The 57671-nt window shown below is 53.7% G+C and carries 38 protein-coding genes and 1 riboswitch (1 of these 39 only partly in view); of the genes, 30 read left to right on the top strand and 8 right to left on the bottom strand.

The annotated features are described in order from the left end of the window. Window positions 1–1180: the 5' portion of an ABC transporter permease gene (locus tag CHH67_RS12405; protein WP_095265494.1), read on the bottom strand. 263 nt of this gene lie to the left of the window's left edge; the window shows 1180 of its 1443 coding nt (coding positions 1–1180); the start codon lies at window positions 1178–1180; its stop codon lies beyond the left edge, outside the window. A 132-nt stretch (window positions 1181–1312) separates the two neighbouring features. On the opposite strand from CHH67_RS12405, the gene CHH67_RS27055 reads away from it, so the two are divergent. The 8 genes from CHH67_RS27055 (at window position 1313) to CHH67_RS12360 (ending at window position 10608) form a co-directional block, all read left to right on the top strand. Beyond that, a complete protein-coding gene (locus CHH67_RS27055) occupies window positions 1313–3055 on the top strand; it encodes an ABC transporter ATP-binding protein (protein WP_095265493.1) in 1743 nt (580 codons plus the stop codon). Between the two features lie 215 nt (window positions 3056–3270). Further along, the gene (locus CHH67_RS12390; RefSeq protein WP_095265491.1) at window positions 3271–3909 is read left to right on the top strand and encodes an SGNH/GDSL hydrolase family protein; all 639 of its coding nucleotides are present in this window, start codon (window positions 3271–3273) and stop codon (window positions 3907–3909) included. Window positions 3910–4198: 289 nt separating this feature from the next. Continuing rightward, window positions 4199–5314 (top strand): sugar ABC transporter substrate-binding protein, encoded by a 1116-nt coding sequence (locus tag CHH67_RS12385; RefSeq protein WP_095265490.1) that lies wholly within the window; start codon window positions 4199–4201, stop codon window positions 5312–5314. Window positions 5315–5464: 150 nt separating this feature from the next. Further along, the gene (locus CHH67_RS12380) at window positions 5465–6955 is read left to right on the top strand and encodes a sugar ABC transporter ATP-binding protein (RefSeq protein ID WP_095265583.1); all 1491 of its coding nucleotides are present in this window, start codon (window positions 5465–5467) and stop codon (window positions 6953–6955) included. Beyond that, entirely contained in the window at window positions 6952–7947 is a 996-nt protein-coding gene (locus tag CHH67_RS12375; RefSeq protein WP_095265489.1) for an ABC transporter permease, read from the top strand. Before CHH67_RS12380 ends, CHH67_RS12375 begins: the two co-directional genes overlap by 4 nt. A gap of 313 nt (window positions 7948–8260) precedes the next feature. After that, window positions 8261–8716 carry an acyl-CoA thioesterase gene (locus CHH67_RS12370; protein ID WP_095265488.1) on the top strand — a complete coding sequence of 152 codons (456 nt, stop codon included), beginning with the start codon at window positions 8261–8263 and terminating at the stop codon, window positions 8714–8716. A 56-nt stretch (window positions 8717–8772) separates the two neighbouring features. Next, window positions 8773–9771 carry a Gfo/Idh/MocA family protein gene (locus CHH67_RS12365; protein WP_095265487.1) on the top strand — a complete coding sequence of 333 codons (999 nt, stop codon included), beginning with the start codon at window positions 8773–8775 and terminating at the stop codon, window positions 9769–9771. 348 nt (window positions 9772–10119) lie between these two features. After that, window positions 10120–10608: a cation:proton antiporter regulatory subunit gene (locus CHH67_RS12360; protein WP_095265486.1), complete on the top strand. Its 489-nt coding sequence runs from the start codon at window positions 10120–10122 to the stop codon at window positions 10606–10608. A gap of 144 nt (window positions 10609–10752) precedes the next feature. Here the strand turns inward: CHH67_RS12360 and chrA are convergent, their stop codons facing one another. The 3 genes from chrA to chrS are packed head-to-tail and all read right to left on the bottom strand — an operon-like array spanning window position 10753 to window position 12409. Further along, window positions 10753–11295 carry a chromate efflux transporter ChrA gene (chrA, locus tag CHH67_RS12355; protein WP_095265582.1) on the bottom strand — a complete coding sequence of 181 codons (543 nt, stop codon included), beginning with the start codon at window positions 11293–11295 and terminating at the stop codon, window positions 10753–10755. Next, a complete protein-coding gene (gene chrB / locus CHH67_RS12350; protein WP_179292116.1) occupies window positions 11295–11882 on the bottom strand; it encodes a chromate efflux transporter ChrB in 588 nt (195 codons plus the stop codon). Before chrB ends, chrA begins: the two co-directional genes overlap by 1 nt. A 47-nt stretch (window positions 11883–11929) precedes the next feature. Beyond that, window positions 11930–12409: a chromate efflux transcriptional regulator ChrS gene (gene chrS, locus CHH67_RS12345; protein WP_095265485.1), complete on the bottom strand. Its 480-nt coding sequence runs from the start codon at window positions 12407–12409 to the stop codon at window positions 11930–11932. A gap of 238 nt (window positions 12410–12647) precedes the next feature. Between chrS and CHH67_RS12340 the strand changes: the two genes are divergently transcribed. The 5 genes from CHH67_RS12340 (at window position 12648) to CHH67_RS12320 (ending at window position 24793) form a co-directional block, all read left to right on the top strand. After that, a complete protein-coding gene (locus CHH67_RS12340; RefSeq protein WP_095265484.1) occupies window positions 12648–13676 on the top strand; it encodes a CapA family protein in 1029 nt (342 codons plus the stop codon). A 300-nt stretch (window positions 13677–13976) separates the two neighbouring features. Continuing rightward, window positions 13977–20093, top strand: a complete 6117-nt coding sequence (locus CHH67_RS12335; protein WP_095265483.1) for a phosphodiester glycosidase family protein — start codon at window positions 13977–13979, stop codon at window positions 20091–20093. 360 nt (window positions 20094–20453) lie between these two features. After that, window positions 20454–22559 (top strand): RICIN domain-containing protein, encoded by a 2106-nt coding sequence (locus CHH67_RS12330; protein ID WP_095265482.1) that lies wholly within the window; start codon window positions 20454–20456, stop codon window positions 22557–22559. A 295-nt stretch (window positions 22560–22854) separates the two neighbouring features. Then, complete coding sequence (locus CHH67_RS12325; RefSeq protein ID WP_095265580.1) at window positions 22855–23865, top strand: Gfo/Idh/MocA family protein; 1011 nt, start codon at window positions 22855–22857, stop codon at window positions 23863–23865. A gap of 280 nt (window positions 23866–24145) precedes the next feature. Next, a complete protein-coding gene (locus CHH67_RS12320) occupies window positions 24146–24793 on the top strand; it encodes a TVP38/TMEM64 family protein (protein ID WP_095265481.1) in 648 nt (215 codons plus the stop codon). A gap of 80 nt (window positions 24794–24873) precedes the next feature. Here the strand turns inward: CHH67_RS12320 and CHH67_RS12315 are convergent, their stop codons facing one another. Both CHH67_RS12315 and CHH67_RS12310 read right to left on the bottom strand, forming a co-directional pair. Next, entirely contained in the window at window positions 24874–26565 is a 1692-nt protein-coding gene (locus CHH67_RS12315) for a PH domain-containing protein (protein WP_095265480.1), read from the bottom strand. After that, window positions 26558–27040, bottom strand: coding sequence for a PH domain-containing protein (locus CHH67_RS12310; protein WP_095265479.1), 483 nt, complete (start codon window positions 27038–27040; stop codon window positions 26558–26560). Before CHH67_RS12310 ends, CHH67_RS12315 begins: the two co-directional genes overlap by 8 nt. Window positions 27041–27457: 417 nt before the next feature. On the opposite strand from CHH67_RS12310, the gene CHH67_RS12305 reads away from it, so the two are divergent. Then, complete coding sequence (locus CHH67_RS12305) at window positions 27458–28132, top strand: pectate lyase (RefSeq protein WP_095265478.1); 675 nt, start codon at window positions 27458–27460, stop codon at window positions 28130–28132. 172 nt (window positions 28133–28304) lie between these two features. Here the strand turns inward: CHH67_RS12305 and CHH67_RS12300 are convergent, their stop codons facing one another. After that, on the bottom strand, window positions 28305–30569 hold the full coding sequence (locus CHH67_RS12300; protein WP_095265477.1) for a helix-turn-helix domain-containing protein: 2265 nt from the start codon (window positions 30567–30569) through the stop codon (window positions 28305–28307). A gap of 329 nt (window positions 30570–30898) precedes the next feature. Here CHH67_RS12300 and alr point away from each other — a divergent pair, with 329 nt between their 5' ends. From alr to CHH67_RS12275, 5 genes are all read left to right on the top strand, one after another. Continuing rightward, on the top strand, window positions 30899–32182 hold the full coding sequence (alr, locus tag CHH67_RS12295) for an alanine racemase (protein WP_244908176.1): 1284 nt from the start codon (window positions 30899–30901) through the stop codon (window positions 32180–32182). Further along, the gene (locus CHH67_RS12290; RefSeq protein WP_095265476.1) at window positions 32148–32963 is read left to right on the top strand and encodes a D-alanyl-D-alanine carboxypeptidase family protein; all 816 of its coding nucleotides are present in this window, start codon (window positions 32148–32150) and stop codon (window positions 32961–32963) included. The genes alr and CHH67_RS12290 overlap by 35 nt, the downstream gene beginning before the upstream one ends. A gap of 26 nt (window positions 32964–32989) precedes the next feature. Continuing rightward, a complete protein-coding gene (gene vanG, locus CHH67_RS12285) occupies window positions 32990–34048 on the top strand; it encodes a D-alanine--D-serine ligase VanG (RefSeq protein WP_095265475.1) in 1059 nt (352 codons plus the stop codon). Window positions 34049–35277: 1229 nt separating this feature from the next. Continuing rightward, window positions 35278–36129, top strand: a complete 852-nt coding sequence (locus CHH67_RS12280; protein WP_095265474.1) for an ABC transporter ATP-binding protein — start codon at window positions 35278–35280, stop codon at window positions 36127–36129. 38 nt (window positions 36130–36167) lie between these two features. Beyond that, window positions 36168–36920 (top strand): hypothetical protein, encoded by a 753-nt coding sequence (locus tag CHH67_RS12275; RefSeq protein ID WP_095265473.1) that lies wholly within the window; start codon window positions 36168–36170, stop codon window positions 36918–36920. 108 nt (window positions 36921–37028) lie between these two features. Here the strand turns inward: CHH67_RS12275 and CHH67_RS25965 are convergent, their stop codons facing one another. Continuing rightward, window positions 37029–37172 (bottom strand): hypothetical protein, encoded by a 144-nt coding sequence (locus CHH67_RS25965; protein WP_244908181.1) that lies wholly within the window; start codon window positions 37170–37172, stop codon window positions 37029–37031. Between the two features lie 405 nt (window positions 37173–37577). Between CHH67_RS25965 and CHH67_RS12265 the strand changes: the two genes are divergently transcribed. The 11 genes from CHH67_RS12265 to CHH67_RS12215 all read left to right on the top strand — a co-directional run bounded on the left by CHH67_RS12265 (window position 37578) and on the right by CHH67_RS12215 (window position 57221). Then, window positions 37578–38468, top strand: a complete 891-nt coding sequence (locus CHH67_RS12265) for an ABC transporter permease (protein ID WP_425320442.1) — start codon at window positions 37578–37580, stop codon at window positions 38466–38468. A gap of 14 nt (window positions 38469–38482) precedes the next feature. Then, entirely contained in the window at window positions 38483–39364 is an 882-nt protein-coding gene (locus tag CHH67_RS12260; protein ID WP_095265471.1) for a carbohydrate ABC transporter permease, read from the top strand. Window positions 39365–39407: 43 nt separating this feature from the next. After that, a complete protein-coding gene (locus CHH67_RS12255; protein ID WP_095265470.1) occupies window positions 39408–41024 on the top strand; it encodes an extracellular solute-binding protein in 1617 nt (538 codons plus the stop codon). Between the two features lie 234 nt (window positions 41025–41258). Beyond that, entirely contained in the window at window positions 41259–41465 is a 207-nt protein-coding gene (locus tag CHH67_RS12250; RefSeq protein WP_095265469.1) for a hypothetical protein, read from the top strand. A gap of 296 nt (window positions 41466–41761) precedes the next feature. Beyond that, window positions 41762–41946, top strand: a riboswitch (FMN riboswitch). Between the two features lie 137 nt (window positions 41947–42083). Beyond that, window positions 42084–43064: a DMT family transporter gene (locus tag CHH67_RS12245; protein ID WP_095265468.1), complete on the top strand. Its 981-nt coding sequence runs from the start codon at window positions 42084–42086 to the stop codon at window positions 43062–43064. Between the two features lie 219 nt (window positions 43065–43283). Further along, complete coding sequence (locus CHH67_RS12240) at window positions 43284–48398, top strand: choice-of-anchor I family protein (RefSeq protein ID WP_244908174.1); 5115 nt, start codon at window positions 43284–43286, stop codon at window positions 48396–48398. A gap of 233 nt (window positions 48399–48631) precedes the next feature. Beyond that, the gene (locus CHH67_RS12235) at window positions 48632–50773 is read left to right on the top strand and encodes a 5'-nucleotidase C-terminal domain-containing protein (RefSeq protein WP_095265467.1); all 2142 of its coding nucleotides are present in this window, start codon (window positions 48632–48634) and stop codon (window positions 50771–50773) included. Between the two features lie 281 nt (window positions 50774–51054). Beyond that, on the top strand, window positions 51055–52806 hold the full coding sequence (locus CHH67_RS12230; protein WP_095265466.1) for a class I mannose-6-phosphate isomerase: 1752 nt from the start codon (window positions 51055–51057) through the stop codon (window positions 52804–52806). Between the two features lie 35 nt (window positions 52807–52841). After that, the gene (locus tag CHH67_RS12225) at window positions 52842–53816 is read left to right on the top strand and encodes an ROK family protein (RefSeq protein ID WP_095265465.1); all 975 of its coding nucleotides are present in this window, start codon (window positions 52842–52844) and stop codon (window positions 53814–53816) included. After that, complete coding sequence (locus CHH67_RS12220) at window positions 53813–54721, top strand: AraC family transcriptional regulator (RefSeq protein WP_095265464.1); 909 nt, start codon at window positions 53813–53815, stop codon at window positions 54719–54721. Before CHH67_RS12225 ends, CHH67_RS12220 begins: the two co-directional genes overlap by 4 nt. A gap of 16 nt (window positions 54722–54737) precedes the next feature. Then, window positions 54738–57221, top strand: coding sequence for a glycoside hydrolase family 38 N-terminal domain-containing protein (locus CHH67_RS12215; RefSeq protein ID WP_179292110.1), 2484 nt, complete (start codon window positions 54738–54740; stop codon window positions 57219–57221). Window positions 57222–57671: the final 450 nt, after the last annotated feature.

Genomic DNA, 57671 nt, shown 5'->3' with positions numbered 1-57671 from the left:
CCGCGTGCTTCATCAGAATGGTCTGCTTGCCGAGCCCTTTGGCCTTGGCTGTCAGCATATAATCCTCGTTAATGACCTCCAGCGTGGAGGACCGCGTCATTCTGGCGACCGAAGCGGTAAGGCTTGTCCCCAGCACGATCACCGGCATGATCATCGACAGCCAGTTGGCCGGATTGAAGGTTGCAGGCAGCCAGTTCAGTTTGATCGAGAAGTTCAGAATCAGGATCAGGCCTTGCCAGAAGTTCGGAATCGACAGTCCGATCAAGGCAACAAACATGAACGTATAGTCAAAGAACGAATTCGGTCTCGTGGCGGAAATAATCCCGATCGGCAACGCAATCGCCACCGCTACAATCAACGAGATGAGCGCCAGCGTCAACGTGATCGGAAACTTCCTTGCGATGCTTGCTGTAATATCCTCGTTGCCGGAGAACGATCTTCCGAGATCGAAGAAGGCAATCCCCTTGATGTTGTTCCACAGCTGCACCCAGTAGCTCTGATCGAGCCCGTGGATCCGGTTAAAGGCGGCAATCTGATCGGCTGTTGCCGTCTGGCCCAGAATGTTGGCCGCCGGATTAAAGGGTGACAGGTACAGAATGGTGAAGACGAGAAAGGCTACGCCGAAAATAACGAAAACCGTCATCACAAGCCTTTCGAAAATATATTTCATATAAGGATTGCTATATAGAAATATAAGAATGTACATGAGCAGGCCGGGAATGAATGATGCGGCCAAAAATAACGGGTGCTGCAAAAGCCGTTCGAATGTATCGGCCATGCTCAGACGCTGCTGTCCGCTCAGCTTCAATTCCTTGGCGGCTTGCTCCTTGACGAGCTCTCGCAATTGGACGTCTGCGATGCGCTCGGCCTGGCGCTGAAGCTGCCGCTCATCCGCCGTTCGTTTGAAAAAGGCGGCCTTACGCTTCTCTTGCTCATAGATGTCTGCACGAAGCTTGATCAGAGCCCCGGATTCCACAAGCTGGCTATGAATTCGCTCTTCCGCCTGTGTAGAGGGATCTTTCCTTCGCCAGATCCAATAGATCAGGAACACAACGAGATTTACGGGTGCTCCAAGCAGCAACAACAAGTATTTATAAGAAGGATTCAGAAGAATCTTGCGATACGTATTGCTGATGGTAGAGACAAGCCGGTTCTGCGCTGCCGCTTCTGCCCCCTTCATAATGAACTTCCTCCTCGACATAAATTGCATTATTCCGATTGATATAGTATATTTTATGGGAGCCTATTTTGAAAGTCAATAGATTTGAGTTTAACAATAGTTGATATAAACGTACAGTGGCAGGTGAGAGAATTGGAAACGATATTGCAGGTTAACAACTTGAGCGTCGCTTTTCGTTCGCGTGACTCGGAGTTTCATGCGGTCAAGGATGTCAGCTTTGAGGTTAGAAAAGGGGAGACGCTCGGCATCGTAGGGGAATCCGGCAGCGGCAAGAGTGTCACCGCCCGCTCGATCATGCGCCTTCTGCCATCCCCTCCTTCCTATATGAAAGGCGGCGAGATTCGCTTTCTGGGACAGAATCTGGCTGACAAATCGGAGAAGGAGATGGAGAGCATTCGGGGCCGGGATATCGGCATGATATTTCAAGATCCGATGACCTCGCTCAACCCGACAATCCGAATTGGGGAGCAGATCGCCGAAGGTTTGGTGAAGCACCAGCAGCTGTCCAAGCCGGAGGCGAAGAAGCAGGCGCTGGACATGCTGAAGCTGGTCGGAATTCCGGACAGCGAGACTCGTTACAATCAATATCCGCACGAGTTCTCCGGCGGAATGCGCCAGCGGGTGATGATCGCGATTGCGCTTGCCTGCCGCCCGGCCCTGCTCATCGCAGATGAGCCTACGACGGCGCTGGATGTGACGATCCAGGCCCAAATTCTGAACCTGATGAAAGATATGCAGGAGCGCTTCGGTTCCTCCATCATATTGATCACGCATGATCTCGGTGTTGTGGCTGGCATGTGCGACAGGGTGGTCGTTATGAAGGAAGGCGAAATTGTGGAGACGGGGACGACGGAGGAGATATTCGAGAATCCGCAGCATCCGTACACGATGAAGCTGTTAAACGCGCTTCCGCGCCTGCATGAGAAGAAGAAGCCGAAGCCGGCGCCCCTGATCATCCCAGGCACGGATTACAAGGGGCCGCTGCTGGAGGTGAAGTCGCTGAAGCAGCATTTTGATATGGGCAAGGGCAAGGTTTTAAAGGCGGTTAACGATATTAGCTTCCATATTAAGGCCGGTGAAACGCTCGGGGTTGTCGGTGAGTCCGGCAGCGGCAAATCGACGACAGGCCGGGCGATTCTGCGGCTTCATCAGCCGACCGGCGGCGAGGTGCTGTATCAGGGCATCTCGGTCAACCGCTTGTCCCCCTCCGAGATGAAAGCGATGCGGCGGCATATGCAGATGATCTTTCAGGACCCGTATGCTTCGCTGAATCCTCGGCTGAAGGTGGTTGACATCATCGGTGAGGCGCTGGATGTTCACAAACTGACCGGCAGCAAGCAGGAGCGGAGACGTCGGGTAGAGGAGCTGCTCGATATGGTCGGCCTGGACCCGGCCTATGCGTCCCGGTATCCGCATGAGTTCTCTGGCGGTCAGCGTCAGCGGATCGGTATCGCCCGAGCGCTTGCCGTAGAGCCGAAATTCATCGTCTGCGACGAGCCGCTCTCCGCCTTGGATGTATCGATCCAGTCGCAGATCGTGAAGCTGCTCGAGGAGCTGCAGCAGCGGCTGGGTCTCACCTATCTGTTCATTGCGCATGATCTGTCGATGGTGAAGCACATCAGCGATCGCGTGGCCGTTATGTACATGGGGAAAATTGTCGAGCTTGCGGAAAGCGAAGAGCTGTACTCCAATCCGATGCATGCGTATACGAAATCTTTGCTGGAGGCGATCCCAATCCCGGACCCGAAAGTGGAATCGCGGAGGAAGCGCGTGCTTCTCGAAGAGCGTACGGGAGAAGACAAGTATCAACTGGAGCATTCCGAGCTGGTGGAGGTGTCCAAAGGGCACTGGGTGGCCATGCCTTCCGGTGCATGATGCGCTGCTGCGATGAAGGAATGCCGAGATGATGGGATAGGCCGAGATGATGAGATAGGGATGGATGCCCTGCGATCGTTCATAATAAAGAAGGATTTTACACCTTCATGGCTAATACCTTTACTGTACAAGCGCTTCCATAGCACAGCCGTGCGGAAGGCGCATATTTCGCTGTACAACCAGCAGCAGGGAAACAGAAGGAGGAATTGTGCCAAATGAGCCGATTACAGCAAGGAGATATCGTCCTGTTTCAAGGGGACAGCATTACGGATTGTGGGCGAGACCGGAGCAACCCGTCAGATCTCGGGAACGGCTATCCGTTATTAGTGGACAGCCTGTTCGGGATGAAATTCCCGGAGCTTGGCGTGAAATTTCTGAACCGGGGCATCAGCGGGAATCGGGTTGTGGATCTGAATGAACGCTGGCAGGAGGACTGCCTTGATCTGAAGCCGAACTGGGTGTCGATCTATATTGGCATCAATGATTGCTGGCGCAGGTATGACAGCGGTGATCCGACGAGCACGGAAGATTTCAAGGCCGGCTACCGTCAACTGATCGAGCGGACGAAGGCCGGGCTGGATGCCAATCTGGTTCTCGTCGAGCCATTCGTTCTGCCGCATCCGGAGGATCGCAGAGCCTGGAGAGAGGATCTGGACCCGAAGATTCATGCGGTGCGGGAGCTGGCGGTGGAGTACGGGGCGCTGCTGGTGCCGCTGGACGGATTATTCGCCGCAGCCTCAGCCCGCCGCGAGGCGGCGTTCTGGGCTCCGGACGGTGTTCATCCTTCCCCGGCGGGGCATGGCCTGATCGCCAAAGCGTGGCTGGAGACACTGGGTGTCCGAATCGAGTTGTAAAGGATGGATAATTTAGGCATTCATGTTCCATGTTAGCATTGATGTTAGGCATCCATGATCGCGTAAACGCGTGATCGTGATTGTAATCCGTGTTCGTGATAGAGCTGCTACCTTCGGGGGGTGGCTCTTTTTTTGTTGCAGATTGCAGGGTCAACTGAGGAAGGTAAACTATATCGCTCATATTTTAAATAAATCTAGCAGGAATAGCGGAAATCTATTGACGGCATATTGAAAATCCTATAGGATTACTGGTATTAACACTTTAAATGGCTACAGGGGGAAAGAGGACATGAGAGTCGGTATAACAGCACAAAAACTGACGTTGCTGGCGCTGGCATTGGTGATGGTATTGACCGGATGCGGACAAAGCGGCGGCACGCAGAGCTCGGGCAGCGCAGCGGCAAAGGTAGAGAATCTGCCTGCCGGCATTGCAGAGAAGGATGAAATCAAGCTGATGGTCGTTCGGAAAATCGGCGGCGATGATCATACGGCGCAATTCCTGGCGGGAGCCAAGCAGGAAGGCGAGGCGCTGGGTTTTAAAGTAGATACGTTCTCCGCTGACGGAGATTCCGCGAAATTTCATGATGCAATCGCCCAGGCGATCGACAGCGGGTACGATGGCTTCATTATATCTCACGGGGATGATCCTGCGACCGTAGAGGATATTCGGAAAATTCGGGAGAAAGGCATCCCGGTTGTCACCTTCGACTCCGTACCTGAGGTCGGAGAGGTTGAAGGTGTCACGCAAACATCCCAGGACGATGAGCAGCTGGCTCAGCTGGCGCTGGATCGACTGGTCGAGGAACAGGGGCCGGATGCCAATATCGTCTACTTATGGGTCGACGGATTTCCGCCAATGGTTCGGCGGAACCAGGTATATCAGGAAGTGCTGAGCAACAATCCGGGAATCAAGGAGCTTGAGCGCTTTGGCGTAGCCAGCAACCAGACCTCGGTCGATACGCAGAATGCAGTGTCGGCGCTGCTGACCAAGTATCCGGCAGGGGAGATCGACGCAATCTTCGCAACTTGGGATGCCTTCGCGATCGGTGCGGCCAGAGCGATTACCGAAGCGGGACGCAATGAAATCAAGATCTATGGCATCGACGTGTCGAATGCGGATCTGGAGATCATGCAGAATGCGGACAGCCCTTGGGTGGCCACAGCGGCGGTTGATCCGAAGATGATCGGCGCGATCAATGTCCGCCTCCTGGCGAAGAAGATTGCAGGCGAGGATACGCCGGACACGTATAACCTGCAGCCAACCTTGATTGACCGTGCGACCCTGGAGCAGGCAGGGGAAGAAGTAAATATGGTGAACCTGGCGAATGTAATTCCGGGTTGGGGAGAAAGCACCGATTTTGAAGAGGATTGGATGAAGGCTTTGAAGGAAGCTAACGGTAAATAAGCAGCAAGTCTTTAAGGCGCTCTTGTCTTCGTGTGAAGACAGGGGCGCTCTATCCTATTGGAAGGGATGAGGTTCGCTGAGATGAACTCCACGGAAACGACGACAACTGAAACCGCTGTAGCGACACCAGCCTCTACCCCGCTGCTGCAGATGAAGAACATCTCGATATCTTTTCCGGGTGTCAAAGCGTTATCGAATGTTGATTTTCAGACTGCGGCAGGGACGGCACACGCCTTGATCGGCGCGAACGGTGCAGGGAAATCGACCCTGATGAAAATTCTTGCCGGGGCTTACACCCACTATGAAGGCGAGATATGGATGGAGGGCCGCGAGGTCCACATCCGCTCTCCCAAGGAAGCGAAGGATTACGGGATACAGGTGGTGTACCAGGAAGTGGACACCGCGCTCATTCCGAGCCTGACGGTTGGCGAGAACATTATGCTGGACCGGATGGTCCATGATATGAAGGGCAAATGGCTCGTCCGCTGGAATGAACTGCATAAGGAAGCGCAATCGGTGATGGAGCGGATGAACATCGGCATTCCGAGCCGGAAGGCGGTCAAGGAGCTGACGCTGGCAGAGAAGCAGATGGTGCTTATTGCCCGGGCCGTGTCCAGGCAGTGCCGCATTCTGGTGCTGGACGAGCCGACGGCACCGCTCAGTCACAGTGAAACCGAGCAGCTGTTCATGCTTGTGCGGAAGCTGAAGGAAGAGGGGGTCAGCGTGATTTTCATCTCCCATCGGCTGCCGGAGCTGTACGAAATCTGTGATGAGATTACGATTATGCGGGATGGACAGCATATTATCACCGATCAAATCGTCAATCTTGAGCAGGGGAGTGTCGTTGAGCATATGCTCGGCACCAAGATGGAGCAGCAGTTTCCCAAGACGGAGAAATCTGTCGGGGAGGTGGTGTTTGAAGCTCGCGGCATCGTTGACCCGGGCAAAGTGAATCATGTTGATCTCCAGATCCGCAAGGGGGAAATCGTCGGGCTCGCAGGGCTGGTCGGCGCGGGCAAGACGGAGCTGTGCCGCGCCTTGTTCGGCGCATCGGCAACCGCAACGGGCGACATCCTGCTGAACGGCCGCAAGCTAAGACTCTCTTCCCCGCATGCCGCTGTTCAGCAAGGCATCGCGCTTGTGCCTGAGGAGCGCCGCCGCGAAGGCGTGTTCGTGGAAGAAGCCGTATCCGCGAACCTGACCGCTACGGTGCTGTCCCGGTTCACGGCATGGGGGAGCTGGCTTAGCTCCTCCAAGGAGAAGCAGGCGGCTCAAGAGATGATCGACAGTCTCGGCATCAAAACGCCGAACGAGAAGGCGCGGGTACGCAACTTGTCAGGGGGCAACCAGCAGAAGGTTGCGATTGGCAAATGGCTGCTTGCGGATGCGGATGTGTATATTTTTGACGAGCCGACAAAAGGGGTGGACGTTGGAGCCAAGCGGGATATATTCAAGCTGGTCCACGAGCTGGCGGAGCGCGGTAAATGTGTGCTGTATGCGACAAGCGAGCTGTCCGAAATTATCGGCATTACCGACCGGGTGTATGTCATGTATGACGGCGCCGTCATCCAAGAGCTGGAGACGAGTTCCACCGATGAAGAGGAGATTTTGCTTTACTGCACGGGAGGCGGATTGACATGAATGCAGCAAGACCTGTAAAAGAAAAGCGGACGGCGAGCTTCGCATTTGATTTTCTATACAAGTACGGCACGATCATTACCGTTGTTGTGCTCATTGCGGTTTTTGGCATAATGGCCGACAACTTTCTGAACCCAAGCAATATTATTAACATTCTACGCTCCATCTCGATTGTCACGATCATTGCCGTCGGCTTGACCGTTTCCCTGTCTGTGGGAGGCTTTGACCTGTCGGTCGGTTCGACCGCCTCGCTTGCGAATGCGCTGGTCATCTCGATGTTTGTGTGGCATGGGCAGAATATCGGCATCGGCATCGGGCTGACGCTGCTGTTCTGTCTGGCTGTCGGTCTGGTGAATGCGTTTCTGGTCATTAATTTCAAGATCGACGATATGCTGATGACGCTGGCGACGATGTTTATTTTCCAGGGTGTGGCATTGACCTATACCCGGGGAGCGACCATCTCGCAAAATATGATCATGCCTAACGGCGATTTTGCAACCGGCAAAATCCCGGCGGTGTTCGGAAAGATTGGGCAGGTGCCGTGGATCATCATCATTATGGTGCTGGTTGTGGTCGTGGTGCATCTGTTCCTGACCTATACGAAGCATGGCCGGTATATGTACATGATCGGCGGCAACCGCGAAGCAGCGGCGTTGTCCGGCATTCCGGTCAGCCGCTACCGGCTGGTTGCGTACCTGGTGTCGGCGCTGTTTGCCGCCATTGGCGGGATCATGCTTGGCGCACGTGTCATGACCGCCGAGGTGAACTCCGGCGGCCCTTATCTGATGGATGCGGTGGCGGCGGCCTTCATCGGCTACTCCGTCTTTGGCGCAGGCCGTCCGAATGCGCTTGGCACGTTTGTTGGCGCCGTGCTGATCGGTATTTTGCAGAACGGGCTTATCATGCTGTCGGTACCGTACTATGCGATGGATATCGTTAAGGGATCGGTGCTGGCCCTTGCCCTGGCGCTAACGTATTATAAGAAACGAAGCTGAATGAATCGAATCGCAGCTTGCTGCAATTCTGAAGGAGACAGACCGGGGCTGACCGGCTTGTCTCCTTTTTTTTGATATACTGGCTGGAGCACGACTCGCTGTCCGGATATTCGAGAAGCGGTTACGCCAAGCTCAGCAGCATGATCCCGCAGGATCAGGGAGCTTCCTGAACGAAAGGGATAACGGTACAAAGCGGCATGGAGCAACCATCATTCCCCCGCCTCTTCTATTGACGGGCACTGCTTGTATTCTATATTCTTGTAGAAGTGATGGCTTCTGAAGAGGAGCCTTGATTACCGGAGGTGGGATCATCATGAGAAAACCAAGCTTTATGACGCCGGACCCGAACACCTGGCTGGATTCATTCCAATTTTCGATTCCGATCAAAATCCGGTACTGTGAGACGGATATTCTCGGTCATGTGAACAATACGAGTTATTTTATGTACTTTGAGCAGGGGCGAATTGAATACTTCGAGAATCTGGAGCTGACTGATGAGCTGTTCAGCAAGCAGCAGGTGTCGGTTGTTGCCGATCTGGAATGTCAGTATTTAGCCCAGTTATATTTGCGGGACCCGCTTAAGCTCCATGTCAAGGTGGCGGAGATCGGACGTTCCTCCATGGATGTTCATTATGCGGTGGTTGTGAATGACGAGCTGAAGGCTGCCGGACGAGGGACGATTGTGCTGGTGGACACAGCGACCGGCAAGAGCACACCGATCCCGGAGACGGCGCGGGAGAAGATCGCTGCATTCGAAGGTTGGAAGTAACATAAGTGGTGTATTAGACGTAAGCACGGATAAACAGGGGAAAGGAAGTGAATGCGATGACCGTCCGTTTCGGCATTATCGGAACCAACTGGATTACCGAGCGGTTCATTCAAGCCGCACTGGATACGGAGGAATTTGTATTGTCAGCGGTGTATTCAAGGTCGGAGGAGAAGGGGAAGGCTTTTGCCGCCAAATATGCGGAGCCTAAAGTGTTCACCCGGCTGGAGGATATGCTGGAAGATCGAGAGGTGGATGCGGTTTATATTGCAAGCCCGAACTCCTTTCATGCAGATCAGGCTGTTCTGTGTATGAGCTATGGGAAGCATGTGCTGTGTGAGAAGCCGATGGCGTCGAACACGGCTGAGGTGAAGCGGATGATTGACGCAGCCCGAACCTATGATGTGCTGCTCATGGAAGCGATGAAATCGACCTTGATGCCGAATTTCAGAACGGTGAGGGATAATCTGTACAAGCTGGGGCAGATTCGCCGTTATTTTGCAAGCTATTGCCAATATTCTTCGCGTTATGATGCCTACAAGCAGGGGACAATTCTTAATGCTTTTAATCCCGAGTTCTCCAACGGTTCTCTGATGGATCTTGGGATTTACTGTATCTATCCGATGGTGACCCTGTTCGGCAAGCCTGACACGGTTCAGGCATCCGGCGTGATGCTGTCCTCGGGCGTGGACGGGGAAGGCAGCCTGCTTCTGTCCTATCCGGAAATGGACGGGGTTATCATGCATTCCAAAATCAGCGATTCCTATGCGCCTGCCGAAATTCAGGGAGAGAACGGGACGATGCTCATTGATAAGATCAACCAGCCCTATGATGTGAAAATTCACTATCGCGACGGCACGGTGGAGAATCTGACACAGCTGCAGCAGCATGAGTCGATGTATTACGAAGCCCGGGAGTTTATCGACCTGCTGAATCGAGGAGAGAGGGAAAGTGCGGTCAACACTTGGACGAACTCCCTGGTGACGGCGGAGATTATGGAGGAAGCGCGGCGTCAGATCGGTCTTGTGTTCCCGGCAGACCGGCTTGTTCAGAAATAAAATAAATAATTTCCGGTTTGGCTGGTCCGCATGATCACGGTTATGAATTTAATGATATGGAAAGAATAAGCTATTGAACTTTCCTGTTGCGCTTAATGGCACTATGGCTGCCCGGTTTGGATAAAGTTGCACGGATTTTTTTGAAAAATGGTCTTTAAGTTCGGGATATTTCAGGGTATTATTGAGTTTCTGGAGCGCAGATTGATGCACTGATCCTTCTTGCTGCTCCAGAGGCAGAAGAGATGGATTAAGCGGACGGCGAAATTTGAAACATTCGCTCAGGCTGATCCGTAATAGGGAGTATTGGCTTTTAGTAGCGCTGATTACACGAAAACGGAGGATTACCAGATGAGTATTATTCGCGAAACCGATTTGCCGGGGATTGGGAAGAAGTTCCTTATTCAGGCAAGGTCCGGCGATAAGCTGGTCGTTGTTATCCATGACGATGGCCGCAGAGAGATGTACCATTTTGATAACGATAATCCGGAGGAGACCCTTTCCCAGATTACGCTGGAGGATGACGAAGCCAGACAGATTGCCGGAATTCTTGGCGGCATGACATATAAACCAAGAGCGCTTGAGACGATTGAGGTCACGCTGGAAGATTTGATGATTGAGTGGACGCGGATTGAGCCGCATTTCAAATGTGTGGACAAATCCATCGCCGAACTTCAGGTACGTCCCAGGACTGGTGCCAACATCATTGCCATTATAAAGAGAAACGAGCAGAAGATTAATCCTGGTCCGGACGATAAACTGGTTGCTGGTGCAACGCTTGTTCTTGCCGGAGAACGAAAGCAGATCAAGCAGCTGAAAGAGCTGCTGGCCCATGGATAAGGAACAAATACGATATGCCCGTCGACGAACGAGAAGCCTAGGTTTAGGCATTCGGTTTGGTGACGGGCGTTTTTTTGTTGTGTAATCCGGTCCGGCTCCCTGAATACTTCTTCTATCAGAATTGAACTCCCAACCTGCCTCACCTTACATCGTCTGGGACAGCACCAGCCCGCCGTAAGCAAAGGCCGCGACGATCACCAGCGCCGGGTGGATTTTGCGTTTGTTCATCGCCCAGAAGGCGACCGCTGCAATTCCGAAAAATTGAAGGTAACCGATGGAGAGGACCGAGCTCTTGCCGATCTGCCAGGTCAGCACCAGCATCATGATGGCGATGACCGGCTGCACGAGCAGGGTCATGCCTTTCACGACAGGCGAGCTGCGGTATTTCTGCAGCAGGTTCAGCAGCCAGATCAGCGCCATGGCTGACGGTACGACAGTGGCCGCAATGGCAAGAATGAAGCCGAGCCAGCCGGTTACACCGTAGCCGACAAAGGCCGCGATTTTGGTGGCGATTGGCCCCGGCAGCGCATTGCCAAGCGCGAGCATGTTGGAGAACTCCACATCGTTCAGCCAGCCGTGGTTCGTGACAATCTCCTTATACATGAGCGGAATGGAGGCCGGGCCTCCGCCGTAGCCAAGGACGTTCGCGACAAAAAAGCTGATTAACAGCTGCAGCCAATCTTCCATCATGCCGATCCCTCCTTGTTCTTCCGCTCTTTCTTCAGCTTCGCGAGCACGCGGAAATGCACCGCTCCATATGCCAGGAACAGCATAATGACGATGGCCGGATGGATCTGCACCGCCTCCAGCAGCAGGAAGGACAGGATGAACATGCCGATGCCAACGTATAGGCCAAGCCCCTTGACGGCTTTCTCCCCGAACTCATACGCCATCGTTCCGAGCATCACGGCAATGACCGGCGTTACGCCAGCGATCATGCCGGCTACAATCTTGGAGCTGCTCAGCACAGTGACTGCGGACAGCAGTGCGACCATCGCAATACAGGTAGGCAGAATATGCGCCAGCACGGCCAGTACGGCCCCGAGCGCACCCTTCTCGCGATAGCCGAGGTAGGCGGCCATTTTGGTGGCGATTGGCCCCGGCAGCGCATTGGCCAAAGCCAGCACCTCGCCGAACTCATCGTCGTTCAGCCAGCGATATCGTGTCACCGCTTCATAACGGATAAGCGGGATGACAGACGGACCGCCGCCGTAACCCAGAATGCCGGTTCGAAACATGCCGACAGTCAGCTCGATGTATGGATTGCTTTTTATACGATTCAATGTGATGATTCCTTTCTGTCCGTTAAGATAAGTAAGATTTACAGTCGGATACCCATCCGGCTTTTATACCGTTTGATCAAAATTTGCGTGTCCACGCTCGTAATGCCGGGCAGAGGGTACAGCTTCTCGTTCAGGAACATTTCCATCTCTTTATGGTCGGCGAACAGCCCATGCATGTGCAGCTTGCTCGGACCGGTCATGTGATACAGGCTGGTGACGTAAGGCTCCTGCTCCAGCTGATCGGCGACCTGCTGCAAGTACTTCGGCTCCACCTCCACATTAAAAAAAGCGGATACGTGAATACCCACCTTCTCCGGGTTGATCACGGCCGCAAAACGTTCAATGACGCCGTTCTCCAGCAGCGTCTGTACCCTGGCCTGTACAGCGACCCGGGACAGGCCGACCTCTTTGGCCAGATCCGTGTAGGACATGCGTCCATGCTTTCCCAGAATGGCAATAATGCTGCGATCCGTTTCATCAATAAGAAAGGGCGTGTGTGCTCCGGAATTGAGATGCATCGCAAATCTCCTTTTTCGCTCATTATTGAGGGTTAGTGGTTTCGAAACGTAAACAAATTCTTCGTATTGATTGCGTTATGTATAAATATATAGCGATTTATCGTCATGTTCAATTATTTTTTTCGGTTCAGGACGCTGACTGACCCCAGCTTCCTGCAACCTTTAGCGACTTTTTCCAGTCTAAGGCGTATAAGAATGGATAGACACGATACTACACCACGAAAGGCGGCGATCGATAATGAAGAAGTGGTTGGTGCTTGTGCTGGTCGTGATGATGCTTCTTCCGGCGTCTGCGGCATCCGCGGCATCCACCAAGCCTACAAATGAGCCGATAGAGCTGATTTTTGTAGGGGACATTCTGCTGGATGGCTATGTCGGGAACCAGATCGAGCGCTACGGCAACCTGTTTCCGTTTAAAAAGGTAGCACCTACGCTTAAGCAGGCCGATCTGGCCTTTGCCAATCTGGAGACACCGGTCTCGATCCGGGGGAAAAAGGCGGACAAAACCTTTGCCTTCCGTTCCAAGCCGGATACCCTCAAGGGTCTGGTCTACGCCGGAATTGACGGTGTGACGCTTGCGAACAATCACATCCTGGATTACGGCCCACAGGCGATGATGGACACGATGATTCATCTGCGGCGGCAGAAGATCGGGCATACGGGGGCGGGCAGCAACATTGACGAGGCCTTCAAGCCTTATGTGAAAACCGTCAAGGGGAAAAAGATCGCGGTGCTCGGCGTCAGCCGGGTCGTTCCGCACAACTCGTGGATTGCAGGCAAGAATAATCCGGGCGTTGCCGGCGCATATGCGATGGAGCCGATGCTCACCCATATCAAAAAATCGGCCAAGGACAACGATGTCACGATTGTGTACATACACTGGAATCAGGAATTTGCGGACTATCCGGAGGATTACGCCTGCAAGATGGCTAAGCAGATGATCGATGCCGGAGCGGACATCATCATCGGCTCGCACAGCCACACGCTGATGGGAATTGAGTATTACAAGGGGAAACCGATCTATTATTCCCTCGGCAACTTTGTGTTTAATCGCTCCACCCGCGGGGGAGACAAGACATTGCTGTCGATGATGGTGCATTTTGATATCCAGGGTTCGAAGATCACTAGCCGGGTTACCCCGGTAAAAATCATTCAAGGACAGCCAACGCTGATGGATTCCAAATACAACAACAACCTCATTGCCAAACTGAATAAGCTATCATACAATGCCAAAATCGATTCCAAAGGCAATGTGAAGCCTAAATAATCCGGAGCATGGAGCCGCAGTCACAGGACTGCGGCTCTTTGTGTTACATGTACATGTCGTTCGAACTATACTCCTGAACTACGAAATTCTGCCCATATGCCTGTCTATGAAATGAAATAAAAACCCAAAAGTATCATTGATTAATGGAATAAATTTTCATTAAGATAAAGGTAAGTCCTATTATGAACACGATGGAGAATGAAAGAATTAACCATTGATTAACAAAGAAGGGAGATGGAATTTACAGGTTATCGTTATACTGCCCGGGTAGGGCTTTTTATTATTGGAAGGAGGGAATTTATGAATTTCGTGAGGAGCAAGAGGATGCTGTCATCGCTGTTAAGCGGGGTGATGGTTCTGTCATTGCTGCTTCCAGTCGGACAAGCTGCTGCTGCAACCCAGGGCTCCTCTGTTGTGGATACCCGCCGGATGGAGATCGGACCCGGTGCGGTCTACACCTGGATGAATATGAGGAAAGGCAGCGGTGAACAGAAGATTCATATGGTGGAATTTCAGCCGTCCCAGGGAAGCCTGGAGCTTCAACCGGGCATGACGAACGGCAAGGTATATGGTATGGAGGGAGTCAGCAAAATGGCGGCCGATGTCGACCGGGAAGGGAATCGGGTCATCGCCGCGGTGAATGCGGACTTCTATGATATGTCGACCGGGATTCCGCTCGGTCTGTTCATGGGAGAGGGAGAGATTCTGAACAGCCCGCAGGGAAGCAGAGTGGCATTCGGCATCAAGGAGGACGGCACAAGCCTGTTCGGAACGCCGACGCTCAGCCGGAGCGTCACCATCAACGGCATGACAAGCGCGCTCTCCTCCATCAACCGGATGCGCGGGAATGAGGAGCTGGTTCTATATACGGACAAGTTCCACACGTCTACCATGACCAATGATCTTGGGGATGAAGTGGTGCTGGACGTTGTGAATGGAAGAGTGGCTAGCGGGGAGACGCTGACCATGAAAGTAGTCTCCATCCATCATAACAAGGGCAATTCCCCGCTCGGGGCCAACCAGGTGGTGTTGTCCGCGTCAGGCCAGCATCGAAGCAAGCTGGACAGGCTCCAGGTCGGGGATGAGGTCACAGCAAGCTTCGAGCTGCAAGGGGAATGGAAGGATGTCACGATGGCTGTCGGAGGCAATGTACAGCTTGTGAAGGACGGGGTTGTGCAGCAGCATGCCGATCCGGCCATCCATCCGCGAACAGCGATTGGCACGAAGGCGGATGGCTCGATCGTCATGTTCGAAATCGACGGGCGTCAGCCGGGCTTCAGTGAAGGGGTGAACTACGTCCAGCTCGGGGAGATTCTGCAGGAGCTTGGGATCGTCAATGCCATTAACCTGGATGGCGGCGGCTCTTCGACCTTCGTTGCGAGACTGCCGGGGGCGACGGAGCGAACCGTGCTTAATTCTCCTTCTGATGGCAGTGAGCGCAAGACGGCAAACGGCATTCTGCTGGTGAATAAAGCGCCTGAAGGCGCAGCCGACAAGCTTGTGGTGACGCCGGCATTGGAAAGAGTGCTGACAGGCTCAACGGTCAGCTTCCAAGCTGCCGCTGTGGATGCCAATCTCCATCCGGCAGAGATGACGGGAACGCCTGTATGGAGCGTGGACTCATCTGTGGGCAGCGTGGATGGCGGCGGCTTGTTCAGAGCCGGAAACGCAGCGGGAGCTGCGGACATTAAGGTGCAATCCGGGGGGCTAAGCGGCAGTGCGCGTGTCGAGGTCGTGGATGAGCTGACCGAGCTGTCTTTTGCCGATACGGTCAAGACATTCGCCTCAGGCTCCACGGAGACGCTAAGTGTTACGGCGCTGCGAAACGGACAGGTCGTCCAGGCGGATAACAGCCGGTTCGAGTGGCGGACTGAGGGGGATATCGGCATCATTGATGCCAGCGGAACGTTTACGGCAACGGACGAGCAGGGCGTGACCGGCAGAATCTATGTGAAATATGGTCAGGCTGAAACTTCGATTGAGGTCAATGTTGGCCTGCCTCCGGTCATGTTGGAGGACTTCGAGAACGGGCTGGACCGCTACAGGCCGAGCTCCGGTGCGCAGGTTAAATCGACGCGGGTCTCTATTGAAACAGAGGATACCTATGTCCGTTCCGGCAACGGCTCGCTTAAGCTGGAGTACGATTTTACAGGAATGACGGGAACCTCCGGTGCGTATCTTCATACGAAAACCTTGGATGACAGTTTGCAGATTCCGGGTTACCCGGAGAAAATCAGCATGTGGGTGTATGGCGATGGCAACCGGCACTGGTTGCGTGCGCAGCTGCGTGACAGCAAAGGCGCCATCCCGCTGGATTTCACCAATCAGACGACGGGTGTTGATTTTACGGGCTGGAGATACCTTGAGGCGACGGTGCCGAAGGGCAGAGAGCTTCCGCTCACGATGGATATGCCGGTCCGGTACATGGAGACCCAAGCGGAGAAAAAGGATGCCGGGGTTATCTATGTGGATGAAATTCGCGCATTGTACGGCCCGGCCAATGATGATATCGATCCGCCGGTGCTGCGCGATTTCTCTCCTGCGGACGGAGAGGTGATCGCCAATAATACGCCGACGATCACGGTGTATGCGGAGGACGAGGGATATGATCCGGTGAAGAATCCGGGAACCACCTTGATTGATCCGGACAAAATCCGCTTGTACCTGGATGGAAGCCTGGTGCCGCATACGCTCTATCCGCCGGAAGGGCGCATTCATTACACGCCCGGAATCCCGCTGGCGGACGGGGTGCACCAGGTCCAGGTGATGGTGCGCGATATGTCGGGCAATCAGACAAGCGAAGAATGGCATTTTACAGTCGACACGGGTGCAGCCCGGGTAGTCTACGACACGCCGGATACTGTGTATGCCGGAGGGACGTATACGGTTGATATCGGCGGCGTGCGGACATCGCACATCCGCAGCGGACAGGTTGAGTTCGCATTCGATATGTCCAAGGTGGAGAACCTGGAGCTGATTCCGGGAGGGAAGCTGAGCACATCGCAGGTGCAGGCGGATATCAACAGCACAACCGGTGTGGTGAAGGTGAGCTGGAAGGACATCGATACCGCAGCGTTAAACGATCAGGACCTGATCGGGCAGATCCGCTATGATGTCAAACGGGATGCGGCCGGCACGAGCACAATCCGACTAACATCGGGGGCGGTATCTTTTGTCGATACAGGCAGCACCGAGTTTTCATTCTATGGCCTGCCGCTGCACTCCAGGATTGAGACCGCCTATGTGCTTAGCTGGAATGCGGATGGCATCGTGGAAGGCTATGAGACGGAGTTCAAGCTCGAGGACAAGCAAGGGCTGCCGGTCGAAGGGGCATCGATTCTTGCGGACGGAGCGGAAATCGGAATCACGAATGGACTGGGCATACTCAGCACCCGTGTCCTCACGGCGAATGTGAGAACCTACAGCGTTCAGGCTGTCAAGGATCAGCACTACAGCCAGGCCGCGGAATTCACCGTTTCGCCATTGGCGGGCAGTCCGGTTCCGTCGAACATCAGCGTCGGCATGGGCGAAGATCCGGCCGAGTCCAGAATGTTTGCCTGGCATACCGATCCGGGAACGACCGGGACGGTGGTCGAGCTGGCTGAGCGTTCGGCATTTACAAGCTTTGATGCGCCGAATGTACAGCGGTTTGATGGCAGCAGCGAGCTGTATCATACGCTGGATCTGGGCACGGTTCGTGTCCATAAGGCGACGGCCGCCGGCCTTGCGCCAGGGACGGAATATGTGTACCGTGTCGGAGATGGCCAAGGTCATTACAGCGGTGAAGGCACGTTCAAGACCGCCGACGGCGATGGGGAGCGGACGAAGTTTTTGTATTTTGCCGATTCCCAGGCAGCGACGGCCAATGAATTCAAGCTTTGGGGCCATACAGTGGACAAGGCTGTTCAGGAGCATCCGGATGCGGAGTTTATGGTTCATGCCGGCGATATGGTGGACAAAGGCTTCCTGGAGGAGCAGTGGAACCATTGGTTCGGCGCGGCTCAAGGGCATCTGATGAACACGACGCTGGTATCGGCCATCGGCAATCATGAGGTGATGGGCACGAAGGAGAACGGTGATTTCCTCGCGCACTTCAACCAGCCTGGCAACGGATTGGATCACCTTAAGGGCACGAATTTCTCGTTCGATTACAACAATATGCATTTCGTCGTGCTGAACAGTGAATACAAGCTGGAGGATCAGAAGGATTGGCTGGAGCGGGATCTGGCTCATAATGATAAGCCTTGGACAATCGCTATGTTCCACCGCGGGCCATACGGCAGCATCTATGATACGGCCGAGGTTCGCGAGCTGTGGGCGCCGGTATTGGAGGCGCATGGGGTGGACCTGGTGCTGAACGGTCATGATCACATCTATGTCCGGTCTTATCCGATGAAGAACAAGCAGATTTCTCCAGACGGCAAAGGCACGACGTATGTCGTTGCCGGTTCAACCGGGCCGAAGTTCTATTCTCACACGGAAAGAGGATGGCATGAGGTCGTGGATGAAGAGCAGACCCAGATGTATGCATCGATTGAGATTGTAGGCGATGAGCTTCGCTATGTGGCCAAGACGATCCACGGCCGCATCGTGGACGAGTTTACGCTGACGAAGAACGATAACGTTCCTGTGCCGGAGCGAATCGAAGTTGTACCGGATCAACTGACGCTGGCCGTGGGAGAAAGTCAGGCGCTGAAAGCGACAGTTCGGCCGGAGAGAGCTGATGCGAGCGTCGTATGGTCGGTTTACAGCTCGGAGCCGGAGCAGGTGATCGAGGTGTCCGCTGACGGGATCGTTACAGCCTTGGGGCTCGGTGATGCGGTGGTTAGAGCGACCAGCGTCTCGGCTCCGGGCGTGTATGCCGATGTTCATGTGAAGGTCGACCGACTGCCGGAGGGGACCGTACAGCATGTGGAGCTTCAAGGCAAAAGAGAGCTGCAGGTAGGTGATACGGATGTGACGGTGACCGAGGCTGTGTATACCGACGGTACGCGCATCCGGTTGACGGAAGGCGTCGTATATGCAAGCAGCAGGCCGGACATCGCTTCCGTCAGTGACACCGGTGTCGTCCATGCGCTTGCAGAAGGCGTGACGGTCATTCGCGCCACTTATGATCTGTTCCATGCCGAGTATGAGCTCAGGGTCCGCCTGCGTGGCGATACACCGGGTGTGCCGGCGCCGAATCCGCCGCCAGCGCCGCCGGTTGCACCACCGGTACAGCCGCCGGTACAACCGCCAGTTGCCCCGCCAGAGACACCGCCGGTCACGCCGCCGGGACCACTGCCTTCCGGCAGCCTTACGCTGACGGCGGACGATGTAACTTCCAGGCTGGTGAACGGGGAGGCGAGACTGGTCATTGACGGCGCGATCAGCGAATTGACACTCCCGGGCAATGCTGCCGACCTTATAGGCGACGGCATGATCCGGATTGAGGCAAGCAATGCGTACATTACCTTACCGCCTGAACTGCTGCGTCAGCTGGCTCAGCTTGCGCCAGCCGGGCAATCGGATCAGGGGATGATCCGGCTGTCCCTCGAGCCGCTGTCTTCGGCGGAGCGGATGCAGCGATTGGCGGCTGCCGCATCGCTCACGCGGGCAGCACTTAATCCCGTGGGAGAACTGCTGGATCTTCGCCTTGCATGGGTGGATGAGGCGGGGAACGCCTTGAATCTGTCCGGGTTTGATGAGAGGTTAACGATCGGATTGCCTCTGCAGAGTGAAGCGGGCAGACGCATCGGTCTGTATCAGCTAATGGACGACGGTCAGCTGAAATATGCAGGCGGCGTGAATGAGCAAGGGCTTATGAGGGCGAACATCAAGGAATCCGGTACGTATGGCTTACTCGATTATTCCAAAGACTTCGCCGATGTGCCTTCTTCGCACTGGGCAGCGGATGTCATCGGCGACTTGGCCGCTAGACAGCTGGTTCAGGGTGTAAGCATGGAACACTTCTCCCCGGCCCGGACCGTAACCCGTGCGGAATTCACAGCCATGCTGGTGCGTCTGCTTGAGCTGCAGGCCGGCGAAACGTCATCGTTTGCCGACGTGCCGGGTGACAAATGGTACGCGGATGCGGTGGCCGCTGCTGTGCAAGCAGGCATCATCCAGGGCGTAACGGCAGACCGCTTTGCGCCGGATGCTTCCATCACACGCCAGGAAATGGCCGTCATGCTGGTTCGAAGCTTCACTTACGCAGCTGGACAACGCGAGGCGGCCGGTACCGCAAACGTACCATTCAGCGACATTGCATCCTCACCGGCATGGGCGCAGGAGTCCATCGAGCAGGCCTATGCACTTGGCCTTGTCCAGGGTCGGGGCGCAAGCCGCTTCGAGCCGTCCGGTCTGATGACAAGGGCGGAAAGTGCCCAGGTGATTTACAACCTGCTCTATGAGCTGAAAGTAGAGACTATGAATTAAACTATTATTTTGGAATATCACACATGTCCGAAGCCTCTTCTTCCGGTCGTTCACATGATCGAAAGAAGAGGCCTTTTTTTGTTGATCTGTGGAATGTGCAGCTTCAAAATTCACCTTACTTCGACATGTTGTCCAGTGTATGATATACACATAAAACTATTTTTGCATAAATATAAAAATAATGGATGTAATGAGGTGGTTATTGTCTCTATTGCAGTGATGTCAGCTTAACCCCAGATTTGAAAGCGCTTAACAATGAATACAGGGACGCCTGCGACCTAGCCAAAGCATGATTCCGAAGGAAACAGGATTTCGAGAGATTGAACATATTAGATTTCATGATGAAGGGAGTGTTCGATCATGCATCTGATTCACAATCTGTGGAGCAAGCTGAGCATTCTGGCTCTAGTATTTATATTTCTTGCGGTCAGTGTAAGCAGTGAAGGTGCATGGGGTGCCGCAAGCTCATCAACCACCTCTAATACGACGAGAGTAACGGTCCATGATCCATCCGTATACTACGATTCTTCAACGAACAGATATTATGTTTTCGGTTCCCACCTGGCCCAGGCGAGCAGTACGGATCTGAGAAACTGGTCGCCTGTCGGAACCCAGGGCTACACTAATCGCACCCTGTATGCGCCATCCACCTATGAAGGCTATTATTATATCAAGAATAAGAACAGCGGATTGTACCTGGATGTTGCCGACGGGGTGGCAGCCGACGGAACAAACATCCGACAATGGCCGTATAACGGCTCCGATGCCCAGAAGTTCAGAATTGTGCATCACAGCAACGGAGACTATTATATTCTGACAGCTAACTCTTCCTACCAGAGCAGCATTGATGTGAACAGCGGCTCCCCTGCCGATGGCACCAATATTGAGCAATGGACATACTGGGGCGGCCCTATGCAGCTGTTCCGAATCCAGCAGAACGAGGATGGAACGGTTTCTTTTCTGACCAAGGCCTCCAACTATGCTTCTGCACTGGACGTCGCGGATGGAAGCACAGCTGCGGGCGCCAATGTCCAGCAGTGGAACTATTGGGGCGGAGACATGCAAAGATGGAAGCTGATCAAGGCGGGAGGCACGGGCAATGCAGCCAGAAGCACGGGTGCGGCTCTGACCTCGGCACTTGCGCCATCGTTTGCGTGGGCAGGTTATAATGATCAGGACAGCTCGGGAGGCCACGCGGTATGGGCGCCTGATGTGACCTATAATCCATCTTATGTATGGGCCGATGGCTCCAGAGGAGCTTATATGCTGTATTACAGCACATCGTCAACCTATATCCGTTCCGCGATCGGATTTGGCGTATCCAAGTCCATCACAGGTCCATATGAATATATCGATACCATCGTTTATTCCGGTTTCACACGCACAAGCAACCCGATTACGACCACGTCGCCGCTCGGGACGAAAACCGTGGATATTTGGGTTCAGAATACCAACATCCCGGATCTGATCGACAACGGTACCTTATCGGGAGTCCGCAGCGGCTGGTTCAATAACAACGGCGGTTATAACAATACGCTGTTCCCTAACGCCATCGATCCCGCTCTGACCTACGATACTTCCGGCAGGCTCTGGATGAGCTACGGGTCTTGGTCTGGCGGCATCTATATGCTGGAGCTTGATCCCGAAACAGGCAGACCATATTATCCGGGAACAGACAGCGGCAACACAGATCGTTACTTCGGCAAACGTATCGCCGGCGGTTACGGCAAAACCGGGGAGGCCCCTTATATCGTCTATGATGAGGACACAGGCTATTACTATCTGTATATCACATACGGCGGTCTGGCGAACCAAGGCGGTTATCACATCCGTCTATACAGCTCTAGAACAATTGACGGTCCGTATACAGACGCGGCAGGCAATCAGGCCGTGTATCCTTCCGCTTCCATCAATCAAGCGAATTACGGGATTAAATTGTTCGGCAATTACAATCTCTCGGGCATTCCGCTAGGTTATAAGTCGGGAGGTCATAACTCGGCGCTGATTGATACAGATGGCGCGCGGTATCTGGTTTACCATACCCGATTCAACAATGGAACGGAAATGCACGAGGTACGGGTGCATCAGCAATTCCTGAATGAGGATAACTGGCCTGTCACGGCGGTATATGAGTTTCTGGGAAGCCGCATCTCGGAGACGGGTTACAGCATGAACGAAATGGCTGGAACGTATCAATTCATCAATATGGGACTGGATGCCTCAACATCCGGGGTGGGCATGCTGCCTACCCGCAGCGTCACTTTAAATGCGAACGGCACCATCACGGGCGATGTAAGGGGAACATGGTCTCACACGCCGGGCACTTATTATTGCACCATGGTCATTAATGGTGTGACATACAAGGGTGTGTTCTTCAAGCAGAAGAATGAGCTCTCCAGCCATAACGAGGTTATGACCTTCTCGCTGATCGGAAGCAATAACGAGTCGATCTGGGGCTCGAAATAAACATCTGACAAGGCCCCCAGCGCAGTTCATGTGCTGGGGGCCTTGCCATGGGGTTTTCTATTAACCGGTGTGCGCTTAAAGTTTTATTAGAAGTTCTATTATGATGCGTTAGAATCTCGAAAATACGATATAATGAATCAAGACATCATGGATCGACATCGTTAATAGACGGGGCAGCGTCCGGTCTTGCACACCGTTTTCGGGAATCGCTTACAACAATGGGGACCCCGAACCTGCATCCGCTCTTTGGAGACAAACAATAACAAGCAGAACGAGAACCGTGGAGGAGGAGACAATATTGAACAATTCGGGCAAGATTCGTTGGGGCATTATGGGGACAGGCTGGATTGCGGAGCAATTTGCCGCTGACCTGGCCTACACAGACAATGCGGAGCTGTTGGCCGTCGGTTCGCGTACATCGGATAGCGCTGGAGCATTTGCGGCAAAATTCAGCGTACCCCGTGCGTATGGAAGCTATGAGGAACTGGTACAGGATCAGGATGTGGATGCCGTCTATATTGCGACCCCGCATCCGCTGCACCGGGATAACGTCCTGCTGAGCCTGCGTGCAGGCAAGGCTGTCCTGTGCGAGAAGCCGTTCACCATCAATGGAGCGGAGCTGGAAGAGTTAATCAATGCTGCCCGGAAGGACAAGCTGTTCCTGATGGAAGCGATGTGGACACGCTTCCTGCCCCCGATCCGTCAGGTGCGGGAATGGCTGAAGGACGGCCGCATTGGAGAGGCGCGCTTGGTGAAAGCCGATTTCGGCTTCCGGAGCGGCTGGAACCCCGAAGGCCGGTTGCTGAATCTGGAGCTGGGCGGAGGCGCGCTGCTGGATGCCGGGATCTACCCGGTATCGTTTGCTTCGATGATCTTTGGGGCCGAGCCGGAACAGATCCACAGCACCGCTCATATCGGGGAGACAGGCGTGGATGAGCAGTTCTCCGTCATTCTCACCTATGAAGACGGCAAGTCCGCATCGCTCAACGGAGCGATCCGGCTTGGGCTTACCAATGAGGCGTATATTTTTGGCACAGAAGGCTATATCCACATCCCATCCTTCCTCAATGCCACTTCGGCTTCGCTTCATGTCCAGGGAGAAGAGCCCGTTCACTTTAAGGATGACCGGAAGGAAAAAGGCTACGCCTTTGAAGCCTATGAGGTTGGCAAGTGTCTTCTTGAAGGCCGCCTTGAAAGTGATATCATTCCGCTGGACGAGTCGCTTGCGATTATGAAGCTGCTTGACCGGATTCGCGAGCCGTGGGGACTGAAATACCCTTCGGAATCGCAGGAAACAGCCATTTAGTTCAGGAGCATATCTACGGCGCCTACCGCTGACAACTGTCGCCGTTGTGATTGATTGCCAGAGAGCTACAAAGAGCCAGAGCCTTTGAAAGTTTTCCTGGGTTAGATATACCTAGCCCAGGGGAGCGTTCACTTCTAAGGCTCTTTTTTGTTTGCTTTTTAGGCTTGGGCCATCCTGCCGGATCAAATACTCGAGCATACTCCCTGGGCACGTAGACTTTTTGTCCACCATCCTGGTCCATGCTACAATGGGGTTAACTTGATAACCGGAGCGTGTATATATGCTGAAGAAAGTAGGGATGGCAGCGGCCTATATTGCCATTGGCTGCCTGATCTATGTTTATGGAAGTGACATTTTGCAGTGGCTGCAGTCTGCGGATAACCTCGTGCTCGTTACCTTGATGGCTACGGTCATGGCATTGTTTCCCGTCATCCCCTACCCGGTGGTGGGAGGGGTGATCGGAGCGGCGCTAGGGCCGATGGCTGGCGGGATTGTCACCTGGGCCGGCTCCGCGATGGCCTCGATCCTGATGTTTGCATGGGTCAGGTATGGGTATGCGGAATGGGGGAGCCGTCTCCTGCATGGCCAGCATCGTCTGGGCAGAGTGACAGCCATGTTCGAGCGCAACGCATTCCTGGCGATTCTGTTCTCCCGATTAATCCCGGTCATTCCTTCGATCTTCATTAATGTGTACGCAGCGTTAAGCACAATGTCGTTCCTGTCCTACAGTGTAGCCTCGTCCCTTGGGAAAATTCCGGCGATGCTGCTGTTTGTGCTCGTGGGAGACAATCTGATGACCAATCCGTCGAACATTATCCTGACCGTAGGCATTTACGCTGTATTTCTTGGCGTGACACTGTGGATCTACAAGCTTGCCGGTTTCGGTCCACAGGCACGAGCCAAAGTTGAGCCAGAGCGGACGTCTTAACGAATTCATAAGTAACACGATAAATGCTATAGCCAATCCATGTAAAAATGCTCCTGATTCCGGCTGGCAGGTGGATGCCGTCATTCTGTAATGCTCTTCTCTTGCAGCTCCGCGGACGATCTTCTGGCATGGCTGCCGGGTTCGTACCAGCGCCATACCGCTTCGATGTGCTGCTGGTCCATTCCCCGCAGGCTTTCGCTGGCTTCACTGGAGAACATGTTAACCTTCATCGATAGAAGAGCCTTCCGCCGCTGCATGCGGGATGCGGATGCTTTGAGCGACACGATATGCGGGCGGCGCATATAGCGGGTTGACAGGGCGATAAACCGGCTGCGGATCGTCAGCTGCTTGCCCGTCAGATTCATGCCGGCATCCCGATGTGCGAGCATTCCCCACAGAACGGCAAGCGGCAGAAGCAGCAGGCTCCATAGGCCCGGAAGGCCGAAATAGGACAGACTGGCCGCAATGGCAGCTGAAGCAGCAACAAGCTTCCATACGAGGTACATCCACAGTGCTCTCCGAGGGGGAGAAGCGGTGATCGGATGTGCCTCGAACTGAGGGACGACGTTCCCCAGAAGTGCAGGAATCTCATCTTTCTTAAGCAAGGGATGCAGCATGAAAGTCTTGTCCTCGCTTGAAGTCAGCACATGCAATCGGACTTCGGCATAGCCGAACCAGCGGCGGATGACCCCTTCCTTTACCGTAACAGCCAGCACGCGCTCAGGGGAGAACAGCACTCTTTTTTTCTCTAGCAAGCCGCAGCTGACGGCAATTTGCCTTTCGATCTGCTCCACGGTAAACCCCGCATATTTCAGGGTGTACAGTAGACCCGACAACAGCCATGTCAGTGTCAGGGCAAAGATGATAACTATTATCCAGCTGCCATAGGACAGGCCTCCGGCAGATTGCAGGAGGGTGTCATACATCCAGTCCGGCAGCAGATTGTCAGCGAAGGAGATCAGACCGCCGATGAAAGCCACCGCCAGCGACAGATTGGGGGAGGTCAGGGCGGCTGTCAGCAGTTTTCCGTTAGAGAGCTGCATCAGAGTATGCCGGGACACTTCCTGGTCATGTGACTGCGAGGACGACCCTGATAGCTCTCCCGGACTGATCTGATCCGACGCCGCGTTACTCTGCTGGCCCGAGTCGGGGCCCACATCCGGTTGTACAGCACTTCCCGCCGGAATGCCGGCATCTGCATGTGGTACGGGGCCAGACGATGAAGCCGGCATGGAAACGGCGGCTGGATCGGTGTCATCCTCCGTCTGGTCCTCACTCTTGGTCTTGTAATGCGCTCCGGCCAGTCCGGTGCTCCCGGTCTGGGTTCGCTCGCGAAGCCACTTCTGGAGCAACTCCGCGGCATGACCCGATACGGCCGGGAGGACGCTTCCGTCATCCTTCTTGCCGGGCGTTTCGATCCTCACCTGCATGATGCCAAGCATGCGCTGCAGCAGCGGCTGCTCAATATTCATCGAGTGGATTCTTCCGGTATACAGCGACCGTTCATCGCGGAATAGCACGCCTCTTCGGATCACCATTCTGGAATCCTCCAACTGGTACGTAAATCGCTTCCACTGGAAATAGCCAAAGACGATGGCGAGCAGAACGACAGCCAGCACGCCGATGGCAATCCAGTTCCATGGCAGCTGCTCAAGCGGCCGTCCGCGAAGCAGCTGGATGCCAATCAGAATCCAGGCCGGGGCCAGCGATTTGAAGATGCTGACGAGCGGGAACAGGATGTACAGCTTGTGCAGGTGAGCCGGTTTATTCATCGTGCTCCACCACTTTCGCCAGTTCCCCTATCCGCTTCTTCAGCGCTTCCGCTTCCTCCAACTTCAGCGCTTCGATGACATGGGTCGTTGCAGCCGTAACAACTTTAATTTTGGCAAGACCGTACTTGCGTAGCAGGGGGCCGCTTTCCAGCTCCACATGCTGAATGCGTGTCATCGGAACAAGCGTATCCGATAGCCAGAGCCATCCTGAGCGAAGTTCCAGCTGTTCATCTGTAACCATGAATCCAAAATGCTTGTATGTGAACGAAGGGATATACCAGGTGAACCAGAGGCTGGGCAGTGATAATCCAAGCACAATCCATCCAGGAATCAGCGTCCAGCCGATCCGGGAAGCGATAATCAAATAAGCGACGGCTGCCAGCATGATCACACCTTCTCCGATCAGGCCTGCGATGCGTGAAGTTGTGACATAATCCGGGTGACAGCGATTCATATGTTCCAGTCGATGATGCATAGGGGTTCCTCCTTGGTGATTAGACTGCCTGCCAGGTAACATTAAAGATTGATACGCCCTGCACAGCCGGTTGGTTTCATCTCTCCTGTTCATAAGCGATATCCATATCATATCAAACCCTGATTACATCAGGGTGAACATTCCCTAACGTTTTCCTTAACAACCGCAAGCCGATGATGAACAGATCGGATATCGACTGTAATTGAACGGATGATTTTCGCAGTTTTATGCAGAGAAGGTTTGTTTATCGCGACCATTTCTTATTCTGATATAATGATTATTCCTGTTATGGAATTATTTTGCTAATATGAGAACGGATTCATACGAGGTGCACATCGCTATGATATCCGCTTTAACTAGGAAGGGGCTGGTGGAGAACCGTACGAATCATCACCATAACGAAAGGATGGATGGATTATGAAGAAGTTGCTCGGTTTGATTTTGTCTGCAGCGCTGACGTTGTCTCTGTACGGTCTCGAGCCTCAGGTTGCGGAGGCGGCGCCGACGGTCGTTCATGAAACGATTCGTGTGCCTGCCGGTCAGACGTTTGACGGAAAAGGGCAGACCTATGTGGCTAATCCGAATACATTGGGGGACGGATCGCAGGCGGAGAATCAGAAGCCGATCTTTCGTCTGGAGGCTGGGGCAAGCCTGAAAAATGTAGTGATTGGCGCTCCTGCCGCTGACGGGGTGCACTGCTACGGGGATTGTACGATTACAAATGTCATCTGGGAGGATGTTGGTGAGGATGCGCTGACACTTAAATCCTCCGGAACGGTGAACATCTCGGGCGGGGCAGCCTACAAGGCGTATGACAAGGTGTTCCAAATCAATGCAGCGGGGACGATCAACATTCGCAACTTCAGGGCCGATGACATCGGGAAGCTGGTTCGGCAGAACGGAGGCACCACCTACAAAGTGGTGATGAACGTGGAAAACTGCAACATTTCCAGAGTGAAGGATGCGATCCTGAGAACGGACAGCAGCACAAGCACAGGACGAATTGTGAATACCCGCTATTCTAACGTGCCAACATTGTTCAAAGGCTTTAAATCAGGCAATACCACCGCATCCGGAAATACGCAGTATTAAGCCTAAGCCTCAGGGGTAGACGAGGACACAAGAAGGAGCCGCCAAGGGCTGGTTTTCAGCCTTTGGCGGCTTTTTGGGTCTGGCCAGCTTCATATGCTCTCAGGAAGCGTTATGCCGGGAACACGCGGCAGGGCGAGGACGAGGACGAGGACGAGGGCCATCCTGTCAGGCGTTAGCTGCCTGCGTGTGTAAGCGCCAGATGCTGTCTGCGGTAAGCGCCTGGCGTCATGCCGGTCGCTTTCTTAAACATCCGGTTGAAGGAGGTGATGTTCAGATAGCCGACGCGCTGGCTGATTTCACTGACCGTAAGGTTGGTGCACGCCAGCAGCTCCTTGGCTTTGTTCATGCGGATGTTCAGCAGATGATCGCTGAAGTTCATGCCGGTCTTCTCCTTGATATACACGGACAGATAGGCGCTCGACAGATTCAGCCTGGCGGATAAATAATCAAGCGATATATCCTCCGCATACTGAGTGTGAAGGATATTCATGAACATGGCGATCAGCGGCTCGTCGCCGGTATCCTTCTTCTTGCGAATGAGGGCGCAGGCCGCTTCGATCAGCTGCCGGAAGACGCCGGCATAATCGTCCAGCGTCTGGCATTCTTGGAGCCGGCCGCTCCAATCCTTCAGCGTCCGGACCGAGGACTTGTCGATACGGGACATATCCACCAGCCCCAATATTTTGGAAGCAGCGGCATCGGCAAACATTCGGAATTGGTCGATGCCGGCCTCCTTTTTGTATAGCCCCTCGAGCGCCTGCTCGATAATTTGCCGCGAGCGTACGTCGCTCCCGGACTGGAGCGCTTCATGCAGGCCTTTTTCCTGGGCAGAGCTCAGGTGGACCGCCTCCGGCAGTGTCCGCAGCCCCATGATGAGCTGTGTCTCATCCAGCAATCTTGCTTGACCCGCCATCGTTTTTACTTGGCGATAGGCGCCGTTAAAGTCCGCCGAGCGGCTCACTTCAGCGCTGACCGCCATCGTCACCAGGAACACTTCCCTTTCCCGGTCTAACATAGCCCGGATCTCCTCCAGCATGGCCTCAAGCTTGCCAGCTTCCTCCCGCTTGTAGATCGATATGATTTCATTCTTCTCAATCTGGAAGGTATGGGATTTCGGCGAATGCTCTGCCGTAATCAGGTGGATATGCTCCAGAATATGGCGCACCGCCTGCTCCGATTGCAGCGGCAGTTCATAGGCCGGATTCATCCGAAACCGGATATCGTACAGCACGACGTTGAAGCTGCCGTCCTCCGACAGAAAGTCCACCCACTCGCTAATATCCGTATTGATGCTTTTCAATTGACTGATATAGGAGTAGCTGGTTAATACCGATTGTTGTTTGCTCATTTGTTCCCGAATTTCCTCCTTCTCGCGAAGCAGCTCCTGAATCCGGTCCTGGATCAGGTCGTATTCGGCGATGCCGCCGATGATTGGCGATGAAGCGGTAGACTTCCGGTCCAGCACCGTGGATAAAATATGCTTCACCGGCTTGTGCAGCCTGCGGCTCAGCAAATAGGAAGCCGTCAGAGCGATGCCGATGGACAGGAAGAACATCACGGTCAGCGCCCCGGTCAGGCGGCTCAGCTGGGAGGTCACATGGCTATACGGCACGGCGGACACAAAGACTAGCCCGTCCGGGAGCGGCTGTGCAAAATAATAGGTATTATCCTGCAGGACGACCTCGGGCTGGCCTGCACGAATGGAAGCCGGCATGCTGTCGGCCAGTAACCCCTGGCTGTACAGCAGCTGGCCTTCCTTATCCATAATCGCAAGCATGCGGTCTCCGGATTGGCCAAAGAACGATCCGGCTGCTTGCTCAATGTCCATAAGGGCAATGATGCTGTAGTAGCGGTCGGGATGTCTGTACACAAAGGGCAGCAGATTCTTTTCCGACAACTGATTGTTGATCTGGAACATGGATGCCGGGAACAGCTGAAACGTCTCGTTCTGATCCAGGCCCTGCCAGAAGCTGTACCCATATTCCGGACTGGCATAAGAGCGATTGAACATATACGAAGCGCTGCCGCTGCCGGACTTGCTGAGCACCACGTCATGCGCATGGAAATAAATGAGCGTGTCCTCGAGGTAAAACAGCGGGTTGTAAATATCGCTTCGCATCTGCCGAATCACTTGCAGCGCTTTTAAATAGTTGACATTATTCCCCGATTGGTGACGCAGCTCGTTATTGAACCCGATCAGCTCGGATTGGCTGGAAATATCCAGCATCAGCACCTGCAGCCGTCTGAACTGGTTGGAGAACCGCTCTGCCGTATCGGTGACATCACGCTGGCTTGTTTTAATGATTTCCTGCTGCAAGCCTGTTTTAAATAGATGGAAGATAGCGGCATAAAACAGACCAAAAACGACGATGATGGACAGAAAACTAATGAAGATTTTAAAGAACAACGTCCGGCTCTTCTCTTTGATCCAATTCAAGGCAATCCTCCTTTGTATGCAGTATGGATTCCTCACATTATAAAGGAGGAGTATTAAGGGGCGGGTTGCCCGATGTTAATCCACCGTTAAAAATCATTAGTCATTATTTAAGATCATAGGACTTGATTTAGGAAATCCGCATACGCATAGAAAATTACTCTCTGCTTTCCGCCTTTGCATGGTTATCCCTTTTGTTCAGTGAGTGAGGGATTCTTACAAGATTGTTAGTTTGGCGTAAGTATGATCGATAGGAACTGGGCAACCGGTTGGTTTAAGCTGAATACGAATTCGTAAATATTCTACATGCACGTTCTCAGGAGGAGACAACGATGAGCAGTATACCGTTTCCTATATATTTCGAAGCATCGAATGAACATGCTGCTCCCTTCATCCGCCCTGGAAACGGAGCGAAGGAAGAGGGGCAGGAAAAACAACCCGTCCCGTGCGATACAGGAGATATGCTGATGTACCGTGACACTTGGGCCGAAATCGACTTAACACAAATTCGCCAGAACGTGGTGGCGATCCGCGAATTTCTGCCCCGTTCCACCAAGCTGATGGCGGTAGTGAAGGCAAACGGGTACGGTCACGGGGATATCCAAACAGCTAGGGAGGCCGTTCAGGCAGGAGCGGACTATTTAGCGGTTGCATATATGGAAGAAGCCCTTCGTTTAAGGAAGGCCGGCCTGAAGCTGCCGATTCTTATATTGACTCCGATTCGTCCAGAGCTCACCCCGCTGGCTCTGAAGCATGATTTGATGCTTACCGTTACACGAGCCTCCTGGTTTCGGGAGATGCGGGCGTACAAGCCCGTCCATACCGGGGGGCAGCTGTATGTTCATATAAAAATGGACACCGGGCTCGGACGCATCGGAGTTCGAACGGTAGAGGAATGGAGAGACATGGTTCCGTGGCTGAATGCACCGGATATTGTGGTGGACGGGGTTTATACGCATTTTGCTACGGCCAGCCATGCAGACAGCAGTTATCTTGAGCTTCAAGTTCGGCGTTTTCAGGAAATGAAACGATGGAGCAGCAAGCTCCACGTTAACCATTATCACTGCGCGGCAAGCGCGGCGGCGCTTCGTTTTCCGGAACTGTGCATGGACATGGTTCGCATCGGAGCCGCCATGTACGGCTATTATCCGAAACATCTGGTTACGGGTATCACCTTGAAGCCGGCACTCAGTCTGCACAGCCGATTAATGCACACGAAGAGGCTGAATCAAGGGGAATACCTAGGCTATGACAATGCCTATCAGGCCGGACAGGATCAATGGATCGGCACGATTCCGATCGGCTATGCCGATGGCTGGTCGCAAAGCATGCGGCATGCGGAAGTGCTGGTCGAAGGGCAACGGGCAAGAATAATCGGGAAAATCTCCATGGATCAAATTACGGTGGAGCTTCCAAAGGATGTTCCCGTGGGGACGAAAGTTACTCTGATTGGCAGCTCGGAGGAACAGAGCATCTCCATTCAGGAAATCGCCGATCGTATCGAGGTCGTGCCGCAGGAAATCTCGAGCTCCATCACGGAGCGAGTCACCAGAATTTACAGAAATCGTGGGGGGATTCCGAATGAAGCCATTCGAAGTGAGGCAGAAGCATTATAACATTCGCGCAAGCCACGAAGATATATTCAGAGGGGAGCTAGTATTGGTCAACCGGCATCACCCAGTCAGACTCCCGGTACAAGCCGATCAACTTAGGTCTCTGGATGTCTACCCTTCTATTCATCAGCTAGACAAGGGAATGAGATTGGACAAGCAATGCCTGGAGCAGCTTTATGCGCTGCTGAAGGCTTGCGGAGGCATGGATGATATCCTTGCGGTCAGCGGTTATCGAACGAAAGAAGAACAGACCCGAATCTATAACGATTCTCTAATCGAACGGGGGGCCGACTATACGTCCCAATATGTAGCTTGGCCTGGTCACAGCGAGCACCAAACGGGACTTGCGATCGATGTCGGCAGGTTGAAATCCAAACTCGATTTTATCGCACCGACATTCCCGGACAGAGGGATATACAGGTCCTTCAGGGAACAAGCTGCGAATTACGGCTTTATTCTCCGGTATAAGAAGGAAAAGGAGTCGATCACTCAAATTTCCCACGAACCGTGGCACTTTCGATATGTAGGATACCCTCATTCCCGGATCATGGAGGAGAAGGATCTTTGTTTGGAGGAGTATATCGACTTCGTTAAGACATATCGGTATTCCGGGGAGCAGCTAACGCTGCGGGAAACGCACATGACGACAAAAATTTATTACGTGCCGGCAGATAAGGGAGACGATACCGAGATTCCCATCCTGACAAACGACGCTTACAGCATATCCGGAAATAATCGGGACGGATTCATCATTACAACGATTTCCGAACTTCCGAAACACTAACTTAAAGTTTAAGGAGGCAAATAACGATGGACAAAAAGACGATTGCGGTATTGTTCGGCGGCCGTTCCGGCGAGTACGACGTATCGTTGAACTCCGCCGCTGCGGTAATCGAGCATTTGGGTCCCGCGAAATATGATCTTGTATTGATCGGAATTACACGGGAAGGGTCCTGGCTTCGATACGGCGGGAGCATCGAGGATATTCGCCAAGACCGCTGGCATATTCATCCTAGCTGCAGGCCGTCTTTTCTCTCCCCAAGCAGAGAGGTACAAGGACTGGTGGAGCTTGTCGGAACGGAGTTCCGCGTCACGCCGGTGGATGTGGTATTTCCGGTCCTTCATGGCAAATACGGAGAGGATGGCACCCTGCAAGGATTATTGGAACTCTCGGGCATTCCGTTTGTGGGGTGCGGGATGTTGTCCTCCGCGTTATGCATGGACAAAGAGCTTGCGCATCAGCTGGTGCAAGCTGCGGGCATCGGTACGCCGAGCTCCTTTACGATTAATAAGAATGAAGACATAGAAGCGCGTTTGTCAGAAGCGCAAGCGCTGGGCTTCCCGCTCTTCGTCAAGCCGGCAAGGTCAGGTTCATCGCTCGGTATAACGAAGGTTAACAACATGGAGGAATTGGCGGCAGGTATCGAAACCGCTTTTGGCCACGACAACAAAGTAGTCATTGAGGAGAACATCGACGGCTTTGAGGTGGGGTGTGCGGTTCTGGGCAATTCAGATCCGCTGATTGGTGTTGTTGACGAGATTGAACTGCAAGGGAGCTTTTTTGATTATGCCGAGAAGTATACGCTGGCCCATTCCAAGATCCACTTGCCTGCCCGCATTGATGAGGAAACGGCGGACAGGGTCAAGGAGACGGCACGATCGATTTATAGAATACTGGGCTGTAGAGGTTTGGCGCGGGTGGATATGTTCCTGGCTGACGACGGAAGAATTGTGTTTAACGAAGTCAATACGATACCGGGCTTCACATCGAGCTCCCGCTACCCAAGTATGCTCCAAGCTAGCGGGCTATCCTATGCCCATATTCTTGACAAGCTGCTGGTGCTCGCCGCTGCCGCGGACCGGGAATGACGGCTAGCATGAGCATCTCCATCACGACGAACTCGATGGGCGGTCAGCAAGATGACATCCTAAAACTATGCAGCAATCGATCTTTCAGGGTTTGAATGAAGCTGTGAAAGGAATAGAACAAAACCGAACGAACAAGAAAGAGGCCGAGGCACCTCGGCTTTCAATCGGAACACGCCTTATATCGGCGTGTTCCTTCTTTTCTGTGTGCTCAATCACTGCATATCATTGGTGGAGAACCGTTGTTGCAGTGGGATCTTCTCTCTGTAATTCTCGCAGAGGCACGTCAACTCGGTTACCGTAATATCTTTATCTATACGAACTTAATGGACGTAGGAGAGCTGAACTGGGAAGAGTTGTCCGGTGCCAGCTAGGTTATCCATGCATCCTCCCATAATCAGGATTTAACCAATCGAATGATAGAAAATCGTCCTGACTTCTCAAATTTCTACGAAAATATGAATAAATTGAGAAAAACAGGAATTCCCTTCTGTTTTAATGTAGTATTAAATAAATAACTATATATTCGTGAGGAAATTGTAGACTACTATAAATATTTCAATTCATTGGGTATGCAGCTCAGCTTAATTCATGTAGACAGGCTTTAAAGGAGAGCTTGGTATGAACAATTTAATTATGATTTTAAGTATTGTGGCCATAGGCATACTAACTGTCTTTCTGAACAGGAAGGTCAAGAACAAAAGCAGGATGAGCATGATTCTGGCCATCGTTTTTGTCCTGTATATTGCAACATTTATGATTATTGGCATGTTCAAGAATTAATTGCGATGCCAATTCCGCTTATTACAGGCGAATTATGGCGGGGCTGTAGTATTACTGTTCTCCGGAATCATGATTTTGGGGAAAACGCTAACTTTAGGTGAGTATGTATCTTTCACTAGGTTATCTTGCAAAAGTGCTGGGAAATGTTCAGGCTATGGCTACCTTTGGAGTAACTATAAATCCCATAATGGTAGTATTGATAGAGTAAGGGAGTATAAGGAGGATGAGGAGTTCTGGACAATATCCTTCCGAATGCTCTGCCGGAACAGCTCGTTCATTTGAGGGCATTGCTGGAGAAGTATCAGCTTCAACCATTTATCTCCGATTTTCCAAATGCATTGGATACGGAAATGGCCCATGGAGGGTCAACCCTGGTGGGCAGCAGATACACATGAATATGAGACCCTTCGTGGTCATCCTTAGAGGGGGGAAACCATGTACTTAAAAATATTGACATTACTACGCACTCCGGGCAAATCTGTGCTTTGATTGGCGAGAACGGAGCGGGTAAAACGTCAACCATTCGCTGCATTGCAGGACTTTACCCTCCAACGACAGGGGCATGTACGATCTTTGGCGAGCCAGCGTATAACATGAGTCAGAAGAGCAGGAACCGTTTTGGTATCGTATTTGACGAGGGTGGATTGTACGGTGAAATGTCAGCTTGGGAGAATGTCCTGTTTTTTGCACGTCTCCGAGGAATGCAAAAAGAGAAAATTGCAGCACGATACAACGAGCTTGTGCAACATTTTGAGTTGAAAACTTCTTTGAAGGTGGGACGTTTTTCCAAAGGCATGAAGCAGAAGCTTATGATAATACGTGAATTATTGCACGAACCCGAGCTGCTTATTCTGGATGAGCCCTTCAACGGTCTTGATCCGGATTCCAAAATTTTTCTACGAGACAAACTCAGTGAAATCTGTTCGAAGCAGGGTACATCAATTCTTATCAGCTCTCATGATTTATTTGATCTGGAGAAAATTGCTGATCAGGTTATTATGATACATCAAGGACGCATTGTAGCAGATCAAGCACTTCAGGCGATCACTGGAATGACCCAACGTTACGTCGTTACTTGTGACAACCCGCAACTGGTGGTGAGCATTCTTCAGGATATTGATGGAATGACGGTTGTGAGTCATGATGAGCAGTCTGTAACATTTATGGTTGAATCGGAGGTTATTAAACAGCCGTTACAAATTCTACTGCAGCACGGCATAGAAATCCAGGAATTTTTCAAGGAAAAAAGCTCATTGGAGGACTTTTACAGAACAACCAAACAAGCGGCTGTACAAAACTAACGTGTAAAGTAATCTTTTTGGGGAAGGAGAGACTGTACTTGCTGCCGTTATTAAGAAAGGATGTGCAAACCCTCAATTGGAAAAGGTCATTGACCATGCAAGTATTGATGTTTGGCATTTTCTTCGTGTTTACGATCGGTCAACTAGGGGAACTGGAAGCAAGTCTGGGTTTGACGATCGATGGTCTTGTTCCACTGTTGCACAAGTTGAATGAGACCCGGGAACATCGTGTCATGTTTACCAATTCATTGATTGCTGTTGGTCTCCTGTCTTCTGCATTGGTGTTTGCATTGTATGTCGGTATACCTCATGTCTTACAGTTCTTCACGAAAGAAAAGGCTGAAAAGAACCTGAGTTTTCTGCTTGCGGTAGTGTCCAAACCCGGTAAAATCATGCTTGCGGTGTGGCTGTTTGCCCTGATCCGCGTTGTAGCTATGGCAATCATGAATGGTGTTCTAATTTGGTTTATATTTACTCTGTTAGGGTTTAGGTCTGTGTGGTCAACGAGTCTTTTCTCTTCTGGTCTGACCATTGTTTTATGCATAGCTGCATTTTTGTATATGGCTAATGCGATTGTTTGGGCTACCAACGGAAGTGAAACTGTACTGAAAATATTTAGAATTTTCATTCTGGTGGGCATTGTCGCAGCATTTCCTGCGGTGAACTATCTTCGGATGGATTTCAGCTTTCTGGACTTCCGTTATGCTGCATACAGTGGAATGATCTGTATCGTGACAGCGTTCCTGTCCCATTTTCTGATGAGATTGTTTAAGGTTGAAAAGGTCGTCTAGTGGGTAAATTCTATCTGCATCGAAGTATATAAACGATATTTAGGTTATGTCAGAAATCCCCCAGAGGAAAGCCGCTTACGAGCGATACCTCCGGGGGATTTTGTTTACTCAACTGGGACTGTGATGAACACAGACAGAATTCCCAGCAGCAGTAATGCGCTGAAATGTCAAAATAACGATCGCCTTCATTTTAAACACTGCCCCTCGTTCAATGTAACGTGCAAATGCAACTGTGCTTAGAAAAGCGAGTATGCCGATCAGCAGGATGATGCCCCCCTGATTGAAAAGGATAAGTATTAAGATGTCGGTTGCCCGATGTTAATCCTCCGTTAAAAATCATTAGTCATTATTTAAGATATTAGGACTTGATTTAGCAAATCCGGCTAACCCCTCCGCGATCCAATCCAGTGAATCATATCAAAAGAATGGTCAATAGTCCTCGGCGCATCTCTCGATTATGATGCAGACGTGGACAAGCTCACGGCGATGGCTAAGGGCCAGCAAGAGAGCTGATCGTCCATCTGAACACATAAAGTCGCACATCGCAGGCTTAGGCTGAAAAAAGGGGGAATGCCGATTTTGGAACAGCGGATCGAGCGCGTGGAATCGTTAACCCATCATCGTACGAAGAAGACGATACGCTGGCGAAGGCAGGCCATGCACATACGAAGGAACTGGCAGCTGTACGTGCTGTTCGCTCCGGTACTGCTGTACTTCATTGTCTTTCATTATGTGCCGATGTATGGCGTGCAGATTGCATTCAGAGACTTCATTGCGACCAAAGGCATCTTGGACAGCCCGTGGGTGGGGCTCAAGCATTTTGAACGTTTTTTTGACAGCTATTATTTCTGGCGGATTCTTCGCAACACGCTGGGCATCGGATTGTACGAGCTGGCCGTCGGGTTTCCGATCCCGATTATTCTGGCGCTGATGATCAATGAGGTGCGAAACAGCAAGTTTCGGAGAATGGTGCAGACGGTGACGTATGCTCCGCATTTTCTGTCCACGGTTGTAATGGTCGGTATGATTATGATGTTTCTGTCGCCGGTCAGCGGCCTGGTGAATCAGGTAATCGCCGCTTTCGGCGGGGAGCCTATTTCCTTCATGACAGAGCCGTCCTGGTTCAAGAGCATCTATGTCTGGTCCGGCGTGTGGCAGGGCATGGGCTGGAGCTCGATCATCTATTTGGCGGCGCTGGCGGGCATCGATCCCCAGCTGCATGAAGCGGCGAAGGTCGACGGGGCCAGCTGGCTGCGGCGTATATGGCATATTAATTTGCCGGGCATCATGCCGACGATTGTTATTTTGCTTATTTTGAATATCGGATCGATTCTTGGCGTCGGGTTTGAGAAGGTGTTTCTAATGCAAAATTCACTGAACATGGAAGCATCTGACGTCATCTCGACCAATGTATACCGAAGCGGCATTCTTGGGGCGCAGTACAGCTACTCCGCTGCCGTTGGGCTGTTCAACTCGGTTGTCAACTTCATTCTGCTGATCTCGGTGAACCGGATTGCACGCAAGGTCAGCTCAAGCAGCTTATGGTAAGGAGGAATGGACGGATGCCTCAAAGCCGAAGTGAACGGATAGCCAGCGTGGCGATCTATTGTATACTGACGGTGATCACCCTTCTGGTGTTGTATCCTTTATATTTTGTGCTGATTGCTTCCTTCAGCGCGCCGGAGACGGTCATGCGCGGGGAAGTATGGCTGTGGCCCAAGGAGTGGTCGTTTGTCGGTTATGAGCGGCTGTTCGCCAATTCGGAGATTGGACGCGGCTTCCTGAACACCTTGCTGTATACGGCGGCGGGGACGTCTTTAAATCTGGTCATGACGATCGCAGCGGCTTACCCGCTGTCGCGAGCGGATTTCACGGGGCGCGGCGTATTCACCTTGATCATCGTGTTCACGATGTTCTTCAGCGGCGGCATGATTCCGAACTACCTGCTCATCAAGGAACTCGGCATGCTGGATAGTTTCTGGGTGATGATTATCCCGACCGCTGTGTCCGTATGGAACATCCTCATCATGAGGACGTTCTTCCAAAGCTCGATTCCGAAGGAGCTGCAGGAGGCGGCGTTTATTGACGGATGCTCGAATATGCGGGTGCTGCTGCGGATTGTGCTTCCGCTGTCCGGTCCGATTTTGGCGGTGATGGTGCTCTTCTATGCCGTCGGGCACTGGAACTCGTACTTCAATGCCATGATTTACTTGTCGAGTCGCGACAATTATCCGCTTCAGCTGTTCCTGCGGGAGATTCTGGTGCAGGGGCAGATGCAGGAGATGGTGGACATCAGCGACGATTCCCTGGCGCGAAGCCTGATGGATGCGGAGGCGATCAAGTATGCGGCTGTTATTGTAACCAACCTGCCGATGCTGATGCTGTACCCGTTCCTGCAGAAGTATTTTGTGAAAGGTGTCATGATTGGTTCGATTAAAGGTTGACGCATAGATTCATAAAATGAAGAAATATGGGAGGACAACAACAATGTCACGGAAAAAATGGGTTTCGGCCGCGTTAGCGTTAGTACTTGGTACAGGACTTCTGGCAGGCTGCGGCGGCAGCTCGGAGAGCGCGCCGGAGGAGAGCGGCGAACAGCCTAACCTTCTGAACGAGACGGGCATGCCGATTGTGAATGAGCCGATATCGCTCCGCTTCTTCACAGGCAAATCGCCGACCAACGGCAGCAAGTTCGAGGAAACGCTGGTGTGGAAAACCTATAAGGAAATGACCAATATTGATGTGACCTTCGATCTGGTGCCGTTTGAGACGCTGACGGAGAAGCGGAATCTGGCACTGGCCGGTGGAGATTATCCCGATGTATTCTACTCGGCCCGGATCGGTTCTTCAGATCTGATGCGCTATGGAGAGCAAGGGGTGTTCATTCCGCTGAACGATCTAATTGATCAATATGCGCCCAACTTCAAGAAGCTGATGGAGGAATATCCGGATATCCGTAAAGGGCTGACGATGCCGGACGGCAACATCTATTCCATGCCATCGTTCTATGATCCGGCGCTGCTGTCAATGCTGGTGGGAACACCGCTGTGGGTGAACCAGGAATGGCTGGACCAGCTTGGGATGAAGGAACCGGAGACGATCGAGGAGTTCTACCAATATTTGAAGGCGGTAAAAGAAACGGATCTGAACGGCAACGGCGTCCATGATGAGGTTCCGTTCAGCGCAACCGGCATCACCGGACTCATCGATCATTTGAAGGGATCATGGGGACTTGGGACCAGCGGTCTTGGCCATAAATTCGTGGATGTGGACCCGGACACGGGCAAGCTTCGCTTCACGAAGACGCAGCCGGAGTACAAGGAAATGCTGGAGTTTGTCAACAAGCTGTATACCGAGGGTCTGCTGGACAAGGAGATCTTCACCATTGAAGGCGGCGCGCTGAACGCTAAAGGCCAGGAGGGTCTGCTTGGCTCGACCATCGTGCCGAATCCGGAAACGGTGATGGGCCGCACGGAGTATATCGGTCTTGGCGCACTGAAAGGGCCGCATGGCGACCAGTTGTATTCCCATGTGAAGGTGCCGATGGTGCATGTTGGCGCGTTTGCGATCACCGATAAGAACCCGCATCCGGAAGCGACCGTTCGCTGGATGGATTACTTCTATGGGGATGAGGGTGCACAGTTCTACTTCATGGGCAAGGAAGGCGAGACCTTTACTACAACGGCTAACGGCGAGCTGGAGTATGTGGACGAGATCACCAATAACCCGGACGGGCTGACTCAGGATCAGGCGATGGCTAAATACTTCACTTGGCTGGGCGGCAGCTATCCAGGCCTCGTGCGCGAGAACTGGTTCAAGGGCTCCGAGACGCTTCCGAGTGCGATGGAGGCGGCTGCCAAGGCAGAGCCGTATGCCGTTAAGGACATTCTGTACAACTTCAACTTCACGAATGAAGAGAATGAAATTATGTCGTCGATCGGTAAGGATATTCAGGACTACGTGAATGAGATGGAGGCCAAGTTCGTGAACGGCTCCGCTTCCTTCAGCCAGTGGGAAGAATATGTGAACACGATCAACCGGATGGGGCTGGAGGAGTATATGCGCGTATATCAGACGGCATATGATCGTTACCAGGGTGAATAAGATGTAACAGACACTAATACGTCGCAATCAGCCCGCAGCACAGCGGCTCGCGCAAGGATATCCTTGTGTGAGCCGCTTGTTTGCGTTTTACCAGGGAAGAGAGGATTAGATGGTGAAATTTCCCATATGAAATGGTACAATTCAACCAAGCGCTGCAACAGGAGCATCGTTGATAATGATTACAGACGCAGCCGCCTGTTCATTAAAGGGTCAAGCTAAGGAGGCTGGGGTTATATGGAGCCGAGGACCACGTACAAGCGGAGTTTCAAAAAGCGGTTCGTATGGCTATTCAAATCGATAAGAAATTACGGCCATTATTCGAAAACCGAGTTAGCGGTTGCGGTGCTGTTCATCGCGATCCTTGTCGTGTGGGGCATTTTTGTGTTGCGCTGGTTTGTGCTGATTATCATAGCAACGATGAGGCATTTTGGTTTAGTTTAAAATATAGATACTGAGATCAGAACATCATTCATTTAAATTACTTAAAATTATTTAAATGAATAGTAGAAACTTTTATATATTTGCTATATAATTCTCAGTATCGTGATTAAGCGGTGTAGTGGATGTGGATGTGGATGTGGATGTGGATGTGGATGTCTGCGCCGATTCCATTGGTCGATTCACTTGTTATGAAAAAAAATGTATTTCCATGAAAGCATTCATGGTATAATGCATGTAGGTAAGTAAGCTTATAGGAATTATAAGTGAATTGAAGCTTATAAAAATAAAACATGAATATGGATCTTCGGGGTATGGTGAAATTCCTGACCGGCGGTGATGGTTTCGTATGCCAGTTGTTTCTGTCATAAGAAGCCTAAGCCCGCGACTCGCTATGGTTGTGCACTTTTGTGCAGGGAGATTAGCGACTGATTTGGTGAAAATCCAAAGCCGACGGTTAAAGTCCGGATGGGAGAAGATCAAGTTACGGTTTGCATGCGAAGCGGCTTTCTGTCGCCATCATGCAGGCTTATTTGATCAACCCCCGATTGTCGGCCATGTGCCGATGACGGGGGTTTTCTGCTAGTAAGACCTCCGTATTCAGGACAAGGAGACAGCAAGATGGAGAACGCAAGTACAACCGTGCCTGTACAATCGTATAATTCGGGAAGCGGTGAGCAAGTCAAAAGTCAATTTCGGGGAGGATTCTGGCTGGTTGTGCTCGGAGCCGCGCTATGGGGCGCCGATCCGTTATTTCGGGTCATTCTGCTGAATAATCTGACCTCGGCCCAGATCGTTCTGTTGGAGCATGTCATCATTTCTTTTATAGCGATACCGATCATTTGGAAAAATCGCAAGGAATTCAAGCTGCTTGGCTGGCGCCATGTCGGGGCGCTGCTGTTCATCTCATGGGGTGGCTCGGCGCTGGCCACCGTGCTGTTCACCATGGGACTGACCAGCGGCAATCTGAACGCAGTGCTCTTGCTGCAGAAGCTGCAGCCGCTGTTTGCCATCATTCTTGCAGCGCTGCTGCTGAAGGAGAAGCTTCCTCGCCACTTTGCCTGGATGCTGCTGATTGCGCTGACGGGGACCTACATGCTTACTTTCGGCTTTGCGGTGCCGATCGGGCACTGGAATGAATTCGTGCAGGTCGGCAGCCTGCTCTCTCTGGCAGCGGCCGCGCTGTGGGGCGGATCTACCGTGATGGGACGGCTGATGGTTGGCAAGCTGAAGTACGAGACGGTGACTTCACTGCGCTTTGTGCTGGCGCTGCCGCTGCTGCTTGTCATTACGGCGAGCGAGGGAGCCGCATGGAATCTGCCGGCGGTGAACACCGTCGCCTTCGGGGCTGTGGCGCTCAATTTGCTGGGGCAGGCGCTGCTGCCGGGGCTGCTCAGTCTGCTCGTGTACTATAAAGGCTTGACGACAACCAAGGCTTCTGTGGCTACCCTGGCGGAACTGAGCTTTCCGATGGCGGGCGTGCTCATCAACTGGATGGTGTTCGGTGAGGTTGTCACAGGCGCCCAGATGCTTGGGTTCCTGCTGATCTGGGGCGTGCTGTTTGCCATTTCCCTGCAATCCAAGCCTTCCGTTGCGAATTGAATATGAAGATGGGCGGGCCGCGAGACGGATCTCGTGCGCGCCTGTCATGACTGCCGAGCCAATCCGGGTTCCAACCCGGGGGCTCGGCTTTTTGCATGGGGGGCTTTTTTTTACATAATTCGCCGAAAATTTTGAGGCTCTGTTAACAATCGCTCCTTACACTTGAGAATGATGGATTCCAAGTTGGAACAGGGGGAGCTAATTTTGAAGCACAGGATCATGAAAGTGGTCTCATTATGGATGGCTTTTGAAATCACGTTAGCCTCGCTGTTATCGCCGGGCGCTGTATTGGCAGCGGAGAATAGCCAGACTGCCCAGCAGGAAGGCAGCATACAGTCGCTTCAGCACGGCGCGTTGGCGGCCGATTTCGGGCTTGCCGATCGCGATCTGCCGGAAGCTTACGAAGAAGAGGCTTATGCCGTAACACTGGACGTATATGGCGGACAAGCTCCGTATACGTTCACGGCAGACGGACTGCCATCCGGCTTGTCGATCGCGCCGGACTCGGGCAGCATCACCGGCGTGCCAGCTGCAGGGCAAGAAGGGACGTACCTGATTCGGGTGACCGTCCAGGACCGTGACGTGAACACGGCTCAGTCGGATTATGAGCTGCGCGTGCTTGGCAAGCGTGATCCGATCGCAGCAGACCAGATTACAATTGAGAAAATAGGTCACTATGCGGTGGGCACATCGAACAAGGACGGCGGCGTTGCCGAAATTATTAAATACAACAAAGATAATCATAAATTTTATCTGGTGAACGGATCGACACAGCCTGCAAGCCTGGAAATTGTGTCGTTGCTGGCCGACGGCACTCCGAAGAAGGACAAGCAGGTGAATGTAGAAGAGCTGGTGAACACAGGCGGGTTCGTCTTTGGCGATTTGACCAGCGTCGATGTCAGCACGGCAACGAAGCAGGTGGCGGTTGCTGTGCAGGAGCAGGATCATACCAAGGCCGGAAAGGTGCTTGTCCTCGATTACGAGGGCAATCTGATCACTTCGTATGAGACAGGCATTCAGCCGGATATGGTTAAGTATACGTCCGACGGACGTTATATTCTGACCGCGGATGAAGGGGAGCCTCGGATAGAGGATGCTCCCGATCCGGAGGGAAGCGTAACGATCATTGATACGATGACAGATGAGATCCATCTGCTCAAATTCGACGATCCGTCGATAATTGACAACGATGTGCATATCCGCGGACCGGTGGAAGCAGACGGAATGATCCGAAGCAAAGGCACGAAAGCCGATGCCAGATTCGATCTGGAGCCGGAGTTCATTGCCTTGTCCGAGGATGAAGGGACGGCTTATGTATCTCTTCAGGAGAACAATGCCATTGCGATCGTCGATATCGCCGGAAAGTCGATTACGGCGGTGCGCGGGCTTGGTTATAAGGATTTCAGCCAGCCGGGCAATGAGCTGGATCTGCTGAGAGATGGAGCTATCAAGCTGGAAAATGCGCCATTCTACGGCATCTATATGCCAGATGGCATCGCTTCGTACAGCGTGGGCGGTCAGCAGTATATTCTGTCCGCGAACGAAGGGGATGCCACCGGATGGGATGATCGCTCCAATGAGAGCGACATCGGCGAGATGAAAGCCGCTTTGTCGCCTTCCTCGTCGGCAGCGCAGTTCCTGGCCGATAAAGGCAGCACTTACGACAAGGTTGAAGTCGCGAGCGATATGGGTCATGACGGCTTGTATCTGTACGGGGCGCGTTCGTTCTCGATCTGGAATGCCGCGGATATGTCTCAGGTGTATGACAGCGGCAGTGATTTTGAGCGAATAACGGCCGAGCGTCTTCCGCGTTATTTCAACGCCAGCAATGACAAGCCTGAGATGGACAACCGAAGCACGAAGAAGGGGCCGGAGCCGGAATATGTTGAGGTAGGCAAGGTCGGTCAGAAAGTGCTGGCCTTCATCGGCCTGGAGCGCATTGGCGGCGTCATGACGTATGATGTGACGGATCCGTACAGCCCGGTCTTCCTGAATTATACGAATACGCGCGACTTTGAAGCCGGACTTGGATCCGATTCGGCGCCAGAGGGACTGGATTTTATTCCGGCTTCGGACAGCCCGACAGGGCGGCCGCTGCTGCTCGTTGCGAATGAAGTAAGCGGCACGGTGGCGGTTCTTGAGCTCAAGGTGACGAAAATCACCGTAGACAGAACATCCTTGGAGCTTTCCCCGGGCGGGCAGCCGGTGCAGCTTGTGGCTGAGGTTGAGGCTGCTGGCGGCGCTGTGCCGGGACTGCAGTGGAGATCCTCGGATGCAAGTGTGGCGACAGTAGATGCGAGCGGTGTTGTTACCCCGGTATCGAAAGGGGAAGCTGTCATTACGGTGCTGAGCGACGACGGCTACGGCTCGGCAGAAGTGGCAGTCAAGGTAGCAGACGGCGCCTCCGAGGAGGGCTGGAAGCTGACGGTTATGCATACGAATGACACGCACGCGCATCTGGGAGATGTGGCAAGACGCGCCACGCTTGTCAACGCGGTGCGCAGCGAAGCCGGAAACAGCCTGCTGCTGGATGCCGGGGATGTGTTCTCGGGCGATCTGTATTTTACGAAATGGTTAGGTCTGGCCGACCTGATGTTCATGAACTATATGGGCTATGATGCAATGACCTTCGGTAACCATGAATTTGACCAGGGGACCAAGGTGCTGGCTGATTTTGTCCGCCAGGCGAAATTCCCGATGGTCAGCTCCAATGTAGATCTGAGCAAGGACAAGGACATTTCCAATCTGATCAAGGCGCCGGCGGCAATCGACGTTTCGAAGCCGAAAACAGCCGATCTCGCGGGCGTGTATCCATATGTTACGCTGCTGGTGGACGGCAAGAAGGTGGGCGTATTCGGTCTGACGACTGAAGATACGAAGGAAACCTCCAGTCCAGGCAAAGACGTTGACTTCCGCGATGCGGTGGAAGCTGCGCGGGAGACTGTGGCGGCGATGGAGGCTGAAGGTATTAACATCATCATCGGGCTGACGCATATCGGCTATGCCAGAGACAAGGAAATTGCCGAGAAGGTGGAAGGCATCGACCTTATCGTTGGCGGACATACGCACACGACGTTATCGAAGCCGGAGGTGGTGATTGATGAGGAGCATCAGACACCTACGGTCATTGTGCAGGCGAACGAATGGGGCAAATTCCTCGGACGGGTGGATTTGCGCTTCAACGAGGAAGGCGTTGTGTTAACGGAAGAAGGCCAGCTCAGCGGGGAGTTGCTGGTGGTTGACGAGACCGTTCCGGAGGACCCGGAAGCCACAAGAATGCTGGAGCCGTATAAAGCTGAACTCGAAGAGCTGATGAAGCAGGTGATCGGCATTGCAGCGGTTCCGCTTGACGGGCAGCGGGAGCATGTGCGCGCCAGGGAGACGAACCTCGGCAATCTGATTGCAGACGGCATGCTGGCCAAAGCGAAGGAAATCAAAAACGCCGATATTGCCATTATGAACGGCGGGGGGATTCGCGCCTCCATCGATGAAGGCGAGATTACGATGGGCGAGCTGCGCACGGTTATGCCGTTTGGCAACACACTGTTCGTGCTGGACGTCACAGGGCAACAGCTTAAGGACGGGCTGGAGAACGGGGTCAGCGGCGCCAAGCTGGCGGATCTGCCGGGGAAATTCCCGCAAATTGCCGGCATGAAATTCAAGTGGGACCCGAATGCCCCGGCTGGCGATAAGGTCTACGATATCCAGATTCAAAAAGGCAACGCTTATGTACCTCTAGTCCTGACGGAAGTTTACCGTCTGGCCACGAACAGCTTCGTTGCCAACGGCGGAGACGGCTACGCCTCCTTCGCCGCAGCGATTGCCGAAGGGAAATATAACGAAGATTTGGGCTATCCGGATTACGAAATCTTCATGGAGCATGTCAGCCGACTTGGCGGCACCGTGTCACCGACGGTGGAAGGGCGGATTGTGGAGCAGAAGAAGCCGGCCGATAACGGCGGTCCGTCCCCTGGCCCTGGTACGGGCGGCTCCGGCGGTACAGGCGGATCGGGAGGTTCCGGCGGCGGAAGCGCAACGCCTCCATCCTCGCAGCCGGCCCCTCCATCGGCAGGGAATGAGCCATCTGGCGAAGCGAATGTGCTAAGCGGCGAGGATCTGCTCGTGACGGCGCAGACGGATGCTTCGGGCACATCAACAGATCAGGTGCGGATACAGGATGAAGCTCTGAGGCGTGCGGTGGAAAGTGTGGCAAGCCGCCAGCAGAAGGAGCTGATCGTGAGCGCCGCTGAATTGAATCGCGCGGCCGATATTTACATCCCGGTAGCCCGGCTGGCCGAAGCTCTGGAGCTGGCGGAAGAGACGGCGCTTGTTGTAGAGACCGGGCTGGCCTCCTACCGCATCCCGCTGGCCACGCTTCCTCTTGATTCACAGTCTGGCGGAAGCGAAGGACTTCACCTGAAGGTGTCTGTAGGACCGGCAGGGTCTGTCACAGCGGCTGCTGTGGCGGACAAGGCGGCGTTCATCGGCGCATCGGTACTGACAGACGGTGTATTTCAATTCAGCGTTGCGATTGGAGAAGAAGGGAAGGAGCAGCCGCTTGACAGCTTCGGCAAGGCGGTTGCCAGCCGGATCATTCCGCTTCCTTCCGGTGTGAGCGGAAGCGGCATCATCGCAGCGCTGTACGATCCGGAGACCGACAGCTTCCGGTTTGTGCCTTCGTCAAGGGTGACGGTCAGCGGGAAGCCGGCGGTGGAGATCAGACACGCAGCGGCTTCGGGTGTGTATGTTCTGCTGCGGCACACGCAATCCTTCGCCGACACGAACGGTCACTGGGCACAAAAGGAGATCGAGCTTCTGGCATCAAGGCTGCTTGTCAGCGGCATGAGCGACGAGACTTTTGTCCCGGGAAGGGAAATGACAAGAGCCGAGTTTACAGCGCTTCTGATCCACGGATTGGGGCTTGCCCCTTCCAAGAGCAGCGCAGGATTCACCGATGTGCGCAGCAGTGACCGCTTCGCCGGTGAAATTGCGGCGGCCGTACAATACGGCATCGTACAAGGCGGCGCAGGAGGCGCATTCGCTCCGAACTCGGGTCTAACGAGAGCGGAGATGGCGGTTATGGCCGCCCGGGCGATTCGTGTCATGGAGGAAGCGGCGGCTGACACCGGCATGGATACAAACGGTGCACTGAGCCGTTTCCGTGATCAGGGACTCATACCGATGTGGGCTGCCTCGGACGTCGGCTACCTTGCAGGGCTTGGCATCCTACAGGGCGACCAGCGAAGCGAATTTGGATCCTTCGACAAGGTGACGCGAGCACAGGGCGTGCTGGTCCTCCATCGGACGCTGAAACTGCTAGACTTTCTGGAATAGAGAACAAGAGAGAATCAAGAGAAACCTGCGATAGGAGCGGGAGATTTCAGTGAACCGAGTTGATCGCTGAACGGACCGGGACAGGGTGGATATCCCTGCCCCGGTCCCCATTTATTTCGTCATTGGCATCCTAAAATTTAGAAGATTAGATGTGACACGAGGATTTACATGCAAAGCTATTAAATTTATAGTTAATAGGTAGCCACATAAATTGATAGGGAGGATTTATATTCATGAATGTATTCAAGCGTCCACTGGGCAAACTTCTGATTGCTGCGCTATTGGTCGTTGGCCTGCTGCCGGCGGGTACAGGAAGTGTTTTTGCAGCAGAAGGAGAAGCCCAAGGTTTTGAACTTCGTATCTTACATACTAACGACACCCATGCTCATTTGGACAATGTAGCCCGCCGGGTTACTGCGGTGAACGAAGCAAGGAATGACAGCACGCTGCTGCTCGATGCCGGGGATGTATTTTCCGGAACCTTGTACTTCAATCAATATAATGGACTTGCTGATCTTTACTTTATGAACTTGATGAAATACGATGCCATGACTTTCGGCAATCATGAATTTGACCGCGGGCCGGAGGTGCTGGCTGAATTCGTGAAGGAAGCGAAGTTCCCGTTCGTCAGCTCGAACGTTGATTTTAGCGCCGAGCCTGCCTTGAACGGATTCGCTAATGAAGAGATCGGTACTCCAGGCAATGCCGGTGAAATCTACCCTGCCCTGATCAAGGAAGTGAAAGGCGAGAAGGTAGGGATCATCGGTCTGACAACACCGGAAACAGCTGTACTGGCCTCCCCGGGAGACCATATCAAATTCGAATATGAAGTGGAAGCGGCTCAGAAACAGGTGAATGCGCTTGAAGCAGCCGGGGTTAACAAAATCATCGCAGTGACTCACCTCGGATATGCTGAAGACCGCAAGCTTGCCGAAGCGGTGAAAGGCCTGGACGTTATCGTTGGCGGCCACTCCCATACGAAGCTTGATCAAGCGGAAGTGTTTCATGCGGATGCTGAACCGACTCTGATCGTACAGACAGGTGAATACAACGTCAATTTGGGACAACTGGATGTGACGTTTGACGAGAATGGTGTTTTGACGGATTGGGACTATAAGCTGATCAATCTTGATGCCAAGGACGATGAAGGCAATTTCCTCATCCAAGGCGATGCTGCTGCTGAAGCAAAGGTTCAGGAATATGCAGCGGCCCTGGAAGAATTGAAGAAAACCGTGGTGGCCAGCTCCGAGGTTGAGCTGGACGGAGAGCGCAGCAATGTCCGTACACAGGAAACGAATCTCGGCAATCTGATCGCGGACGGCATGCGCGCCAAAGTGATGAGCCTCGTGCAGGAAGACGATGTCAAAGGGTACGTGACCATTCAGAACGCTGGAGGTATCCGCGCTTCGATTCCAGCCGGGGATATTACGCTGGGGCATCTGTTGACGACAATGCCGTTTGCGAATAATTTGTCGGCGCTGAAAATGACAGGTGCAGAGATCGCCGCTGCCTTGGAGAACGGTATTAGCGGTGTGGAAAACGGGGAAGGACGCTTCCCGCAAGTATCCGGCATGCGCTTCTACTATGATTCCACGAAGCAGGGCGAACAGATTGACGCCGTTAGCGGCAGCGTAACGCAGCAAGGCGAGCGCATCGTGAAAGTTCAAATCCAGAACGCGGACGGCACTTATACAGATATGGAGCCTAACGCATATTATATTGTGGCTACCAACTCCTACATGGCCGATGGCGGGGACTTCTACAGAGCGATGAAGCAAGCGAAGGACGCTGACCGTTTCTATGAGCTGAATATTGTAGACTATGAAATCTTCCGCGAGTATCTGGAGCAGCTTGATGTTGTGGATGCGGCTGTGGAAGGACGCAGTATTGACCTGAAGGGAGCTGCGCTTCCTGGGGAAGCTGGCGGCGCAACGGATGGCGCAGCGGGAGAAAGCGTCTTTAAAGACCTTGTGAATGACAAGGATGCTGACGCTATCCAGGCCGCTGCCGACGCAGGCTTGGTCAACGGTTATCAGGATGGCACATTCCGTCCGGACCAAGCTGTCACCCGTGCTGAATTTGCGGTGCTGGTCAGCCGTGCGTTCGACATCGCCGGATCGGCAGCATCCGCAGGCTATGCGGATGAGAGCAGCATTCCGGCCTGGGCGCTGCCTGCTGTAGCGTCCTTGAAGGAAGCTGGCTTGCTGGAGACGCTGGATGGAGCTACTTTCGGTCCGAAGCAAACGTTGACAGCGGCTGAAGCTGCGGCGATTATCGCTGCGGCGGCGGGCGATGAAGCAGCTGCCGCACCGGCAGGCGATGGCGCTGTAACCCGCAGAGACGTGGTGTTGATGCTGGTCTCTGCAATTCAATAAACCGAAACGCTCAGCGATTCATGAATTCATCCTGCATCTGTGTCAGATGCAGGATGTTTTTATATGAGCTCGTTTCTGTTGAAGCTGATAGGCCGAGAAAGTTAGTTGTGGATAATGTGGGCTTCGTTTCCCGTCCGTATGGACGGGATTTTTGTGTTGTATCTTCGGGGATCATGCGCCTCCATGTCCGAATATTGCAATAAACAAGGCATGAAAACACAAAGACGAATCCTTCGATTCCGTGTACGATAAGGGGGAATAAACCGCGAAGGGGGAGCGAGGTGTCTGTAAAATACAACAAGGAACCGGTCGTTGTCATACCGGACTGCGAGCAGGAGGCCTGGCACGGCTATGAGCAGATTGGCCAAGAGCTGGCCCGGCGCGTGGCAGGAAGAACGAAGGCTGTGATTGTGATCGAATGCTATCCCGGTGTGCGGACAGAAGAAGTGATGCGAGGTCTGGGTGCTTCTCTTCCGCTGCAGGCGGTGTTTGAGGCGGAGGAAGCTGCCTTATCCACGCAAGAGCTGGAGCAGCGCATGGCTCCCTATCTAACCGAGGATCGCGTCTTCGGACGTATGGCGCCATTTCAGATCGAGGATTTCTACGATCCGTCCCTTGTCCGCCGGCTGCGTGAGCGCATTGCTGATATCGCGGCAGGCATCGTCCTTGTCCTTGGATTCGGCGCGTCGCTGATGGCCGAGGGGGATGTGCTGGTCTATGCCGATCTTGCACGCTGGGAGATTCAGCTTCGTTACCGCAGCAAGGAGATGGGCAACTGGCGGGAGGACAATAAGGATGAGGATGTGCTGCGCAAATACAAGCGCGGCTACTTCATCGAATGGCGGACGGCGGATCGCTTGAAGCGCAGGCTGGCGGAAGAGGCCCGGATTGATTACTATTTGGATACCAACCGGAAGAATGATCCGCGAGCCGTGACCTGGAATGCGTTCATGTTCGGCCTGTCGTATACGGCGCAGCGGCCGTTTCGTCTGGTGCCCTATTTTGACCCCGGCGTCTGGGGAGGGTACTGGATGCAAGAGAAGCTGGGGCTGCCGGAACGGGAACACCCCTACGCTTGGGCATTCGACGGCGTGCCGGAGGAGAACAGCTTGTATTTTCAATACGGCGGAATTCGCCTGGAGTCTCCGGCGGTCAATCTGGTATTCTTTCAGCCGCAAGCGCTGCTCGGCGAGCGGGTCTATGCCAGGTTCGGTGCGGAGTTTCCGATCCGCTTCGACTTTCTGGATACGATGGGCGGGCAGAATCTCAGCCTGCAGGTGCATCCGACCGCAGAGTATATGCAGCGAACGTTTGGCCTGTCGTACACGCAGGATGAAAGCTATTATATGCTGGACGCTATGCCGGACGCGAAGATCTACCTCGGTCTGCGCGAAGGGGTGGATGCTGACCGGATGATGGCGGAGCTGGAGGAGGCGCAGCGCGGGGGCGCGGCGTTTGCGGCGGAAGACTATATCCATATCATGCCTGCGAAGAAGCATGATCACTTCCTCATACCGGCGGGGACCATCCACTGCTCGGGCCGCAATGCGATGGTGCTGGAGATCAGCGCTACGCCGTATATTTTTACATTTAAGCTGTGGGATTGGGGCCGCCTTGGCCTCGATGGCAAGCCGCGTCCGGTGCATCTGGAGCACGGGAAGTGTAATATAGCGCGGGATCGAACGGCAAACTGGGTGGACGAACAGCTGGTGAACCGGATTGAACGGGTGGCCGAAGGGGATGGCTGGGTGGAGGAGCGCACCGGACTGCATGAGTCGCAATTCATCGAGACGCGGCGGCACTGGTTCTCTGTCCCGGTAGAGCACCACACAGAGGGAAGCGTCCACATGCTTAACCTCGTGGAAGGCGACGAGGCCATTGTGGAAAGCCCTTCTGGCGCATTCGAACCCTTCACCGTCCGGTATGCCGAGACGTTCATCATTCCTGCGGCCGTGGGGGTCTATACGATCCGTCCAGGCGAACCGTCGCGGGGGAAGACACTGGCAACGATAAGGGCCTCTGTGCGTTCATAACGGCCCATTCATGAAAGAACGAAGGAGAGCGAAGGATGATGCGGGATTGTGTGCTGGCGCTTGACGTGGGAGGCACCTTCATTAAGGGAGCCGCGGTATGGGGAAACGGCGAGGTCGCTAAAGAGACCCTTCTGTATAGGAATACGAACGCGCAAGGAGCGCGAGATGCGGTGCTCGATCAGCTGCATGCCGCCGTGAAGGAGCTGGCCGTACGGGCCAAAGCTGTGGCCGGAGAGGACGGGATACGGGTGCAGGGCATCGGGCTGGCCTTCCCGGGACCGTTCGATTATGAATCGGGCATCAGTTATTTGCAAGGTCTGGGCAAGTTCGATGCGCTGTATGGCGTGAACGTACGGGATGAGCTAGCCGACCGGGCTGACCATGATCCGAAGCTTGTGCGTATGGGGTTTCGCTCTGGGCGAATTTTTATGGAAAATGATGCGTATCTGTTTGCCCGGGGGGAGGCGGTGTACGGAGCAGCCGCCTCCTATAAGAGGGCAGTCTGCATGACCCTTGGCACTGGCTTCGGGACCGGGTTCATTCTGGACGGAGCCGTGATCCGGGAGGGGGATGGCGTACCGGCAAACGGCTGGCTGTACAACGCGTCGTGGGCAGACGGCATCGTGGATGATTGTATCTCGAGGCGCGGTATGCTGCATTGCGCCCGCAGCCTCGGCTTCGACGTTGACACGCTGGACGTCAAGGAGCTGGCTGCGCTTGCCGAGTCGGGGGAGCGCAGCGCCTGCGCGCTGTTCGAGCACTTCGGGCACACGCTCGGGGCGGTTCTCGTGCGGTATACGCGGGCGTTTAATCCGGAAGCATACGTGCTGGGAGGACAAATCGCAAATGCATCCCCGCTCTTTGTACCGGCGCTGGCATGTGAGCTGGAGAGAGGCGCCATCAACGCGGTTATAACGAAAAGCCCCGATACGCTGCTCAGTACGTTCCGGGGAATCAAGGATTATGTATTCGGACAATACCGCAGTTCAGGGGAGAAGGGGGGAGCATGATGAACGGATTTCGCGATGCGCTGACCGCGCTCACTTGCCGGGAAAGCAATCGTTTGCTGAATACGGCGGTCAGCACGATCCAAGCGGACAATGCGGCTTTCTATATTCACTATTGGGGCTCCTCGCTGTCGCACAATACCAACATGCGGCATCATCATTCCTTCTTCGAGGCTTGCTTCGTCGTGGACGGCAGCGGCGTGTATCGTGAGGACGAGGCTGAATATCCGCTGCGGGCAGGTACACTCTTCCTGTCCCGGCCCCACCGTTGGCATCAGATCGTAAGCGAGCCAGATATGGCGCTGCTGTGGGTAGGCTTCGAGCTGGATGAGACGCAGTCGTCGCCTGAGATGACCGCCTTGTTCCGCCGTCTCGCCAGCACCGAGACGTTCCTGGCCGAGTCGGCCTGGAATACGCCGGCCGCGCTGTGTTGGCAAGCGCTCTGGCTGCAGGCCGAGCAGTCGCCTTCGCTGCTGCGGCTGATCGCGCCGGATCTGGCGAAGAGCCTGCTGCTCTCGCTGCCGGCCCTGTTCGCTGCGGATCTCCCGGATGAGGGAGGTGCCGCCGAGCATGACGGCGGCCGGCATCTGTTCCGCCAGGCGAGCCTGTATATCCGGGACAATCTGTCGCGCCCGCTGCGTCTGGAGGAGGTTGCCGAATATTTGCATATTTCAGGGAGGCAGCTGACGCGTATTTTTCGCAGCCATTCGGGCATGTCCTTCGGTGATTATGTCACAAGCGAACGGTTGAAGAAGGCGCATTACTTGCTGAAAAACACGGATTTAACGACCCATGCCATCGCGGAGCAGGTCGGCTTCGGGTCTGTGCATTATTTTACGAAGGTGTTCGCAGCCAAACGCGGGCTGCCGCCAGCGGCCTACCGCAAGCAACTGCGTTCTCCATTATAAGATGGGAGTTGATTGTATGAAACGACCTTTTAAAATGTACGTCATTCATCATTCGCATACGGACATCGGTTATACCGACAGGCAGGAGAAGATTGAAGCGTACCATGTGGACTTCATCAAGCAGGCGATTGAGCTATGCGAAGCGGAGGCGGCTGGCACTGGGGATCGTCAGGGATTTCGCTGGACATGCGAGACGTTCTGGGCTGTGGAACGGTTCCTCGAACAGGCGGGTGCGGACTGGGTGGCGAGGTTCGAAGCGGCGGTCGCATCCGGCCGGATCGAGCTGTCAGGGTCCTATCTGCACATGACGGAGTTGATCGACACCGATATTATGGAGCGGCTATTGCGGCGGGCAACCGATTACGGGAAGTCCATCGGGGTGAAGGTCGACAGCGCCATGCATGCTGACATCAACGGCTTTAGCTGGGGGTATGCCCAAAGTCTGCTGAATGCGGGAATCGACAACCTGTTTACCTGCATTCACACCCACCATGGCATGTTCCCGCTTGGCCGCAAGCAAATGCCGTTCTGGTGGGAAACCGCCAAGGGCGAGCGGCTGCTCGTCTGGAACGGGGATCATTATCATCTCGGCAATGATCTTGGCCTGTCGCCGAATGCGCTCTTGTCTTATTCGATGCGGGAGGACGGGTTGAATGTGTACGGCGCGGACGAACGCGCGTGGGAAGTGGCCGAACAGCGGATTCAGGCCTATGTCGCCTGTCTGGAGGAGGAAGGGTATCCTTATCCGTTCGTTCCGATCATGGTATCAGGCCTCATATGGGACAATGCCCCGCCAAATGCGGAGGTTACCGACTTTGTGGAGCGCTGGAACCGCCGGCATGGACACCAGATTGAGCTGGAAATGACCACGCTGCATGAATTCTTTCGTACGGTGCGCGAAACAGAAACGCAATTGGGGACGGAGATCCCCGTGTATCGCGGCGATTGGCCGGACTGGTGGTCGGACGGCGTGGCATCAACGGCCATGCACACCCAGTTATTCCGGGATGCCCAGCGAACGCTGCGCGTTGTGAAAGCGCTTGATCCGCAAGGGAAGCAGGTTCAGACGGCGGAGCTGACTGAGATGGAATACAATCTGGCGATGTACGCCGAACATACCTGGGGTTATCACACTTCGGTCGGCGAGCCCTGGAACCCTTATGTCCAGTCGCTCGGGGCTCGGAAGGAGCAGTTTGCCTCGGAAGCGCATCAGCGGATATACCGGGCGCTTGACCAGATCACGGTTGCGCGCGGGGAGAAGCTGATGGCCCCGAATCGCGCGCTGACGTACAAGGTGATCAATCCCGCAGCTGTGGAGGTTGCAGATATCGTGCAGCTCCCGGTGGATCAGTGGGAAGTGTCGAAGCTGCTGAAGAAAGGCTTTACTGTTGTCGAATCGGCTACCGGCAAGATCATGCCTTACGAAACGGTCTCTACCAGCCGAGGGTATATGGTATGCATATCGGCCATTGTTCCGGCGCATTCGGAGCAGATGTACGAGATTAAGCTGAATGATGGCGCAGCCCCGGCACCCGCAGGGAGGGTGAGCAATACTCGGCTGCGGGGACTGGATGGCGTTCATGATATTCCGCCGCTGGCTGCAAGCAGCCAGACTTTTGACCCTGCGTTCAGCATCGACGCTCATTCCATCTCCTCACCTTATGTGCGGATCGAATGGGCCGAAGGTGAAGGTATCGTCAAGTGGCATGACCGCGTCCGCGGACTGGACCTGATAGATCCTTCTCATCCGCATCGGGCGTTCACACCGATCTATGAAGTGACGCCGGTTGACAATCCGGAACGGATGCGGGCAACACGGACGGTCATGGGCCGCAACCGCAAAGGCCTGAATGTTCAGCGCCATACTGGCAAACTGCAGGAAACGAAACGGATTGCTGAAGGAGCCTTATCTTCTACGGTGGAGCTGATCTATGGCATAGAAGGCATGTCCCATTACTCCGTGCTGTTGACGGTGCACCATACCCGTCCACGAGTGGAAGTTGCGATTCGCATGCATAAGGACAGTATATGGGAGCCGGAGAATGTCTATATTGCACTACCGTTCCGCGCGCCGTCGAGTTCGGCCGAGAATAGCGTCTGGCTTGATAAAAGCGGCACACCGATTCGTCCATGGATCGATCAGCTGCCCGGCACGTTGTCGGATTTCTATTGCATTCAGGAGGGATTGGCTTTGGTTGCGCCGGATGCTGAGGCAGGGCTTGCCATTGCCACCCCGGATACGCCGCTCATCCAGTGCGGTCCGCTTCAACACGAAGCGAGACTGGTTATGGGGCACGATGGCTTGCAGAAGAGAACTCCTGTGCTCTACGCCTGGGTGCTCAACAACTTCTGGGAAACCAACTTCAAGGCAACGGTGGGCGGTTTCTATGAGTTCCGCTATAAGCTGACCTGGGGAGAGGACGCGGGCGATCCGTCGCGTGCCCTGGCATGGTGTCGCAATGTGAACACCGGATTGTTGGCGTTCAGAGCTGAGACATAAAGCGCACAACCTATATTGGATGAAGGTCCCGCCTGTGGCTAAGTGCTGCGGCGGGCCTTTTATATGCGGAAGATTGGGATACACTTTAGGGAAATGGGACACCTGCCGACGCGCTTCATGACCACGCTCCATCCTTCCAACCCCCTGGTCTGTTACCCGGGCAAGATGCTGCGCTGCCTGCGCTGGCCACAAATTCGGCCGGACATGGCATTGCAGGGGCTGGACATGGTATAGTGGACTCGATAATCTTGAAGGATGGAGATTGTGATAACGATGGATCAAGAGCAACGCTCCCGCAGCGGAGCGAAAGAATATACGAAATCTTCTCACCGCAGCGGCCGGCAAGGCAGCGAGTCGGGTGGGAAAGGAACCTCTTATTCGAAAAAGGGGAAACCAGCGGACAACCGGCAACCGCGGAAAGCTGGAACTTCTGATAAAGGGCCGGCTACG

It is taken from the genome of Paenibacillus campinasensis, from assembly GCF_002272015.1.
GTDB classification, from domain to species: Bacteria; Bacillota; Bacilli; order Paenibacillales; family Paenibacillaceae; genus Paenibacillus_AQ; species Paenibacillus_AQ campinasensis.
The sequence above is the reverse complement of the archived record's forward strand: the minus strand, read 5'-3'. Positions and strand labels throughout refer to the sequence as shown.

Coding starts and splice junctions, on each gene's coding strand:
- CHH67_RS12320 (WP_095265481.1), top strand. CDS start 24,146: ATGCTGAAGAAAGTAGGGATGGCAGCGGCCTATATTGCCATTGGCTGC.
- vanG (WP_095265475.1), top strand. CDS start 32,990: ATGGACAAAAAGACGATTGCGGTATTGTTCGGCGGCCGTTCCGGCGAG.
- CHH67_RS12240 (WP_244908174.1), top strand. CDS start 43,284: ATGAAAGTGGTCTCATTATGGATGGCTTTTGAAATCACGTTAGCCTCG.
- CHH67_RS12245 (WP_095265468.1), top strand. CDS start 42,084: ATGGAGAACGCAAGTACAACCGTGCCTGTACAATCGTATAATTCGGGA.
- CHH67_RS12375 (WP_095265489.1), top strand. CDS start 6,952: ATGAATGCAGCAAGACCTGTAAAAGAAAAGCGGACGGCGAGCTTCGCA.
- CHH67_RS12250 (WP_095265469.1), top strand. CDS start 41,259: ATGGAGCCGAGGACCACGTACAAGCGGAGTTTCAAAAAGCGGTTCGTA.
- CHH67_RS12365 (WP_095265487.1), top strand. CDS start 8,773: ATGACCGTCCGTTTCGGCATTATCGGAACCAACTGGATTACCGAGCGG.
- chrS (WP_095265485.1), bottom strand. CDS start 12,409: ATGCATCTCAATTCCGGAGCACACACGCCCTTTCTTATTGATGAAACG.
- CHH67_RS12330 (WP_095265482.1), top strand. CDS start 20,454: ATGCATCTGATTCACAATCTGTGGAGCAAGCTGAGCATTCTGGCTCTA.
- CHH67_RS12265 (WP_425320442.1), top strand. CDS start 37,578: ATGCACATACGAAGGAACTGGCAGCTGTACGTGCTGTTCGCTCCGGTA.
- CHH67_RS12360 (WP_095265486.1), top strand. CDS start 10,120: ATGAGTATTATTCGCGAAACCGATTTGCCGGGGATTGGGAAGAAGTTC.
- CHH67_RS12290 (WP_095265476.1), top strand. CDS start 32,148: ATGAAGCCATTCGAAGTGAGGCAGAAGCATTATAACATTCGCGCAAGC.
- CHH67_RS12215 (WP_179292110.1), top strand. CDS start 54,738: ATGAAACGACCTTTTAAAATGTACGTCATTCATCATTCGCATACGGAC.
- CHH67_RS12310 (WP_095265479.1), bottom strand. CDS start 27,040: ATGCATCATCGACTGGAACATATGAATCGCTGTCACCCGGATTATGTC.
- CHH67_RS12340 (WP_095265484.1), top strand. CDS start 12,648: ATGAAGAAGTGGTTGGTGCTTGTGCTGGTCGTGATGATGCTTCTTCCG.
- CHH67_RS12260 (WP_095265471.1), top strand. CDS start 38,483: ATGCCTCAAAGCCGAAGTGAACGGATAGCCAGCGTGGCGATCTATTGT.
- CHH67_RS12305 (WP_095265478.1), top strand. CDS start 27,458: ATGAAGAAGTTGCTCGGTTTGATTTTGTCTGCAGCGCTGACGTTGTCT.
- chrA (WP_095265582.1), bottom strand. CDS start 11,295: ATGGAAGATTGGCTGCAGCTGTTAATCAGCTTTTTTGTCGCGAACGTC.
- CHH67_RS12220 (WP_095265464.1), top strand. CDS start 53,813: ATGATGAACGGATTTCGCGATGCGCTGACCGCGCTCACTTGCCGGGAA.
- CHH67_RS12225 (WP_095265465.1), top strand. CDS start 52,842: ATGATGCGGGATTGTGTGCTGGCGCTTGACGTGGGAGGCACCTTCATT.
- CHH67_RS12380 (WP_095265583.1), top strand. CDS start 5,465: ATGAAGAACATCTCGATATCTTTTCCGGGTGTCAAAGCGTTATCGAAT.
- CHH67_RS12390 (WP_095265491.1), top strand. CDS start 3,271: ATGAGCCGATTACAGCAAGGAGATATCGTCCTGTTTCAAGGGGACAGC.
- CHH67_RS12385 (WP_095265490.1), top strand. CDS start 4,199: ATGAGAGTCGGTATAACAGCACAAAAACTGACGTTGCTGGCGCTGGCA.
- alr (WP_244908176.1), top strand. CDS start 30,899: ATGAGCAGTATACCGTTTCCTATATATTTCGAAGCATCGAATGAACAT.
- CHH67_RS12370 (WP_095265488.1), top strand. CDS start 8,261: ATGAGAAAACCAAGCTTTATGACGCCGGACCCGAACACCTGGCTGGAT.
- CHH67_RS12315 (WP_095265480.1), bottom strand. CDS start 26,565: ATGAATAAACCGGCTCACCTGCACAAGCTGTACATCCTGTTCCCGCTC.
- CHH67_RS12255 (WP_095265470.1), top strand. CDS start 39,408: ATGTCACGGAAAAAATGGGTTTCGGCCGCGTTAGCGTTAGTACTTGGT.
- CHH67_RS12235 (WP_095265467.1), top strand. CDS start 48,632: ATGAATGTATTCAAGCGTCCACTGGGCAAACTTCTGATTGCTGCGCTA.
- CHH67_RS12335 (WP_095265483.1), top strand. CDS start 13,977: ATGAATTTCGTGAGGAGCAAGAGGATGCTGTCATCGCTGTTAAGCGGG.